Annotated in this window: 48 protein-coding genes (2 of these 48 cut by a window edge); 19 read left to right on the forward strand and 29 right to left on the reverse strand. The window is 51.9% G+C overall.

The features are described 5' to 3' along the window. The 7 genes from IPI86_RS07060 to IPI86_RS07090 form a co-directional block, all read left to right on the forward strand. Window positions 1-56: the 3' end of a response regulator gene (locus IPI86_RS07060; protein WP_345297288.1), read on the forward strand. 607 nt of this gene lie to the left of the window's left edge; the window shows 56 of its 663 coding nt (coding positions 608-663); its start codon lies beyond the left edge, outside the window; the stop codon is at window positions 54-56. A gap of 53 nt (window positions 57-109) precedes the next feature. After that, window positions 110-529 (forward strand): FAD-dependent oxidoreductase, encoded by a 420-nt coding sequence (locus IPI86_RS07065; RefSeq protein ID WP_345297289.1) that lies wholly within the window; start codon window positions 110-112, stop codon window positions 527-529. Beyond that, entirely contained in the window at window positions 444-1385 is a 942-nt protein-coding gene (locus IPI86_RS07070) for an FAD-dependent oxidoreductase (RefSeq protein WP_345297290.1), read from the forward strand. Before IPI86_RS07065 ends, IPI86_RS07070 begins: the two co-directional genes overlap by 86 nt. Before the next feature lie 109 nt (window positions 1386-1494). Next, window positions 1495-2109 (forward strand): LysE family transporter, encoded by a 615-nt coding sequence (locus IPI86_RS07075; protein WP_345297291.1) that lies wholly within the window; start codon window positions 1495-1497, stop codon window positions 2107-2109. A 15-nt stretch (window positions 2110-2124) separates the two neighbouring features. Next, complete coding sequence (locus tag IPI86_RS07080) at window positions 2125-2418, forward strand: antibiotic biosynthesis monooxygenase (protein WP_345297292.1); 294 nt, start codon at window positions 2125-2127, stop codon at window positions 2416-2418. A gap of 3 nt (window positions 2419-2421) precedes the next feature. Further along, on the forward strand, window positions 2422-3579 hold the full coding sequence (locus IPI86_RS07085; protein WP_345297293.1) for an iron-containing alcohol dehydrogenase: 1158 nt from the start codon (window positions 2422-2424) through the stop codon (window positions 3577-3579). A gap of 57 nt (window positions 3580-3636) precedes the next feature. Beyond that, a complete protein-coding gene (locus tag IPI86_RS07090) occupies window positions 3637-4710 on the forward strand; it encodes a hypothetical protein (RefSeq protein ID WP_345297294.1) in 1074 nt (357 codons plus the stop codon). A 73-nt stretch (window positions 4711-4783) separates the two neighbouring features. Here the strand turns inward: IPI86_RS07090 and IPI86_RS07095 are convergent, their stop codons facing one another. The 11 genes from IPI86_RS07095 to IPI86_RS07145 form a co-directional block, all read right to left on the reverse strand. Beyond that, a complete protein-coding gene (locus tag IPI86_RS07095; protein WP_345297295.1) occupies window positions 4784-11452 on the reverse strand; it encodes a PAS domain S-box protein in 6669 nt (2222 codons plus the stop codon). Between the two features lie 275 nt (window positions 11453-11727). After that, window positions 11728-14433: a cation-translocating P-type ATPase gene (locus IPI86_RS07100; RefSeq protein WP_345297296.1), complete on the reverse strand. Its 2706-nt coding sequence runs from the start codon at window positions 14431-14433 to the stop codon at window positions 11728-11730. After that, on the reverse strand, window positions 14433-15101 hold the full coding sequence (locus IPI86_RS07105; RefSeq protein WP_345297297.1) for a DedA family protein: 669 nt from the start codon (window positions 15099-15101) through the stop codon (window positions 14433-14435). Before IPI86_RS07105 ends, IPI86_RS07100 begins: the two co-directional genes overlap by 1 nt. Before the next feature lie 271 nt (window positions 15102-15372). Then, complete coding sequence (locus IPI86_RS07110; RefSeq protein ID WP_345297298.1) at window positions 15373-16473, reverse strand: site-2 protease family protein; 1101 nt, start codon at window positions 16471-16473, stop codon at window positions 15373-15375. A 201-nt stretch (window positions 16474-16674) separates the two neighbouring features. After that, window positions 16675-17886 (reverse strand): aminotransferase class I/II-fold pyridoxal phosphate-dependent enzyme, encoded by a 1212-nt coding sequence (locus IPI86_RS07115; protein ID WP_345297299.1) that lies wholly within the window; start codon window positions 17884-17886, stop codon window positions 16675-16677. A 165-nt stretch (window positions 17887-18051) separates the two neighbouring features. After that, window positions 18052-20109 (reverse strand): NAD-dependent DNA ligase LigA, encoded by a 2058-nt coding sequence (gene ligA, locus IPI86_RS07120; protein ID WP_345297300.1) that lies wholly within the window; start codon window positions 20107-20109, stop codon window positions 18052-18054. Between the two features lie 54 nt (window positions 20110-20163). Next, window positions 20164-20496, reverse strand: coding sequence for a hypothetical protein (locus IPI86_RS07125; RefSeq protein WP_345297301.1), 333 nt, complete (start codon window positions 20494-20496; stop codon window positions 20164-20166). A gap of 18 nt (window positions 20497-20514) precedes the next feature. Next, entirely contained in the window at window positions 20515-21270 is a 756-nt protein-coding gene (locus tag IPI86_RS07130) for a MinD/ParA family protein (protein WP_345297302.1), read from the reverse strand. Between the two features lie 103 nt (window positions 21271-21373). Next, window positions 21374-22951, reverse strand: coding sequence for an adenylate/guanylate cyclase domain-containing protein (locus IPI86_RS07135; protein ID WP_345297303.1), 1578 nt, complete (start codon window positions 22949-22951; stop codon window positions 21374-21376). Window positions 22952-23038: 87 nt separating this feature from the next. Then, window positions 23039-23941 (reverse strand): GAF domain-containing protein, encoded by a 903-nt coding sequence (locus tag IPI86_RS07140; RefSeq protein WP_345297304.1) that lies wholly within the window; start codon window positions 23939-23941, stop codon window positions 23039-23041. Between the two features lie 99 nt (window positions 23942-24040). Further along, window positions 24041-24322 (reverse strand): hypothetical protein, encoded by a 282-nt coding sequence (locus IPI86_RS07145; RefSeq protein ID WP_345297305.1) that lies wholly within the window; start codon window positions 24320-24322, stop codon window positions 24041-24043. A gap of 97 nt (window positions 24323-24419) precedes the next feature. On the opposite strand from IPI86_RS07145, the gene nadD reads away from it, so the two are divergent. Continuing rightward, the gene (gene nadD / locus IPI86_RS07150; RefSeq protein ID WP_345297306.1) at window positions 24420-25028 is read left to right on the forward strand and encodes a nicotinate-nucleotide adenylyltransferase; all 609 of its coding nucleotides are present in this window, start codon (window positions 24420-24422) and stop codon (window positions 25026-25028) included. 80 nt (window positions 25029-25108) lie between these two features. On the opposite strand, the gene IPI86_RS07155 is transcribed toward nadD, so the two are convergent. Next, a complete protein-coding gene (locus IPI86_RS07155) occupies window positions 25109-26143 on the reverse strand; it encodes a GNAT family N-acetyltransferase (RefSeq protein WP_345297307.1) in 1035 nt (344 codons plus the stop codon). Between the two features lie 93 nt (window positions 26144-26236). On the opposite strand from IPI86_RS07155, the gene IPI86_RS07160 reads away from it, so the two are divergent. The 4 genes from IPI86_RS07160 (at window position 26237) to IPI86_RS07175 (ending at window position 32950) form a co-directional block, all read left to right on the forward strand. Beyond that, window positions 26237-28714, forward strand: a complete 2478-nt coding sequence (locus IPI86_RS07160) for a hypothetical protein (protein WP_345297308.1) — start codon at window positions 26237-26239, stop codon at window positions 28712-28714. A 39-nt stretch (window positions 28715-28753) separates the two neighbouring features. After that, window positions 28754-29275 (forward strand): hypothetical protein, encoded by a 522-nt coding sequence (locus tag IPI86_RS07165; RefSeq protein WP_345297309.1) that lies wholly within the window; start codon window positions 28754-28756, stop codon window positions 29273-29275. After that, complete coding sequence (locus IPI86_RS07170) at window positions 29257-29742, forward strand: hypothetical protein (protein WP_345297310.1); 486 nt, start codon at window positions 29257-29259, stop codon at window positions 29740-29742. The genes IPI86_RS07165 and IPI86_RS07170 overlap by 19 nt, the downstream gene beginning before the upstream one ends. Window positions 29743-29845: 103 nt before the next feature. Next, on the forward strand, window positions 29846-32950 hold the full coding sequence (locus IPI86_RS07175) for a histidine kinase N-terminal 7TM domain-containing protein (RefSeq protein WP_345297311.1): 3105 nt from the start codon (window positions 29846-29848) through the stop codon (window positions 32948-32950). A 2-nt stretch (window positions 32951-32952) separates the two neighbouring features. Here the strand turns inward: IPI86_RS07175 and IPI86_RS07180 are convergent, their stop codons facing one another. After that, on the reverse strand, window positions 32953-33672 hold the full coding sequence (locus IPI86_RS07180) for a class I SAM-dependent methyltransferase (protein WP_345297312.1): 720 nt from the start codon (window positions 33670-33672) through the stop codon (window positions 32953-32955). A gap of 29 nt (window positions 33673-33701) precedes the next feature. Here IPI86_RS07180 and IPI86_RS07185 point away from each other — a divergent pair, with 29 nt between their 5' ends. Next, window positions 33702-34448 (forward strand): phosphoadenylyl-sulfate reductase, encoded by a 747-nt coding sequence (locus IPI86_RS07185; RefSeq protein WP_345297313.1) that lies wholly within the window; start codon window positions 33702-33704, stop codon window positions 34446-34448. Window positions 34449-34494: 46 nt separating this feature from the next. Continuing rightward, the gene (locus IPI86_RS07190) at window positions 34495-36144 is read left to right on the forward strand and encodes a tRNA uridine(34) 5-carboxymethylaminomethyl modification radical SAM/GNAT enzyme Elp3 (protein WP_345297314.1); all 1650 of its coding nucleotides are present in this window, start codon (window positions 34495-34497) and stop codon (window positions 36142-36144) included. Here the strand turns inward: IPI86_RS07190 and IPI86_RS07195 are convergent. Both IPI86_RS07195 and IPI86_RS07200 read right to left on the reverse strand, forming a co-directional pair. Next, window positions 36128-36532, reverse strand: coding sequence for an ankyrin repeat domain-containing protein (locus IPI86_RS07195; protein WP_345297315.1), 405 nt, complete (start codon window positions 36530-36532; stop codon window positions 36128-36130). The two genes, IPI86_RS07190 and IPI86_RS07195, sit on opposite strands and share 17 nt — an antisense overlap. A 68-nt stretch (window positions 36533-36600) precedes the next feature. After that, the gene (locus IPI86_RS07200) at window positions 36601-37857 is read right to left on the reverse strand and encodes an MFS transporter (protein ID WP_345297316.1); all 1257 of its coding nucleotides are present in this window, start codon (window positions 37855-37857) and stop codon (window positions 36601-36603) included. 249 nt (window positions 37858-38106) lie between these two features. Between IPI86_RS07200 and IPI86_RS07205 the strand changes: the two genes are divergently transcribed. Both IPI86_RS07205 and era read left to right on the forward strand, forming a co-directional pair. Beyond that, the gene (locus IPI86_RS07205; protein WP_345297317.1) at window positions 38107-38985 is read left to right on the forward strand and encodes a DMT family transporter; all 879 of its coding nucleotides are present in this window, start codon (window positions 38107-38109) and stop codon (window positions 38983-38985) included. Window positions 38986-39163: 178 nt separating this feature from the next. Continuing rightward, on the forward strand, window positions 39164-40066 hold the full coding sequence (gene era, locus IPI86_RS07210) for a GTPase Era (protein ID WP_345297318.1): 903 nt from the start codon (window positions 39164-39166) through the stop codon (window positions 40064-40066). Window positions 40067-40121: 55 nt separating this feature from the next. Here the strand turns inward: era and IPI86_RS07215 are convergent, their stop codons facing one another. From IPI86_RS07215 to IPI86_RS07235, 5 genes are all read right to left on the reverse strand, one after another. Further along, a complete protein-coding gene (locus tag IPI86_RS07215; protein WP_345297319.1) occupies window positions 40122-40400 on the reverse strand; it encodes a hypothetical protein in 279 nt (92 codons plus the stop codon). Then, window positions 40369-40842, reverse strand: coding sequence for an SDR family NAD(P)-dependent oxidoreductase (locus IPI86_RS07220; protein WP_345297320.1), 474 nt, complete (start codon window positions 40840-40842; stop codon window positions 40369-40371). The genes IPI86_RS07215 and IPI86_RS07220 overlap by 32 nt, the downstream gene beginning before the upstream one ends. Before the next feature lie 7 nt (window positions 40843-40849). After that, entirely contained in the window at window positions 40850-41734 is an 885-nt protein-coding gene (locus IPI86_RS07225; RefSeq protein WP_345297321.1) for a YitT family protein, read from the reverse strand. 141 nt (window positions 41735-41875) lie between these two features. After that, on the reverse strand, window positions 41876-44275 hold the full coding sequence (locus tag IPI86_RS07230) for a transglutaminase domain-containing protein (protein WP_345297322.1): 2400 nt from the start codon (window positions 44273-44275) through the stop codon (window positions 41876-41878). Further along, window positions 44200-45480: a DUF58 domain-containing protein gene (locus IPI86_RS07235; protein WP_345297323.1), complete on the reverse strand. Its 1281-nt coding sequence runs from the start codon at window positions 45478-45480 to the stop codon at window positions 44200-44202. Before IPI86_RS07235 ends, IPI86_RS07230 begins: the two co-directional genes overlap by 76 nt. An 80-nt stretch (window positions 45481-45560) precedes the next feature. On the opposite strand from IPI86_RS07235, the gene IPI86_RS07240 reads away from it, so the two are divergent. Then, window positions 45561-46742, forward strand: coding sequence for a class I SAM-dependent rRNA methyltransferase (locus IPI86_RS07240; RefSeq protein ID WP_345297324.1), 1182 nt, complete (start codon window positions 45561-45563; stop codon window positions 46740-46742). 45 nt (window positions 46743-46787) lie between these two features. Here the strand turns inward: IPI86_RS07240 and IPI86_RS07245 are convergent, their stop codons facing one another. The 5 genes from IPI86_RS07245 to IPI86_RS07265 all read right to left on the reverse strand — a co-directional run bounded on the left by IPI86_RS07245 (window position 46788) and on the right by IPI86_RS07265 (window position 52343). Further along, window positions 46788-49067, reverse strand: a complete 2280-nt coding sequence (locus IPI86_RS07245; protein WP_345297325.1) for a WD40 repeat domain-containing protein — start codon at window positions 49065-49067, stop codon at window positions 46788-46790. 84 nt (window positions 49068-49151) lie between these two features. After that, window positions 49152-50279 carry a Yip1 family protein gene (locus IPI86_RS07250; RefSeq protein ID WP_345297326.1) on the reverse strand — a complete coding sequence of 376 codons (1128 nt, stop codon included), beginning with the start codon at window positions 50277-50279 and terminating at the stop codon, window positions 49152-49154. A 116-nt stretch (window positions 50280-50395) separates the two neighbouring features. Next, a complete protein-coding gene (locus IPI86_RS07255; protein ID WP_345297327.1) occupies window positions 50396-51397 on the reverse strand; it encodes a P1 family peptidase in 1002 nt (333 codons plus the stop codon). A 3-nt stretch (window positions 51398-51400) separates the two neighbouring features. After that, a complete protein-coding gene (locus IPI86_RS07260) occupies window positions 51401-51868 on the reverse strand; it encodes a DUF3291 domain-containing protein (RefSeq protein WP_345297328.1) in 468 nt (155 codons plus the stop codon). A 4-nt stretch (window positions 51869-51872) separates the two neighbouring features. Continuing rightward, the gene (locus IPI86_RS07265; protein ID WP_345297329.1) at window positions 51873-52343 is read right to left on the reverse strand and encodes a GNAT family N-acetyltransferase; all 471 of its coding nucleotides are present in this window, start codon (window positions 52341-52343) and stop codon (window positions 51873-51875) included. 112 nt (window positions 52344-52455) lie between these two features. Between IPI86_RS07265 and IPI86_RS07270 the strand changes: the two genes are divergently transcribed. Next, window positions 52456-54195 (forward strand): ABC transporter ATP-binding protein, encoded by a 1740-nt coding sequence (locus IPI86_RS07270; RefSeq protein WP_345297330.1) that lies wholly within the window; start codon window positions 52456-52458, stop codon window positions 54193-54195. After that, the gene (locus IPI86_RS07275) at window positions 54192-55943 is read left to right on the forward strand and encodes an ABC transporter ATP-binding protein (RefSeq protein ID WP_345297331.1); all 1752 of its coding nucleotides are present in this window, start codon (window positions 54192-54194) and stop codon (window positions 55941-55943) included. Before IPI86_RS07270 ends, IPI86_RS07275 begins: the two co-directional genes overlap by 4 nt. Window positions 55944-55949: 6 nt before the next feature. On the opposite strand, the gene IPI86_RS07280 is transcribed toward IPI86_RS07275, so the two are convergent. The 4 genes from IPI86_RS07280 to IPI86_RS07295 all read right to left on the reverse strand — a co-directional run. Further along, window positions 55950-56297: a GGDEF domain-containing protein gene (locus IPI86_RS07280; RefSeq protein ID WP_345297332.1), complete on the reverse strand. Its 348-nt coding sequence runs from the start codon at window positions 56295-56297 to the stop codon at window positions 55950-55952. 79 nt (window positions 56298-56376) lie between these two features. Next, window positions 56377-57216, reverse strand: coding sequence for a PAS domain S-box protein (locus IPI86_RS07285; protein ID WP_345297333.1), 840 nt, complete (start codon window positions 57214-57216; stop codon window positions 56377-56379). Next, window positions 57152-57538, reverse strand: a complete 387-nt coding sequence (locus IPI86_RS07290; RefSeq protein ID WP_345297334.1) for a PAS domain-containing protein — start codon at window positions 57536-57538, stop codon at window positions 57152-57154. Before IPI86_RS07290 ends, IPI86_RS07285 begins: the two co-directional genes overlap by 65 nt. Beyond that, window positions 57451-57671, reverse strand: the end of a protein-coding gene (locus IPI86_RS07295; RefSeq protein WP_345297335.1) for a PAS domain-containing protein. Its footprint extends 286 nt past the window's final position; 221 of the gene's 507 nt are visible here — the last part of the coding sequence; its start codon lies off the right edge, out of view; the stop codon is at window positions 57451-57453. Before IPI86_RS07295 ends, IPI86_RS07290 begins: the two co-directional genes overlap by 88 nt.

Below are 57671 nucleotides of genomic sequence, written 5' to 3' on the forward strand. Positions count from 1 at the left end.
AGCTAAAAGCTCTCGCAGAAAGACTGGAACATAGGACAAGCGGTCATAATAAGTAACTGGATATTGCCGCTGATTGGCAGTATATGTAATTTCAATTTTTGGAGCGTTGATGAAGATCGCAATTATTGGAGCAGGATACGGCGGCATGGTTGCCGCATGGGATTTGAAAAAAGCGGGTCATGATGTGACCATTTTTGAATCTGCCGAATACGCAGGCGGACTGGCCAGCGGTTTCAAAGAACCGCATTGGGATTGGTCGGTGGAGAAGTTCTATCACCACTGGTTTCAATCAGACAGCGAAATGCTTGGGCTGATCCGTGAGTTGGGATTGGAAGACAAGGTCCGCTTTCCGCGCCCGTTGACGGTGATGTTGTACAAGAATAAATGGTATCCCTTTGACTCGATTCATCAATGCGTTACTCTTTCCCGGCCTTGGCTGGGGATTGAACAAGATCCGCTTCGGTTTTGTCGGGTTATTTCTGCGTATCACGAACAACTGGCGCGCGCTGGAAAAAGTTACCGCCGATGAGTGGATGATGAAATACGCGGGCAAACAAGTCTATGAGCAGATGTGGAAACCGCTGCTTATCGGTAAATTTGCGTCCTTCTATAAAGATGTCAACATGGCGTGGTTGTGGGCGAGAATGCACGCGCGCACCACGCGCCTCGGCACGTTCGAAGGCGGATTCCAAAAATTTGCCGATCTGTTCGCGGAGAAACTGCGGGAATTAGGAGTCGGGATTCGGCTTGGGGTGGCGGTCAAGTCTATTAAACGGGACCAGATGTCGGGGAGTCTGACCGTGGATGGTGAATCTTTCGACAAGGTTCTTGTTACGTCGTCGCCGAGCCTGATGGCAAAATTGTGCCCCGATCTGCCTGAAAGTTATTTGAAGGGGTTGCTGGAATTGAAGTCGATGGGCGCGGTGGTGATGACGCTTTCGCTCAAGCATTCGCTTTCAAAAGAAGGCTATTACTGGTTCAACGTGCCGAAGGAGGAGGGCTATCCGTTTTTGGCGCTGGTGGAGCATACGAATTTTGTGCCGAAGGAAAATTTCGGCGGCGATCACATTGTGTATGCGGGTGATTACCTTGAACTTGGTCACGAATATTTTTCGATGAGCGATGAGCAATTGCTCGAAAGATTCATTCCTGCGTTTCAAAAATTCAACCCCGAGTTTTCGCGCGATTGGGTAAAGAAGATCTGGGTTCATAAGACCAATTATGCCCAGCCCGTGCCGCTGGTGAATCATTCGAAGAATATCCCTGATATTCAAACGCCCATTGAAGGTTTGTATTTCGCTTCGATGAGTCAGGTGTATCCGTGGGATCGCGGCACGAATTTCGCTGTGGAGATCGGGCGCAAAGCCGCGCGGATGATGAAGTAATTTTGGGGGGAGTTTAATAAACGTCCCGAAAGGTTTTAATCACGGCAATCAAGTTTTTGCAGGAAACCTTCGGGACGATGTTGAAATCTCAGCAAAAAAGAGACCCTCCATGTGGCTCTATCTTCTTCAAGGCATTGGCTTCGGATTCGCCGCCGCATTCCAGCCTGGGTCATTCCAAACCTATCTCATTTCGCAAACGCTCACGCGCGGTTGGAAGCACACCCTGCCCGCCGCGCTTGCGCCGCTCATCAGTGATGGGCCGATCATTTTGTTGTGTGTGCTGGTGCTCAGCCAGGTGCCCATATGGATGCAGCGCGGACTGTATATCGCAGGCGGGTTGTTCATTATTTATCTTGCCTATGGCACCTACAGATCGTGGAAGAATTTCGATGCGACCGCCCAAACCGTCCACACTGGTGATGTTCAGCAAAGTGTTCTCAAAGCTGCGATGATGAATGCGCTCAATCCCAATCCCTACATTTTCTGGACGCTGGTGACAGGCCCCATTTTGTTGAGCGGCTGGCGTCAATCGCCGATCATCGGCATTGGCTTTCTCGGTGCGTTTTATCTCACCTTGATCGCGGGGCTGGCTGCCATTATTCTGATCTTCGGTTTCACGCAAAAGCTGGGACCCAAATTCAGCCGCGCGATGCTGGGCGTTTCAGCAATTGCCTTATTTTGTTTTGGCGTTTATCAATTGTGGCTGGGCTTATTTCCAAGTTGATCACAAGGAGACAACATGAATATCGTTCTTGTCCATGTGCATGTCAAGCCTGAGTTCGTTGAGGCCTTCAAGCAGGCGAGCATTGAGAATGCATCCAACAGTGTGAAGGAGGATGGCATTGCACGTTTCGATGTCATTCAGCAAAACGACGACCTGACCCGCTTCATTCTTGTCGAAGTGTATAAAACCGCCGAAGCCTCCGCCGCGCATAAGGAAACCGCGCATTATGCCAAATGGCGCGATACCGTCGCAGAGATGATGGCCGAACCGCGGCAGGGAATTAAGTATACGAATATTTTCCCAGAGTAAGATATGTCTGCTTTTGAATTCGCCACTGCAAATCGAATCATTTTCGGGGCGGGGAAATTAAGTGAACTTGGCAGCCAGGTCAAGGGTCGTGCGAAGCGTCTGCTTTTGGTGCGGGGAAATTCTTCGGATGCGATTCCGCGTGTGAGGGAGATTCTCTCTGCACAGGGAATCCTATTCGATGAATTTGCGCTTCACGGCGAGCCGACAGTTGCCACGGCCTCCGAAGGAGTTGACCTTGCGCTTCAACACGGCGCGGACATGGTCATTGCATTGGGCGGCGGAAGTGTGCTCGACGCGGGCAAAGCCATTTCGGCACTGACGACGAATCGCGGCGATGTATTTGATTACCTCGAAGTGATCGGCAAAGGACAGCCGCTGGTGAATGCGCCGCTGCCTTTCATCGCCATCCCAACCACGGCAGGGACGGGAACTGAAGTGACGCGTAACGCGGTGCTTGGGTCGCCTGCACATGGGGTGAAGGTGAGTCTGCGCAGCCCGATGATGCTGCCATCGCTTGCGCTTGTTGACCCTGAGTTGACGTATTCACTGCCGCCTGCGATTACTGCGAGTTCTGGTTTGGATGCGTTGACGCAGTTGATCGAGCCTTTCGTTTCTGTGAAATCCAACCCACTGACCGATGCGATTTGCCGCGAAGGGATTCGCCGTGCGGCGAAATCATTGCGGCGTGTGTATCACAATAGCGTAGATGGTGCGGCGCGTGAAGATATGTCGCTGGCGAGTTTGTTCGGCGGGATGGCACTGGCGAATGCCGCGCTCGGCGCCGTACATGGATTCGCAGGTCCGCTGGGCGGAATGTTGAATGTGCCGCATGGAGCGATCTGTGCGAAGTTATTACCCTTGGTGATGGAATCGAATCTCAAGGCATTGGAGAGTCGGCATGCAGGTCATGTGGCGATTGGGCGATTTACCGAAATTGCGCGAATGGTGACAGAAAACGATTCCGCTTCTGCGTGGGACGGTGTGCAGTGGGTGAGTGATCTGGTGCGCGAGTTGAATATTCCGCCGCTTTCGGCGCATGGAATGACTGACGCAGACATCCCTGAAGCTGTACAAAAAACATTGAACGCGAGCAGTTATAAAGGGAATCCGATTCCGCTGAGCGAGGGAGAGTTGCGCAAGATTTTGGAGAAGGCGTTGTAGGGACTTGAAGTTCACATGCTCCTCATGCTATAAAGAATGTATAGGAAAGGAGGAGCCATGTGCAATGGCCACAATCACGGGGCTGGTTGTTCGTGCGGATTTGGTCCGCCGTATCTTGGTCCCGGAAAACCCATTCCAAAGGGGAGGCAGGGTGATCATTTTAGAGGGGTCATTCGAGAACGGAAGCGCGAGAACTGGGCATCCATGGGGGCGGCAAATAAGGAGAAGATCGAGCAAAGTTTGGGGCAATTGAAATTAAGTGCGAGATGGAGGAATGCCATTATGGAGCGTTACTCCAAAGCTGATTTTCCGATCGCATCCTCTGTGTGGAAGGGATATAGTGAAGGCCGCAAACGAAGCGCGGCACAAAGAATGCTGCGGGCTGTGGGGCTGCATCAGAAGATTGTCGAAGAGTTGGAACCCATCCATCTTGAAATCCCGTTGTTCCGCCTTCAGCCGCCCCGCACGGAAAATAGCAGGGTCATTTATCAGGAAAGGCAGATCAAAGAACACGCCTGGGATATTTCGGTCAAGGTGCCTGGGTTTGCCACCGGTGCGGATTTATCCATGTACCTGGAAGGGAAAGGGTTGGTGGAAACTTCCCACAAGGAATGCAAGCAAATTGTCTTCCCGGTGACCATCAGACGCTATCGGGTCGATCTGTTTTTAGGCAATCTCTGCATTGCCAGGAATAAACTGATCACAGAAGCGGGGAATCAGAAAACAGGACAGATTTTCAGCCGTACCATTATCGCCTGTAAAAAATTCATCCCGCCTTCGCCCCAGTCGGAAATGATCGTTGAATATGACCTTTCGAAGGATCGATACGTTAATTCAAAATTCTTCCTTGGCTGGGGGGAAAAGATGCGGCGTAGTGCGGAAGTTACGATCCCGATTCCGGGGATCTCTTCGGGGATTCAGGTTTCAATTTCCATTCAAAGCGATATTCAGCTTGAGTTTGACCTTGAGCCCAGGATCGATTATCAACTTTATCCAACCCCGGAGGGCATTGGCATTAGCTGGAAGATAAGTAAAGGAAGAGCGAAAAGAAAAAATGCCAGGAAAGGCAAGGGCGTCACGCATTTAAAGCAGGGACCGAAGAAGCATGCCTATGTGAAAAAGCATGTTTGATGCAGTGGCTCTTTTATGAAAAACCCGACTCATCGCGAGACGGGTTTTTTGAATCACGGATCACGAAATTAGTCTACCTGCCAATCGATGGTTTTCTTTCTTCGACCATTTTCAGAATGAGATCCTGGATCTCCAACAGGCGGAAGGGTTTGGTGACATATTCATCGGCACCGGCTTCGATGCAGCGCTCGCGGTCTCCGGGCATGGCCAGGGCGGTGACCGCCACCACGGGAACAGAAGCCAGCCGATGGTCCGAAAGGAGGCGCAGACGGCGTGTGGTTTCGAGACCGTCCATCCCCGGCATTTGGATATCCATCAGGACGATATCCGGTTGAACATTGGAAATCTGGGTAAGGAAGTCCACGCCGCTTTTTACGGAGGCTATTTTGAGATTCTGTGTGCTCAGAAAATCGGCGAGCGTGCTAATGTTGATCTCATTGTCATCCACGATCATGACCGTGGCAATGGGAGCCTCTGAACTTATGTTTGGAGTGATGGTCTCTTCATTCGACTTTATCGGCTTTTGAATATGACGCAGTGCGGCTCGCAGGTCTGCCAGGCTAAAGAATTTGACAAGATAGCCATCTGCATGCAGTTCTGCCGCTTTCTGCTTGTCGTCATCCACCGAGGCGATGATGACGGGAATGTGCTGCGTGTTTCGGCTGGCTTTCAATTGCGAGAGCACTTCCCATCCTGAAATTTCAGGCAGATTTATATCGAGAAAGATCACATCCGGTTGCGTTTCGATTGCGCGTTCCACGGCGTCTTTTCCACTGGTGTGCAGGATGGGTGTAATGCCAAGAGAGCGGACATAACGGGCCAGATGTTCCGCATCTGCCATGGTGTCTTCGATGATCAGAACATGATGGAATATCGATTGCCGTGAGTCTTCAAGATCCTTTGCGGTTGAATCTGTTGGCATACAGGGCAGAGTTACCATAAAGCAGCTGCCTTCTCCAGCGGCACTGGTTACTTCGACACTCCCGCCATGTAATTCAACCAGCCGCTGAACGAGCGTCAATCCGAGCCCTGTGCCGCTTTGCTGCCTGGAAAGACTGCTATCCAGTTGAACGAACGGCTGGAAAAGTTTTTTCAGATCTTCTGATGATATGCCGATGCCTTGATCCCATATGGAAATGCGGGCAGTATGATCCTGTTCATTAGCGGTGACATCCAACCCGAGTCTGCCTTCTTCCGGTGTGAATTTGACCGAATTACTGAGCAGGTTGACAAGGATCTGTTTCAACCGCCGCGCATCACCCTTAACGTTGATATTGGCCGGGCTCATCGTGAAATTCACTGCCTGACGTTTTTTCGCCGCCATGCCCTTGGTGAGCTGGATGCTGCTCTGGCATATTTCATCGAGCGAGCAGGCTTCCATTTGCAGTTCGAGTTTCCCAGCCTCGATCTTGGAGACATCCAAAATATCATTGATCAGGTCCAGCAGGTGGCGTCCGCTGGCTTCGATATTGGCGAGCGTATTCTGCTGTTTTTCATTTATTGGGCCGTACACATTTATCTGTAATGCCTCGGAGAGCCCAAGGATGCCAGTCAGCGGAGTGCGCAGTTCATGGCTCATGCTGGCGAGGAATTCATCCTTCATGCGCATGGCGCGTGCCAGTTCGAGGTTTGCATTGCGCAAGGCTGCGTCCGCCGCTTTTTGATTGGTATTATCCAGCACGGTGGAACGGCTCATTATATAGTTGCCCTGCTCGTCATAAATGACGGTGCCATTCACCAAAACTGGGATGATGGTTCCATCTTTATGTACGAATTCGAGTTCAAGGTCTCGCACCCATCCGTGGCGTTTGAATTCGGGAAAGTTTTTCCTGAATTTATCCAGGCTTGCCGCAGTGTGAAAATTCATGATCGGATGTCCGATCATCTCTTCACGGGAATAGCCCAGCATATTCAACTCTGTCTGGTTGATCAGGGTCACGATGCCGTTCGCATCCAGCGAGTGATAGCCTGCAGGGGCGTTTTCGTATAGATCCTGCACTTCAGCGGTACGCTGCTTGACGCGCTCCTCCAATGTACGGTTTAGGTCCTGTAATTCCTGCTGAGCGGTCTTGAGGTCATCGATATCGGTCGAGTTGATCAGAACCTGCGTGACACTCCCCTCTTCATTGTGGATCGGCAAAACAGAAGTGCGATACCAGCGGGGCTTGCCCTGCACGATGCTGATGGATTCATAAACCTGGCCTTCATCATTTTGTATCACCTGTTTTATGCTTTCCATTTGTTTGGATGCAACCGTTTCCGGGAACAATTCATACATGGTTTTGCCGACCAGCTGATCGGTACTTCTACCCATTTGCCCGGCGGCCGTGTCGTTCATGTAAAGGAATTTTCCCTCACCATCCACACTGGCAACGACATTGTCAAGGCTTTCTATCAATACGCGATATTTCTCCTCGCTCTCGCGCAGGGCGTTCTCGGCTTTTTTACGCTCGGTAATATCGCGCCCATAAATTGCGACACGCCTGACCTGTCCATCGTTGTCAAAGATCGGATAGATGCTGTTTTCGAGCCAGATGTCAAGCCGCTTATCCTCGAAGATGACAGGCTTCCTCTCGTTGAAGACAATGTTCAGTTGCTTTTTTCTGGTTTTGGCAGTCTCCGGCGGAATAAGCGCATACATGTTTGTACCGATGATCTCTTCAACCTGCCTTCCAAGGCGGGCGGCGGTCGTCTCGTTGGAGGCAAGGATATTTCCATTGAAATCCATCAGAAATACCGATTCAGTGGAGGCATTCAAGATCGCCTGGGCGGTCTCATTGCTGTCGCGCAGAGCTTCCTCCGCCTGTTTGCGTTCGTTCAATTCGACCAGCATTTGAGTGTAGAGCATTGCATTCTGCTCGGCAGATGCGATATGCAGTGACAGCGATTCCAATAACTTTAACTGATTCTCGGTATAGGCATTCTGACGGTAACTCGCGATCTGGATCACCCCGCTGACCCTGCCACCGGATTTGAGCGGAACAATCAACGCCGAGCGCGTAACTTCATCTTCAGGTGGGTCGTCATGTACAATTTCATTGGTTTCGGCATCCACCTGATAAACATTTTTCGTGTTCTTTAGAAGTGTTTGATAATCATTGACGATCATGGCCTTGCCTGTGCGAATGACAAGGCTTTGTGTGCCTTTGCCTTCCTCCTCAAGCGGAATGGACGGAAATTCGCTGACATCCAGCCATTTGTTTTCCATCCAATAAGCGCGGCAGGTGATCACCTGTGTTTCATGATCGAATGCTGAAATGAACAGTGTGTCATTGGGAACGATCACGGTCATGAAATCACAGATCGTTTGATAGATCTCCTTCAAATCCAGAGTGCGATTAAGCTTCTGGCTTGCTTCATACAACAACTGAATCTGCTCGTTTTGCTGACGGGTCACCTCCTCTGACAATTTGCGCTCGGTAATGTCGCGGAAGTTGATCACGATTCCATCGATACCTGGCTCATCGAACATATTGGTGTATATGCTTTCGAGCCAGAGATAGGAACCGTTTTTGTGCAGGAAGCGATACTCCACGGTTTGTGGAATATCAGGCGCTTCGAGTAATTTGCCGCGCAGGTTTGCCAGCAGGTGCACATCCTCTGAGTGGACTTTTTCGCGGGATTGCGTGCCAACGATCTCTTCCGTGCTATATCCGAACATGCGATATGCTGACGGGCTGGCAAATATAAATACCCCATGACCATCCACCAGGGCAATTCCATCGGGGGCATGCTCGATCAGCGCCGCATTACGCTTTTCGATCGAACGAATGACCTCCTCTGCTTTTTTGCGTTCGGCAATGTTGCGGGATACACCATAAACTTCCAACCGGTTATTGTCCGGGTTGATCATATAGCGTGATGTTACCTCCGTCCACACGGTGGAACCATCTTTGCAGGTTTGTTCGAGCTCGTCGGTATATGCCTTTGAAACACCCTGGTGAAATTCTGCCAGCCGTTCCGGAGTGACCTGAGAAAGGCGCTGTGCGGATGCGAGGGTAAGGCTGTAAGCCATATCCTCGTTCAAGACTTCTTCCATGCGATAGCCCCGCATCTGTGCGACCGATGGACTGACATAGCGAAAACGGGAGGATTCCACATCCAGGATCCAGATGACGTCTGAAATGTTCTCTGCCAGTAAACGGTACTTTGACTCACTTTCACGCAGAGCTTCCTCGGCCTTTTTGCGGTCTGTGATGTCTTCAAACGTGGCAAATACTTGATATGGTTTTTGACCATCCCCGTTGAAACGTGGAAAGGCATTAATGTTGATCCAGCGATGCATTTCAAGAATGGGGTTATATATACCCATGATGGTATTGAATACAGGCTGGCCTGTGCGTAATGCAACCATGGCTGGATGCGTTACGCCCGGAAACTCTGAGCCATCTTCATGAATGGCTTTCCAACGTGGGTCAGTGGAGGTGTTCTCCCGCATTTGTTCCAGTGTTAATCCCAATATTTTTTTAGCAGCTGGATTGACGTGAATGATATGCCCATCACTGTCCTGGAAAACCACACCCTGCACCATGGTTTCGAATAACAGGCGGTGTTTTACCTCACTTTCCCGTAGTTGTTCAAAGGCTTGTTTGACTTCAGTAATATCAAGGACAGTGCCGGATATGAGGGTTAATTGACCCTGTTCATTCTTCATGGGTCGAATGGTGGCTTTGAAATGTCGCATCCCGTCCATGGCTGGTGTGGCACGGTATTCGATTGTTACATCCTGGCCGTTCTTCATCGCCATTTTTTCTGCATCCAGAAGTCGCTGGCGGTCGTCTGCGTGAACCATTTCCATGAATCTTGAAGGCGGCGGAATCCCCTGGGAGGGATCACATTGAAACAGATGGAACATTTCCTTCGACCATTGCAGGCCTGCGCCGTTTTGCGGGTCGAGTTCCCAACTGCCTAAATTGGCGATGGATTGCGCCATTTCAAGGCTGGCCTGGCTTGCCTGCAACATATCGTTGGTCCGCTTGAGAACGATGGCGTTGGCAACTTGCGACGAGACAAATTCGAGAATACGCTGTTCCCGCATCCCGTAAGCGCGGACATCTGTATAGTCTTGAACGGCCATCATGCCGATCGTTTGACCATAAGCGATTAGAGGCACACCCAGCCACACCATGGGTGGGATGCCGATGACCTCCATCCTGGAGTTTTCCTGTTCGGATGAATATAAAAATGAACTGCCTGTGCTCAATACGTGACTGGTCAGTCCTTTACCTAAAGGCATGGACTCACGCACTGTGTCTTTTTCATCCACAGAGTAAACGAAGTTCAATAGATTGTTGTCGCTCTTGTCGTATAAGGCAATGTAGAAGTTCCTTGCATTCATTACGATGGAAATGTTGCGATGGATCTCCGTGTAAAGATGCTGCAGGGAGGAGGTTTTTTGTGCAGCCTCTGCAATGTGATAAACGGTCTCCTGTAGAATGGCAGCCTGTTTACGCTCGGTAATGTCCTGTGTAATTCCCAGGGCGGATAACGGCATTCCGTTGGTATCAAATGTGATGCGGGCCTTGATACGCAGCCATCTCACTTCCCCGTTCAAAATAATTCGATGTTCAATATCGTATGGCGCGCCTTCCATTGCCGCGGCCCATGAGGATTGCATGTATTCACGGTCATCCGGGTGAATAACGTTCATCAATTCATCCCCTGAGTGAAGCCCTGGATCCCAGCCTACAAGGCGTGCGCCTTCCGGCGAGGCATCGAAGATGCCGGTTTGCAAGTCTGCTGTCCAACTTCCCAAATTAGCGATAGATTGGGATTCGTTCAGGAGATGAGTGCTTTCAAGCAGAACTTCCTCAATACGTTTGTGCTCAGAGATGTCCTTGTGTGTGCCGATCATCCGCAATGGCTTATGATCCACAGTCCATTCGATGACCTTGCCTCGATCCAATATCCATTTATAGTTGCCGTCTTTGCACAAGACACGATGCTCGCATTTATAAACCGGGGATTCACTGTCAAAATGTCTGGCGATCTGATCCAGTACCCCGGGCAGGTCATCTGGGTGGACGCGTCTTTTCCACTCGTCCAGCGTGTTGCCGATTTCATTGTCGGCATATCCCAGCATGGATTTCCATTGACTGGAAAAGAAGACATGGCCTGTTTGAACATTCCAATCCCATAGACCATCCCCGGCGCCTTCCAGTGCGAATTGCCAGCGCATTTCCGATTCGTGCAGGGTCTCGGCATTTTTTTTGCGTCTGGTAATATCCTGACAAATGCCAAATAGGATCTCGGGTTTGCCACTCTGATCTCTCTGGTACACGCGTTCACGCGCAGAGAACCACAATGTATTCCCGCTCTTCCCTTCTATTCGGTATTCAACCTCATGAATGGCATTGTCCTCGGCTTGAAGCATCCTGTTGATATGTTCAGACACCCCCGGCCTGTCTTCAGGATGAATTTTATTGAGAATTACGTCCGCACCTAACAGCTCGATCTCTTCGCTTGAGTATCCCAGCAGGTCTCCCAGCTCTCTATTGATATATAAATGACGGCGTTCCTGGGCATGATACAGATAAACCATATCCGGGATCATTCCAGTGATGGTTTCCAGTATCTTCTGTTTTTCGATCAATTGATTTTCCAGTTGACGGCATTCAGCGATGTTTTCTTTGCTTTGTTTTGGGCTGCCGAGTTGAGAGGTTGCATGTTCCAATTCCCCGATACGGTTTAGCGCCCATTCCAGTTCCTGCTCCAACTGTAATTTCGTCTTTTGCTTGGTCATGTATATCTCCCGTATGGTTCAACGACCTGTCATTTAATACTTTCCTGCTTTAAACTAATAAGACTTTAGTTTGAAATAACCATGGAGTTCGACGTTTATAAAATAATACTTGTTGATTTAATTGTCCATAAGTAAATATACTTAATTAACCAGTTTTATAACCCTGCAAGTTTGTATGGAAAAAATTAGTGGGTAACATCCCATCAATATATTGAGCTCTAGATAAAGCGAAACCCGCCTCAGGGGAGGCGGGTTTCGCTTTATCTTATTATTTCCTATTTTTTCAGCTTCTTTTCCAACTCCATCACTGTGAATACGATCACGCCCATGGATGCGGCGATGGCCAGGTCGCAGCCGCTCAAAGGAATCACCTCAAAGAAATGTGCCAGCGCAGGGACGTACATCACCATCATTTGCAGGACGACCACCAGCAAGCCCATGCCCGCCAGCAGCGGATTGCTCAACAGCCCCATTTTGAATAAGGACTCTTTCGATGAGCGTGAGGCAAATGCCTGAAAGACCTGCATGAAGGCCAGCGAAGTGAAGATCATCGTCTGCCATTCGGGGCGGCCTGTGAAGAAATACCACGAACCAAGCCCCAGCGCGAGCGCGCCGATCATCACACCGACCCAAATGGTTTGCGCACCTGCACCGCGTGAGAATACACCTTCGGTGGGAGAGTACGGTTTGCGCTTCATCGTATCGGGTTCGGGATTTTCCACACCCATGCCGAGGCCGAGCAAACCGTCGGTGAGCAGGTTCAGCCAGAGCAATTGCAAAGGCAGCAGCGGCAAGGGCTTACCCAAAAATGGAGCGATCAGCATCACCAATACCTTGCCGATGTTACCTGCCACACTGAAACGCACAAACTTACGGATGTTATCGTAGATTGTGCGGCCTTCTTTTACAGAGGCGACAATAGTCGCAAAGTTATCATCCAATAGAACGAGATCAGAGGCTTCCTTGGAAACATCCGTGCCCGTGATACCCATTGCCACGCCGATATCTGCTTTACGCAGAGCGGGTGCGTCGTTCACACCATCCCCTGTCATCGAAACGATGTGGCCGTTTTCCTGCAGGGCTTGTACGATGCGCAGTTTGTGCTCGGGCGCAACACGGGCAAATACATTGACTTCATCTACAACACTTCTCAATTCATTGGGCGAGAGATTCTCGATCTCCACACCTGTCAATGCGCGGCCGTTTTCTGTGATGCCCAACTGACGTGCGATCTCGATTGCCGTCAACGGATGGTCACCGGTGATCATCACCGGGCGGATGCCCGCCGCACGGCAGATCGCCACGGCCTCCTGCACTTCGCCGCGCGGCGGATCGATCATGCCGAACAGACCAACGAAGGTCAGATTTTGTTCAAGGTCGGTTTGAATGACTTCGGGGATGGAATTCATCAGGCGGAAGGCGATGCCAAGCACGCGCATCCCTTTTTTTGCGAGACGTTCATTCGCCGCCTCTATCTTGGACTTCCAGCCTGAATCAAGAACTTGAGATTTTCCTTCCGACCAGATATGGCTGGTGATATCCAGCATGCCATCCACGCCGCCTTTGGTGAAGGCAATATAACGATGGTCACCGATATCCAGCCCTGCCAACACGGTCGGGTCATATTGACCGAGATGATGGACGGTGGTCATGCGCTTGCGTTCCGAATCAAAAGGAAGTTCGGCAGCACGCGGGAAGGATGGGTCAAGGGAATTTTTCCAGTAGCCCATTTTGGCGGCGGCTACAACCAGCGCGCCTTCGGTGGGGTCACCGAGTGTGTGGAAGCGGTCATCACCTGTGTCGATGAGTTTTGAGTCGTTGCAAAGCGCGCCGCCGATCACTGCCAGCGACAGAGAAGATTGGACCGGCGTACCCAGCCCACGGGTGGCGCGAAGCGTTCCGTCGCGTTCGATCTCTTCGGTCAAATCCAGCGCATGGTCTGCCACATCGAGCACAACGACCGTCATCCTGTTTTCTGTGAGTGTGCCTGTTTTATCCGAGCAAATGACCGTGACCGAGCCAAGCGTTTCCACAGCGGGAAGTTTGCGGATGAGCGCGTTGCGTTGCAACATGCGTTGTGCGCCGAGCGCAAGCGTGATGGTGACCACGGCGGGTAAGCCTTCGGGGACGATGGCTACTGCCACACTGACGGCTGTGAGCAGCATGTGACGAAGTTCATCGCCGCGCAACAGGCCGAGAATTAAGATGAGGATGGCGATGCCTGTGCCGATGAGTGCGAGGTTTTTGCCAAGCGCGTCGAGACGGCGTTGCAGTGGAGTGTTTTCCTGCTGCACCTTTTGAATGAGATCGGCGATCTTGCCAAGCTCGGTCTGCATGCCTGTTGCGATGACGAGGGCGAGTCCGCGCCCCTGTGTGACGATGGTTCCCATGTAGCTCATATTGCGTCGGTCGCCCAGCGGAAGATTGAGCGAGGGATCGTTCGAGAGGGCGGAGGTGTGTTTTTCGATGGCTTCGGATTCGCCCGTGAGTGCGGCTTCCTGAATGCGCAAATTGACCGCTTCAAGCAGACGTAAATCGGCGGGGATAACATTGCCCGTTTCAAGCTGAATGATATCGCCCGGCACGAGTTGATTCGCGGCGACCTCTTTTAAATTTCCATCACGCAGTACGCGCACATTCGGCACCGACATTTTCTTGAGCGCGGCAATGGCTTGCTCTGCACGATATTCCTGCACAAATCCGAGGACTGCATACAACGCCACAATGGCTAAGATGGAGATGGTGTTTTTGTAATCGCCGAGTAACCCCGCCAGTACTGCGGCCGCGATGAGGATCAACACCATCGTGGCGGTGAGCTGTGCCCACAGAATCTGCCAGGGAGTGCGTCCGCCGCGTTCGATTAGTTCGTTCAGTCCGTACTGCGTGCGGCGTGCCGATGATTCTGATTCGGTTAGACCGCTCTGTGAGTCTGAGTTTAAGTTTGAGAGACTTTCCTGAATGCCAAGCAAATGCCAATTCATTATTCGTTATCCATTCTCTTTGTTTTCATCCATGCCAGCGCAGGGATGTGCGCCCGATATTGATAGGCAACGTATGCGCCCACGGTGAACAACCCCAGCGAGAGTACCAGCGGAAGGTGTTCTTTGATGGCTTCACTGACCAGCATCCATTCGTGGCCAAGTACATAGCCCGCACCGATGAGAAGTGTACACCAAATATAGGCGCCGATGAAGGTGGCGGCGAAGAACTTGAAAAAGGAAATCTTTGCCAGCCCCGCCGGAATGCTGATCAAAGTGCGGATTCCGGGGATAACGCGCCCGATCAACACCAACCCGGATCCCCATTTTTGCATTTGTTCCTCGGCTTTGTTGATGAGCGTGGGGTCGATGCGGAGGATTTTCGCGAAGCGGTCAATGACAGGCCGTCCGCCCAGCCGCGCCACCCAATAGGTGATGGACGCACCGATGGCACTTCCCAGCCCGGCATACAGGCCCGCGACTAGGACGAAAGACGGTGCAATGCCATGCCGCTCGATGAGCATCCATCCTGCGAAAGCAAGAATGATCTCGCTGGGCGTGATGCCGGTGGCGTTTTCGAACACCATCAAGCCGAATACGCCCGCCCAGCCAAACTGGTCGAAAATGCTTTGTAATGCGGAAAGGATTGTTGTTTCGATTTGGTCAAGCATGGTTACCTCTGTTTTTTTCATATCCTGTAGGTGGTTTCGGTACGCCGCTTCGCGGCTACTCAACCACCGGGTTTCAAATAAATAAAAAGACCATCGCCAAAAGATTTGACGATGGTCTTGCCTTTAACAGAACAGCCGGGAAATGATTTCCGTATTGACGACTGTGCTACCCGGATACCCGGGTGGCTACTCCCCATCGGAGTAAGTCAGAGTATACAGAAGATGCGCGATTTGTGGTTAAGAATCTTCTTATCTGTGCTTTCAATTGCAATCACATCGGCGCAACGATCGCTCGCGAGGCCCTTAACGCGGAGCGGATCATCAAATACTCGGTGATGTTCTCGGCGGTGACGATTCCCACCAACTGCCCGCCGTGTGTGACGGGCAGGGCAGGCACGCCGGATTCTTGAATCCGCATTAGGGCGTTCTCCACCATTTCATAGGAATCCACTTCGGGGAGATCCCGTTTCATCACGGCAGAGATGGCAATGCCCTCTCCATGCTGGGTGAGGGCCGTAATGAAATCATTACGGGTCACGATACCAACGATGCGGTCATCCTCAACCACGGGGAAATCGTGTTGTGAGCCAGCCAGTAGCAACTGTGACATGCGCGAGAGCGGATCACGCGGCGAAAGGCTTTTGTACTCGGTCAGCATTGCACGGCCCACTGGGATTCCGCTGATGGCGTTCTTCATTTGAGTTGCGCTTGATTCCTGTGAAGCGCCGATCCAAATGAAGAAGGCGATGAACAACAGCGAGGCATTGCCAAACAACCCAACCAGACCGAATAACAGCGCCAAACCCTGGCCGATGGAGGCGGCGATCTGCGTGGCGCGGACGTAATCCATGCGCATGGCGAGCAAGGCTCGCAGCACACGTCCACCGTCCATGGGGAAGGCGGGGATAAGGTTGAAAAGCACCAGGGTGATATTCACCGTCATTAGCCTTTCGAGGAAGCTACCCGAGGCCACGGTCAACTCACTAAGCGGCACCAGGCTCGAGGTCAAATAAAGATACGCAAATAATCCAGCCGCAATGACCACATTGACGGCGGGTCCCATCAGCGCGACCCATAATTCCTCGATCGGTTTCTCGGGCATGCGCTCCAAACGCGCCACACCGCCGATGGGGTAAAGGGTGATATCGCGGGTCTTGATCCCGTATTTGCGCGCCGTGAGGGCGTGCCCATATTCATGCAGCACAACACACGCAAAAAGCGCGAGGATGAAGAGAATACCGCTGAACACTTCACCCCAGTTTTGATTCTCAAGCCAGTGACTATAGCCAACCCATGCGATCAGAAGCAGGAAGGTGGCGTGCACATAAACGTCGATACCTGCAAATTTTCCTAATTTCCATTGCCATTTCATGATTCAACTCCTTTTGAAGTTAAATTGATTGTACAGGGAATTTATTAGAAAAATGTTATAAATATTCTCTCAAAATCTATCAGGATGAAAAAAACGCTTCGCCCCTGCTGAAACCTGCCTCTGTTTCAAGCCACATTCCCTCCCCGAAAAAAAGAAGGGATACCCATAAGTATCCCTTCTTTCATCTTTATTCTTCTCTTTCTACTTTACCAACCCCAGCTTCTTTCCCGCCACGCCGATGATATCCATCGCGCGTTCGATCTCGCTGGGTTCGTGCGCCGCAGTGACGGTGGCGCGCAGACGGGCGAGCCCTTCCTGTACAGCGGGTGAAACGACGGGCAGAACGAAGACATCGTTGTGCTGACATTCGCGGGTCATGGCGAAAGCCATATCATCTTCGCCGCACAGCACGGGGACGATGGCGGTTTCGGTCAGCAGGGTATCGAATCCAAGACTCTTCAACCCGCCGATGAATTGTTTCGTGTTTTGATTCAAACGCTCAAGGCGCCACGGTTCATCCAAAATGACTTTGAAGGCTTCATTGGCGGCGGCGGCTTGCGCAGGCGGCAGCGCGGCAGAGAAAATGTATGCGCGGCTCGAATGACGCAGGTAGGTGATGATCTCCTGCTTTGCGGCCACATATCCACCCACCGAAGGGATGGTCTTGCTGAGCGTGCCCATTTTGATATCGATCTCGCCGTACAGGTTGAAATGTTCTTCGATGCCTGTGCCTTTTTCACCGAGCACACCCAGCGAGTGGGCTTCGTCGATCATCAGCCAGGCGTTGTATTTTTTGCAAAGCTCAACCACCTTGGGCAGGTCGATGATATCGCCGTCCATGCTGAAAACCGAATCCGCGATGACAAGTTTGGCTACATCGGAAGGCGCATTCTTGAGCAAGCCTTCGAGATGCTCCATATCATTGTGGCGGAAACGGCGGAATTCCGCACCAGACATGAGACAGCCGTCCACGATGGAGGCATGATTGATCTTGTCTGAGAACACATAATCGCCGCGCCCCATCATGGTGGAGATGACGGTCAGGTTTGTGGCATAGCCCGAGGTATAGGTGATGGCGGCTTCTGCGTGTTTGAAATTGGCGATGGTCTCTTCCAATTCAGTATGAATGGTGAGCGTGCCAGCCAGTGTACGCACGCCGTTCGTGCCCGTGCCGAATTTGTCCACAGCTTTTTTGGCGGCTTCGTTAATGCGCGGATGACCGACCAGCCCCAGGTAGCTGTAGGAGGCGTACATTCCCATCTCGCGCCCGCGGACGAGCACCTTGTTACCGGGCAGCATTTCTTCCACAGGCTGGTTGTAAAAATAAAGATCGTGGGTCTTGAGATTATGAATGCGATCCGTCATTGCCTTAATGCGGCGGGTAACGGCATCGTTTGTATTGTTGAAATCCATGTGGGGCCTCCAAAAAAGAATGTTGCAAGTTTAGTCGAGTGGAAAGTTTCTGTCTAGCAGAATGTGAAGATGGGCAGGGTTGAAGGACGAGGGATAAAGGATGAAGGATGAAAAAATCTCGACAGATTGTCGAGACCTTTTTACTTTCCACTTTTTACTTTTTCCCTACCCGCCTGCGAGTTTCCTCAACTCGGCCTCGTCAATTACCTTCACACCCAGCGATTGCGCCTTATCCAGTTTGGAGCCGGGCGCTTCACCAAGCACAAGGTAGCTGGTCTTTTTGCTGATGCTGTCGGTCACCTTGCCGCCGTTGCTTTCAATGAATTCCTTTACACCATCGCGTGACAGTGTGGGCAGTGTGCCCGTCACCACGAAGGTCAAACCTGTAAAGGCTCCTTCTTTCTTCTTTTCATTTTTCTTCATCTCCGGCCAGACCCCTGCCGCGTTTAGTTTTTTCAACAGCTTTTGATTGGCGTTTTGTTCGAACCAATCCACAATGGATTCGGCGATATTGGGTCCTAGCCCGTCCATTTGTTGAAGTTCATCGGCAGATGCTTTTGATAATGCGGATAGATTTCCGAAGGTGCGGGCCAAATCCCCTGCCATGACTTCACCCACGCCGTGGATTCCCAACGCTGCAATCAATCGATTCAAACTCTGACCTTTGGCCTGCTCAATCGACTTAAGCAGATTCTCCGCCTTTTTTTCTGCGAAGCCTTCCAATTCGAGCAGTTGTTCCTTTTTGAGCGAGAACAAGTCGGCAACATCTTTGACTAACCCAGCTTCGATCAATTGTTCAACGATCTTGATGCCCAGTCCGACAATGTCCATTGCGCCGCGTGAGACGAAATGCTCCACGTTGCGGACAAGCTGTGCCGGGCACGCGGCATTGACGCAGTACCACGCCACCTCGCCTTCGAAATGCTCAACCTCCTGTCCACATGCGGGACATTTTGAGGGCGGCTTATATTTCTTCTCTTTGCCAGTGCGTGCATCCACGATGGGGCCGATGACGTAGGGAATCACTTCGCCCGCACGCTTTATTAGCACGCGGTCCCCCGCGCGGATATCCTTCTCGGCGATGTAATCGAAATTGTGCAGGGTTGCTCTTTCCACCACTACGCCGCCGATCTCGACAGGTTCGAGCATGGCATAAGGAGTCAACACGCCGGTGCGCCCCACTGCCACGCCGATATCATTCAATGTAGTGGTCACTTCGCGTGCAGGGAATTTAAAAGCCACCGCGCCGCGCGGATCCTTGCCGACGAAACCCAGGTCAGCGGCGAGGGTCAAGTCGTCGATTTTTATGACCATACCGTCGGCTTCGTAAGGAAGCGCTTTCCGTCCCGTGCTGAAGGTTTCAGTGTAGGCGATCGCTGATTCAAGGTCATTGAATCGGCGCGCAATGTCGGTGACGGGGAACCCGAGCGCTTTGAGATATTCCAAAATTTCCCATTGCGATGTGGGAACTTTGCCGCCTTCGGAATGGACGATCTGATACACAAGCAGCGTGATCGGACGCGAAGCGGTCAACACAGGGTCAAGCTGGCGCAGCGATCCTGCGGCAGTATTGCGCGGGTTGAGATAGGTCTTTTCGCCCGCTTCTTCCAGTTTTTTATTTAACGCTTCGAATTCCTTGTTCGGGATAAAAGCCTCGCCGCGAACCACAAGGTACTTTGGCAATTGGTAATTGGTAATTGATGACTGCTTGCTTTTCGCTGATAACTGTTCGCTGCCCACTGGAATCTTTAGCGGTATTGCCCGTACCGTGCGCAGATTCGATGTGATGTCTTCGCCCACTTCGCCGTCACCACGGGTTGCGCCTTGCACGAACAATCCATCGCGATAATGCAGCACAACGGATAACCCGTCTATTTTCGGTTCGACGACGAATTTGGCGTTCTCCACGCGGTCATCAAGCTTTTTGACTCGTTCGAACCATGCGCGGGCATCGTCTGCGCCGAAGGCGTTGGCCAGGCTGAGAATGGGTGCGGGGTGGCGAATTTTCTCGAAACGGTCAGCAGGCCGGGCACCGGCGCGCTGCGTGGGGCTGTCGGGCGTGATCCAGTCTGGGTGGTCTGCTTCGAGTTTCTTGAGTTCATTTAACAGGCGGTCGTATTCCAGATCGCTGATTACCGGCGCATCCAACACATGGTAACGATAATTGTGGAAGTTGACCTGCGCTTTAAGTTCTTCGTATCGGGAGGATGAAAGGGTTGCCATGCCTGCATTATAGCCGAATCAAAACCCGCCTGAATTATCAGGCGGGCTGGGATTTTATTCAATTTTTTTCCAGATATCCGAAGGTGGACGATTTAGCGGGCGCGTCATTGCGGTGAGTCGAGATTCGTAAAAAGTCTCTTCGGCATTCGAGAATCTTGAAACTGCAAACAGATTTCGCGCCACAAGAATATCCGCGATTTTTTTTGTCTCTTCGCGGGTGAATTCCAGTTTTTCCTGAAATTCGGTCAGGCTGAAACGGCCAAGTCGGATGACATAATTCAATGCTGAACGTAGTGGTTCTGAAAATGACACGACATCGGAAGGTCGGATATCCTCCGTGCCTGCTTCAAGTTCCTTGATCGCTATTTCAAATGGGTTTTCGTTCATGGCGCATTTGAGAGATAGCTAGGCTTTGAGTTGATCCACCAGTTTGCGCAGCCCCTTGGTTATGGGATGATCCGGGAAACGAATGGCGAAAATTCCCGAACTTGCCAGTGTCATCATCTCGTCTGAATGGGGGAGGACTGCGGCGACGGTGGCGTCATATGTCTGTTCCACGCGTGTGCGGACGTCTTCAAGATCGAACTGGGGGGGAACCTTGTTCACCAGCATCAACATCTTGGGGACATCGAGTTTGCGGGCCACATCCACCGTAACGGCTGTGCCCTGATAATCCTGTGAATCGGGGCGCAGAATGATGACCAACGCATTGGAAATGGCGATGGAAAGCAGGGTCTCTTCATTCAAACCGGGGTGGGTATCGATGAGCAGATAATCGAGTTTGAGCTTTTCGACGACATCGCGAAATCCGTCATTGAGCAGACCTACATCGTAACCTTCGCGCAGAATGCGGGCGATCTCGCCAGGCTTAATGCTGGAAGGGATGAGGAAGATCTGGCCTTTGACCTCGGCGCCCAGGTGCGCGGCGACATCGTGCGCAGCTTCTTCAATGGCGCACTTGCCCCACAGATAATCGTTCAGGGAGTGAACCATTTCCGATTCGTCGAGATTGAACAGGACGTGAATGCCGGGTGATTGAATATCGGTATCCACCACGCCGACGCGTGCCCCGTCTGCCGCCAGTAAGGCGGCAATATTTGCGGTAGTGTTCGACTTGCCTGTCCCGCCGCGGAATGAATGTATTGAAATAATTGTTGACATCTTCCCTCTCCAGTAATAGGGTTTGAAAGCAATGGCTGAAATCTTTGTTGATTATAGTCCAACCGGGTAAAAATTAGAAACTAAAACCAGCTGCATCGGCAGTTTAGCCGTTATTTTTGGGCTTCTTTTGCACCAGTTCATAAAGCGCCATGGGTGCGCTTTTGCCTTTAAGCGAGGCTTCACCGAGCGATATGCACTCGTATTTCAATTCGATGGCTTTTTGCACGCTCTCGGAAATGACGATCTGATTCTTTTGAGCGCGGTTCATGAGACGCGCCGTGGTGTTGACGGTATCGCCGAGCACGTTGTATTCGCGTCGTCCACGCGGGTCGCCGATCTCCCCAACGAAGGCAGGCCCGGAATGAATCCCGATCAGGCAATAGATTTCGGGTTGGAAATTCCCAATGGTGGGGGGCTTGATATTCATGATGATGTCACGGATCGCAACTGCTGCGGAGGCGGCGCGCATTTCATCGTTGGTGTGGGCTGTGGGCACGCCAAAGTAAATGACGATATCCGAACCAGAGAGATGATAGGTCACCTTTTTCAACATGCCGCCGCGCGATTCAACCACTGCATTGATCAGGGAAAACGCCTTGGAAAAACTTGTGGAAAGTTTTGTTTCCTCGCCGGGCAGGGCGCGGTCTGCGGCTTCCGGCAGGCCGACAAAGTTAATGAACATGATCGTTGGTTTGGGGAAATCGGGGTCGATCTTTCTTTGTGCTGCGCTTTCCACCAAAAGGGACAGGACCGGGAACGGCAGGAAGCTCGCCATCGGTTCGATGGAATTGGTCAGGTCGGTGATTTCCTTTAATACCGATTGTTTATCGCGATCGATCAATGTGCTGCTGGCCATGCGTCGGCTGACCGGTGTGATCTCGTATTCCCCGAGCACTTCATCGGCCAGGTCATCTTCCACCAGCATGTAATATTGATCTTGATCCTTGCTGTCTTCCACTTTTTCACCCTGCTCAAAGCGGAACTGGTCAATGACCCGTTCATAGGACGTGGGGGTCAGGTTGACGCGTTCATTGCGTCCCTTGCTCTCTGCCAGTTTGGCTTTTTGCACATCCTTGCCGAGCAGCACATGTTCCATGCGGCGCGGTGTGCCGATATCCGCCGTCAGGAACCTGCCGGTGTGAATACCGATGCGCATTTTCAAGGTAACGATCCCGGCGGATGTCTCGATCTGTGCGAATTCCTTCATTGCCCGCTGCATGCGCAACCCGGCGCGGACGGCATGCAGGGTGTCATCGTTGCGGTCACGTTTTGGGAATACGATTAGCAAGGCATCGCCTGTGAACTCAACCAAGTCGCCGCCCGATTTGCTGATGACTGCGATCATTGCGGAAAAATATTTTGTCAATTGCTTCAAAAGGTCCGCCGCACCCTCGCGCCCTTTTGTGGAATTGGCTTCCATAAGTTTGGTGAAGCCCGCCAGGTCAGTGAACATCATGGTTCCGTATTGCCATTCGGTTTTGATGTTGCCCGGCTTCATTGCCTGAGATGATATTTGACGCGGGGAATAATCGTGCAAAATGCGCTGCAAGGTCCGCAAGTGTTTGTGGACTTCGATCATCATTTCCACCGACGGATTGGTCCACATGGATGCATACATTTCCGCGGGGAGCAGGTACCTTAATCGGCTTTCGATGGCGGCAAGCGGTGATTCAGGAAGCATGGAGAAAATTATAACTTGATTTAACGGCGCGAAATTGTTGGTGATTGCAAAATGCCCCCGATAATCGAATGACCCATATGGAATGGGTTATTTTTTGTTGCGCGATTGATCACGTAACTGATTGGCTTTGTCTTTCAGTTCCTGAAAATAACGGGTCTCGGTGATCTCCGCCACCTGACGGGTACGGCGCGATTCGTTGATCTCGATCTTCAGCTTGGCGATCTCCTGCCGCAGCGATGCTTCGCGGATATATCCATCCAATGCGGCGGTTGCCAGCAAGACCAGCGCCTCCAGCACATCGTCGTCCTTGAATGGGATGATCTCGCCGGTGTCTGCGTTCTTTGCGTTGATTAGTTGTAGCACCCCAATAACTTTGTTGTCCGTATTTTCGAGCGGAATGGCCAAAAAGGATTTGGAACGATATTTTGTGCGGGCATCGAATGCCTTGGTGCCAGAGAAGTCAAACCCATCGGCTTCGTAAGCATCGGCGATGTTGATCCGTTTGTGAGTCAACGCGGCATGCGAAACCACATTTGCCCGATTTTCGCTGCCGTCGGGTTTATAAAGTTTTACAGGATAAAAGGGGATCTCCGCACCGCTGGTTCCACCCATGGCCATATCCAGCGAGGTGTTTCTGAGGATTACGAATTTGAGTGCATTATCTTCGAGAATGTACAGTGTGCCTGCGTCAGCGTTCGTGAAGAATTGCGCCTCCACGACGAGGGTCTCAAGCAAACGGTTGTAATCTTTTTCGGCGGACAATGCCACGCCGATCGGAATGACCTTTCGAAGCAGGCGCAATTGATGGTCCCGAATGGAAACGTTGCGCGCCATCGCATCCAACATGTGTGCCAGTTGCCCCAGTTCGCCGCTGTCATGTTCCAAATCACTTAAAAGACCAGGGACATAATTTCCCGCCTCTACAGCGCGGACAGCGTTCATGATTCGTTTAAGTGGAGATGATGGGCTGATCAAGGTTGGATTTGACATGCAGTTTCCTGTGCGTTGAAAAGTATACCACTAAGGAATATTGGGCTAAAAAAACGACCCTGCCATCAAATGACAGGGTCGTTGCAGTGATTGTGCTGATTATACTGTGGGTGTTTTCAAATACTTGATCAGAGCCGCGATGCTCAAGCCGATCAGGGTAAGAACGGCAAGTGGGACCAACCAAAGGAAGGACATGCCGAATCCCATTCCACCGCGCATGGGCCAGAAGCCATAATTGTTCATCATCGAAATGTTGCCGTGCCCCATCATGCCAAAGCCTGCGGATGGGAATATCGCTTGCCAAAGTGAAGGCAGGAAGAATAGTACGATCAAGCCGAGGGTGATTCCGACCCCTGTAATCCATTTATTTTTTGTAGACATGGTGATCTCCTTTATTGATTCCATCTTAGCGGCTGAGTATGAAGAACCTGTAAAGAAAACAAAAACATCCATTAAAACTTTGGGATATACTTCCCGCATGCCACGTCCAAACATCGGAATCTTCGGCGGCACATTCGACCCGCCTCACATCGGCCACCTAGTCCTTGCAAGCGAGGCCGTTCAACAATTGAATCTTTCGCGTTTGCTTTGGGTCCTTGCGCCCGAGCCTCCACATAAATTGGAGCAACCCATCACGCCGCTCCCGCATCGCCTGGAGATGCTGAAGCGGACCATCGCGAATAACCCGTCTTTTGAAATTTCGCGGATCGAGATCGACCGCCCCGGCCCGCACTACAGTGTAGATACCGTGCGATTGTTTGCCGAGCAGCATCCAGATGCGGATATCATCCTTTTGCTTGGCGGTGATTCCTTGCGGGATCTACCAACCTGGCGACTCAATACGGAACTGGTAGCTGCTGTTTCCAAAATCGGTGTGATGCGCCGCCCAGACGTTTCTTTCGACATGCCCGCCCTCGAAGCGCAGATTCCCGGATTGACTGAAAAGGTCTGGTTCATTGATGCGCTTCTTCAAAATGTATCTTCGCGTGAGATACGCCGCCGTGCCGCCAGCGGGGAAACTTATCGGTATTACGTGCTTCCATCTGTTTATGATTACATCGAGTCGAATCGCCTGTATGGAAGATGATCTCCTTCTCAAAAAAAAGCGCAAGGTCTCAAAATTTATTTGAGACCTTGCGCTTTTTGGTTGATTTTTAAAAAAACGAACTATAAAGCCCGTGTCAGTTTTGCTCTCATTACATATTTGTTCTGAGCGCCGAAGCGGTATTTATATTCCTCGTCGCCGCGCATGAAATCGAATTCACTGCGTCCGTTTTGACAGCACCACTCTAAAATGTAGGCAAGCAAGACCCAGCCGGGGGAAAGGTCCATGTAGGCGCGGTTGACGCCTGCATTGTAGCCCCATAATTTATTGTTGTAATCAAAGTTGAGCGCCGCCGCAATGCGTTGACCATCCGCTTCGAGGAAGGCCAGCCAGAGCCAGCCGTTTTTGTGCGCGGTGCGGATGACATCGCGCATTTGAGCGCGCATCGGTTCGTGGAGAAAGCTCGCCTTGTTTTGGTCCTGCTCCATCAGGCTGATGAATGAATCGATCTCGGCTTCCACATCGGCCATGTCTGAAATGGACCAGCGCACGCCGCGTTCGCTTTCTTCGGCGCGGCGCACTTTGCGGCGGATTTCGTGGCGCTGTTTTTTTTCCACACGTGAAAGATATTCTTCGAAACTGCCATTCAGCGCAATGCGCGGGGTGGGGCGATACATTTCTTCGTGATGTGCCCATCCGCGTGCAGTAGATTCGGCTTTGAGAGCAGCGAGGGTGGGGGATGAATCGGGGAGGTTGTACCAATCGAGGCCGTGCCAGCTGGCGGGTCCGCCCTGAGCCGTGTTGATGGGGAGGACAGCGAGAAAATCCAGCAATCCCGAAACGAAAGGTGTGTGGTCATCCATGCCCACGATCAAGTCGAGGTAATCGGAAATTTCGATGCTTCCATTTAATAGAAGCGCAGGTTGACCGTCGTATTCTGAAAGGAAAAGGGGTGCGATGCCGATGAGTTTTTCATCTTCGCGCGCGCTGACCAAAACCAGACTGGCATTCGGCCATTCGCCGCCGCCGCGATGTTCCCACCAGGAGCGTTGATATTCGTGACGCAAGAACGGAGTGTCTGTTATCGAACGCGATAATAGATCGTTCCATTCCTGCGGATCGATCTCTGAAAAATCGTTGTGAAGGGTGTATTTCATAGCGGCAAATTTTACCAGTATAATGATGACGAAGTGTATTCTGTGGATGGTGGAACGCATCCTTATGGATATGCAATCAGGATATATTCTTACATGCCTCTCGATTTAACCCTAGCTCCCCTATATCGAATTAACGGACAGGATATTGCCAGCCTGCCTGGTTTGCTTGCGCTGAATCCGCCGCGAAATGCGGCGCGCGGCCGCGAAAAAGACCGCCTGATCGTTTATTTGCTGTTGACTGGTAATGCTGTTTTTTCTACCAGTGAATATTTGCAGGTGGCGCAGGATGCCGCCAATGCTTATTATCACACCACGGGCGCGCTCACAGGTTCATTGCGGGCTGCGTCCGACCTTATCAATAAAAAATTGCTTGATCGCAACATGGCATCCAGCGCACGCGGACAGTATGTCATTGGCTGGCTTACGCTTGCGGTGCTGCGTGATACGCAGTGTACGCTTTCAATGAGCGGCCCCATGCATACCTATTGGTTCGGTCATGAAGAGACGCGTCACATTCATGAACCTGCCTCTTCGGGCAAGGGCCTGGGTGCGAGTCAGACCCTCAACATTCATTATGCTCAACTTAACATCAATGCGGGCGATCGTTTACTCTTTTTAGGAAGAGCACCCGATGCCTGGGATAGCACGCTGAATGATCCTGCGCCATCTTCTTTGGATGCCATGCGCCGCAGGCTCACCACGCTTACCAGTGTGGATCTGAATGCCGTGATCATGCAGGTAACGAACGGTGCAGGCAATTTGAAATTATTGGATGGAACGCTCGATACCAAAGCTGGAAAAAAAGAGGATGTGACCCCGCCTCAAACGACCCCGAGCCTGCCACATGCTGAAGAAGCATTGTCCACGCCTCAGCAGGTTGACTCTGCCAGCGTGTCTTCAACCCCGCTTCAAGAAAATGAGCCCGAGGCCGTTGTTGAGCCTGCGGCGCATGTTTTGCAGCCTTCCGCTTATGCCATCCCACTGCAACATGAAGAAGTGACATCACAGAATAAAGTTGCGGCGAGTTTGCCGCGCAACACAGCCCCGCGCGATTTTCCCGCTTCCATCCCGAGAATTCAGCCATCGCAATCCGTCGTGGGGGATCCCGCCATTGCTGTGGAAGAAGATGAACTCCCCGACATCAATAATGAAGAAGATGAAGTGGAAACGGCAAAGGTGGTGGAGCCTGTCAAAATAGTAGAGCCTGAAGCTCCGCGCGAACCATCCGAAATGACTCGTCAAACGGCGAAGGTTTTGGCAACGAGCATCCAATCCACGCGGCGCATTAACCAAACCATCGGCGAAAAATTACGCAACTTCCTGCCGCGCCTGCTTCCAAATACCGAAGCGGGAGATTCGTTTGCACCTTCCAGTTTTTCCATGTTTGCCATTGCCATCGGAGTGCCTTTGATGGTGGTCGTGATGCTGTTCGTGGTGTATGTGCAATACGGACGCACCCCTCAATACGAGATCTTTCTCGGGCAGGCCCAGGAAATGAGTGCGCAAGCCTCCGCGCTCTCGAACCCGATCGAACAGCGCGAATCATGGAAGAATGTTTTGTTGTATGTGGATAAAGCCGAAAATATTTACCGCCCCACTTCAGATACCATCACGCTGCGGGAACAGGCGGAGGTCAATCTCGATAAATTGCTGGGCATCACGCGTATGCCGTTCAACCCCGCATTCAGTGTCAACCTCGGTATCGATGTCAGCCGCATGGCCGCCAGTGAAACGGATTTGTTCCTGCTGAATGCCGCCAATGGCGAAGCGCTCCGCGCCGTGCCAGCCAGCAACAGGCGCGGGTTTGAATTGGATACCACATTCAATTGCAAGCCGGGTCTGTATGGAAGTTATACCGTTGGTCCGCTGGTGGATATCCTGACCATGCCCACGCTCAACTCGATCAACGCGACCCTGCTTGGTGTGGATGCGGCTGGGAATCTTTTGTACTGTGCGCCGGGGCAGGTGGCCCAGGCCATTCCGTTGCCGCCGCCGGATACAAATTGGGGACGCGTGACCGCTTTCATTTTGGATAGCGGCAATCTGTATGTGCTTGATTCGTCCGCGCGTGCGGTGTGGGTTTACACCGGCAGAGACGGGACCTTCGTCGACCGTCCATATTTCTTCTTCGGCGGGCAAACCCCCGAGAAACAGGATGTGATCGACCTCATCGTCTCTGGCGATGACCTGTACATGCTGCATTCTGATGGACATCTTTCCACCTGCTCATACAGCCGAATCGAATCGGTGCCCACGCGCTGCCAGGATCCGTCGCCGCTGATCAACACTATTGCGGCGTATCAGGATACAGATTTATTTGGAACCGCGCATTTCACACAGATCCTGTTGACCGCATTGCCGAATCAATCCATCCTGTTATTGGATGCAGATACGCAAGGCGTGTTGCGTTTTACACCGCGTTCACTTGAACTTCAAAGCCAGCTGCGTCCCACCACGGGGGCTTCAAATCCAGTTCCATCAGGCCCAGTCGGCGCGATTGCGGTTGGACCCAATCATGTGTTATATCTTGCTGTGAATGGGCAGATCTATTTTGCGACCGACATGCCGTAATGAATGGCGTTCGAGCCTCATCCATAATCAGGAGAACTTATGACGAATTTTTTCAGCGCACTCTCCAACCTTTTTAAACCTGCCCAGCCCAAATACCCGCCAGACAGCGCAACCGAACCCGCGCAGATCACGCAGAGTAAAGTGCTGGTGATCGTGTTTGACCCTGTCATGGATAAGGCTACGGGTGTGACGCTTTCGCAGCGGCAAAAATGGTATCGCCCTGCTGATCTGATCACTGGTTTTATGGCGGATATGCTGCAGGTCAGCGGCGGGATGGCGCGCTATCAGATCGTCCAACGTGTGGATGTGGATGAATTCCCTGCCAAGACTGATGGCTTTCGCTACAACCCGCAAACGTATCTGGATGTGCTGCATGGGGTCACTTCACCGCATGTGCCGCAGGAAGTGAATTACAACGCCATCATCACCAAATACAACATCCTGCAACGCGTGGCAAAAGGTGAAATTGACGAGGTCTGGATCTTTGGCTTTCCGCATGCGGGCTTTTACGAATCAACAATGGGCGGACCAGGCGCCTTTTGGTGCAATGCCCCCCATTAAAGAACACAGAAGCCAGCAAACGCCGTTTTGTGGTGATGGGGTTTTCCTATGAAAGATACATTGGCGAGATGCACGAGTCTTACGGCCATCGCGCTGAATCGATCATGGAAAAGACATTCTCCAAATTGAGCGGTGGTGCGAATCTGTGGAAACGCTTTATTCAATATGAAAAGACTTCGCCGGGCAAGGCGGCCTGCGGCAATATCCACTTTGCCCCCAACAGCCAGTCGGATTATGATTGGAACAACCCCAATCCTGTGCAGAGCGAGTGCTATGATTGGCAGTTGAATTTCCCCAATTTCAAGGGGGATGTGCGGACGGTAGGTCCCTCCGAGTGGGGTGGTGGGGATATCCGCGCACATCACAAGTGGTGGTTCAATCATTTCCCGAGGGTGGCGGGCCGAAAAAACGGGATCCACAATAACTGGTGGCAGTATGTGGTCAGCCCGCAACAGGTAATCTTATAACATCCCCCCGCGCACTGTGACAAAACTACGGTGCGCGGTGTTTTATTTTTGGGTAGGGAGCACCGATTCCGCTGTTTGACATGAGCAGGCTTCGATGTAAGTTATGCAAAATCGTACAGATATCTACGTTTCGTTAATCTATCTGCTGGCTGCGGTCCCTTATGTTTGGATGGGGTTATATGCGTGGCATAAACGGCCTGCTGTGGCAGTGACCCCGTTCGCATGGGCCATGCTTGGCATGTCTATTTGGTCATTTTGTTATGGGTTGGAAATATATTTCCCCTATCTGCCTGTCAAATTGCTTTTTGCAAAGATTGAATATATCGGCATCCTTTCGATCCCTGTTTTTTTGCTGCTCTTTGCGCTTGAGTTTACCGGCAACAGCCATTTGCTGCCGTTGCGTCCCCGCCTGCTGCTTTGGGCGATTCCCTTCTCCATTTTGACGATCGTGTGGACAAACGAATTCCATCACCTGATGTGGGACCAGGCAACGGTCGTTGAAGTACGAGGGCTTAAGTTACTGGATGTTCGCTTCGGATTGTTCTTTTGGGTGCAGGTTGTTTTTTCGTACGCGATGGTGCTTTTTGCAAGCATCCTGCTTGTCATGGAAATGGTCAGAAGGCCGGGCATCTATCGTGTGCAGATCAGTTTTGTGATTTTGGGCATCCTGCTGCCCTGGATCGGAAGCTTGGTATTTGTTGGCAGGGTGAACCCAGTTCCAAACCTTGATATTACGCCTCTGTTGTTTTTACCCACGAGTATTGGTCTTTCGTGGGCGATCGTGCGTTTTCGTTTATTGGAGGTGCTGCCGCTTGAGCACTTGAGTGTGCTCAAGAATATGAAGGATGGTGTAATTGCATTAAGTACAGACCATCGCGTGCTCTACCTCAACCCCATCGCGGAAAAATTGCTGGATCGTACAGAAAGTGTTGCCATTGGGCAGCCCCTTGCGCACGTGTCGGGATTGTATTGGGGCAAACTCAAGCCTTATTTGACGGGGGAGGAATTCCGGGCTGAGATCATGATCGGCGAGGGCAAACAGGCCACGGTTTTCGAAGCGACCGTTTCTCCCATCGTGGCGAATGAACTGCCGCGCTCATCCACTGGGACCGACTACATCATCACTCTGCACGACATCACCGAGCGCAAAGAAATGGAAAATGCGCTCAGCCGCCGTGAGGCGATCATGTCTGCGGTGAGCCTTTCAGCGGAGCAGTTTTTGAAGGAGAGTGCCTGGGGATATAACGTCTCCACAGTGTTGGAAAATATCGGCCAAGCGGTGAATGTCAGCCGCATGTATGTGGCGATGAATTACAGAGATGAGAATCAGGTTCTGCATATGAGCCTGTGTTATGAATGGACTGCGCCCGATGTGCCATCACAGATCGATAACCCAAACCTGCAGCATGTGCCGATTCAACAGGCTGGTTTTTCACGCTGGGAAAATCAACTTTCCCAGCATTTGTCCATTCACGGGCTTGTGGAGGAGTTTCCCAAATCTGAGCAGGGATTTTTCAAGGAGATGGGCAGCCTTTCCATTGCGGTGATGCCCATATTTGTAGAAAACGACTGGTGGGGAGTGGTGATCTTCGAGGAGTGCCGCACGAAACGAAATTGGACCAGTATGGAATTGAAAACCCTGCACACCATTGCCAGCATTTTAGGCTCCGCTGAATCGCGTGCACGCGCCGAACAAAAGCTGATCCGCAGGCAAAACACCCTGACCCTGCTGCATGAGATCGTTCGTGAAGCCCTTCAGGCTAGTAACTTGAAAGCCATGGCAGAAGACCTTGTGGGGAGGCTGGCCGGGCTGATCTTCGCTGATGAATGTTTCGTTACTTTGTGGGATGAGGTATCGGTACAGACTTCGCCGCTGGCATCCTATAGCGCGACCCGCAATACCTACCTGCCGCTTCAACCTGTGTTTGGCGAATACACTTTGACCGAGATGGCGTTGAATTCCAACTCGACCCTGGTCGTGAATGATGTGAATAACTCGCCTTATTTTGAACGTGAAATTGCAAGGCAATGCCCCGCGCAATCAGTGATCGTCATTCCATTGGTGGCAGCCAGAAACAAACTTGGCGCGATCATTCTGGCTTTCAAGTCGCATCATCACTTTTTGCCCGAGGAGATCGATGTCTGTGAACAGGCTTCCAATCTGATCGCTCTGGCATTTGAAAAGTTCAAGGTCATGGAGCGTGCCCAGCAGCGCGCAATGACATCTGAGACTTTGCGCAAAGCCAGCGCGGCTGTTTCTGGAACGCTGGAAATGGAAAATGCCGTGACGCATATTCTCGAACAATTGAATCAAGTAGTGCCCTATGACAGCGCATCCATTCAATTGCTGGTGGGGGATGAATTGGAGATCGTTGGCGGGCGGGGCTGGAGCAGCCCGGAGGATATAAAAGGGGTGCGCTTCACCATCCCAGGCGATAACCCGAACAGTGTAGTGATCGAGACAAAAAAACCTTACATCCTCACGGATGTACGCAAGGCACACAAGGCATTCAGCCAGCCGCCTCACGACCATATTCGTTCGTGGCTGGGCGTGCCGCTCCTTGTTGAAGACAAAGTCATCGGCCTGTTATCCATCGACAGCGCCGAGGAAGATCATTTTACAAAGGAGGACATTGAGCTTGCCGTAACTTTTGGAAATCAGGTATCGATCACATTGGAGAATGCGCGTATTTTCCAGGAGACGCTGACCCAGGCGATGGTCGATCCGCTTACTGGAATCTATAACCGCCGTGGATTTTTTCTGCTGGGCGAAGGCAAGTTTGAAGACATGCTCATTCGGAAACGAGATCTTTCCTGTATCATGATCGATATCGATCATTTCAAGAAGATCAACGATACCCAGGGCCACGACACAGGCGATAAAGTGCTGGCGGAACTGGCTGCCTATTGTAAAAAATGTGTGCGTGAGATCGATATTGTCGGCCGTTATGGCGGCGAAGAGATCGTTATTCTGCTGCCCGATACCAGCCTTGATGCAGGCCTCATCGTTGCGGAGCGAGTGCGCTCCACGATTGCGGGTTCCCCCGTGAAGATCAGGGATGATTTCAAACTACCTGTTACCGCAAGCTTGGGTGTGGCCTGCCGCGATGAAAACACAACCACCCTCGATATGCTCATCAAGCGCGCAGATCAGGCGATGTACATTGCCAAACACAAAGGCCGCAATCAAGTGGCTTTTGGAAAATAGGATCAGGCTGGAATCCAGATTTGATACAACCCAAGCCTTCCGTTTTCCCCATCGGATAAAAATTCCGCTTCGACCTTAAACCCGGCCTGCTCAGCCAACCCATGCAGTTCCTCCCCTGAAAAATGGTGCGCGTACCGCAAACCCTCGCCGCCGCTGCGCCAGTCGAGCAGATAATCCCCTTCGTCTACATCTGCATCTGAAAGCCCCACCCGATTCCACGGTTGGATTCGCGCGGTCAGTTTTTCGCTGTTCAAGAATTGCCAGTTGGACAAAATGAATTTGCCATCGGGCTTTAATAGCTTTTTGACCGTTCGTAAAATATCTACGCGTATTTCATTTGATGGAATGTGATGCAGAGTGGCGAATGAAGTGATCAATGACCAGTGAGAAGTAACTGGTGAGAAGTTATCAGTGAACAGTGATAGCTTCGTCAGGTCAGCCTCCCGAAACTCCACCCCCGGCGCTGATTCTGCATTTCGAAGCAGGGGCAGGCTAAAGTCCACGCCGAGAAGCGGAGCTTTGTGACCACGCCGAATCAACTCGTGGAGAAAATGCCCATTGCCGCATCCCAGATCCAAAACAGAGGCATCCGCCTGAATCGAATCGAGGATCTTCTTCACGCCGGGCTGCAGGCGCTGGCGCGTGGCGGAAAATGAATCGCCGAAGCGGTCGTAAAATTCGCGGTTGAGTTCGATCAGGCGTCCGGCGGTGGCGGAATTCATGGCGGCATTATAAACGGTATAATCCCAGCATGTTATCGGCGTACAGAATCGAGAAATATTCACAGGAATTCGAGACCAAAACTCCGCAGGAGATCATCGAATGGGCTGTGGACCGATTTTCACCGTATATCGCAATGAGTTCGTCGTTCCAAACCCAGTCCATGCCGCTGCTGCATATGGCAACGCGTGTGTATCCGGACCTGCCCATCTTCTTTATCGATACGGGCTATCATCTTTGGGAAACCTTGATGTTCCGCGAAAAGCTCGCCGCTGAATGGAGCCTGAAGATCGTGGACCTGTACCGCGCTTCTCGTTGGGATGTGTTTGTGCGGCAGCGTGCCCGCACATTGCCCGGGGAAGACCCGAATCTGTGCTGCTATTTGCACAAGGTGCAGCCGATGCAGGAGGCTTTGCGCGGTTACAAGGCATGGATCAGTGGGATTCGCCGTGACCAGACGTCGGTGCGGGCGAAGGCGAAGTTTTTGGAATTGCAGAAAGACGGGTTGCTGAAGATCAATCCGTTATTGAATTGGACGAAGGCCGATGTGAACCGCTATATTGAGGAAAACAACCTGCCGAAGCATCCATTGTATGAAAAGGGATATCGCAGTGTGGGCTGCGCTCCCTGCACGATCGCCATCGGAGTGAACGATGATGAGCGCGCTGGCCGCTGGGCTGGGCGCGGAAAAGTGGAATGCGGCCTGCACACGGATATGTTCACTAAAAAAGACCTTACCGAGCTTTCGCAGGAGTTTCAAACAGAAGTAAGAGATTGAGTGGAGTGCAGACTTTGGCCTGCGCTGTGGAGCAAGAAAAATAAAGATGGAATTTACCGAAAAAAGACAACACTGGAAAAAAATCAATGCGCTGACTCCGCAAAAACTGGAGTTGGCTCATCGTCTGTTGGAAAAGATCCGCGAAGGCGCAGATGTGATGGCTTTGTTGCGTCGTCATCCGCTGGAAGGCGGCGGATATTTGAACAAGGCCGCACTGGTCGCCGCTTATAACGAAATGGTCGCCGCTGGTACCATCGAACCCGATGGCGCTTTGCTTGAACGCATCCGCATGAAGCCGATGCGCACGCTTTCCGGTGTGACAACTGTGACCGTGCTGACCAAGCCGTATCCCTGCCCGGGGAAGTGTATTTTCTGTCCCACCGATGTGCGCATGCCGAAGAGTTACCTGCCCGATGAGCCCGGAGCGATGCGCGCGCTCGAACATGCCTTTGACCCGTTCACGCAGGTGGAGTCGCGCATCCGCGCTTTGACCAACCTCGGCCATCCCACCGATAAGATCGAATTGCTGATTTTAGGCGGCACGTGGTCATCTTATCGGCGCGATTATCAGGAGTGGTTCGTCAAGCGCTGCTTCGATGCGATGAATAATATTAACGAAGATAAATATAAGATCGAGCCAAAAGAAAAAGCTTCAAATCCTGATGTTGAATTGGCGAAGGCTCAAGCCATCAATGAATCTTCTCTGCATCGCAATGTAGGCCTGGTGATCGAGACCCGCCCCGATGAGATCAATCCCGATGAGATTCAATGGCTGCGCCATCTCGGTGTGACCAAGGTGCAGATGGGCGCGCAAAGTTTTGATGACCATGTTTTGGAGATCAACAAGCGCGGACACGACGTGGAATGCACCCGTGAAGCCACGGCATTGCTTCGCGCGGCGGGGTTCAAGATCGTACTGCATTGGATGCCCAACCTGCTGGGCGCCACTCCGCAAAGTGACCGCGAAGACTTCGCGCGGATGTGGGAGGATTTTTGCCCCGATGAGATCAAAATTTACCCGAATCAATTGCTGGCCAATGCCGAGTTGTACGAGTACTGGCAGCGCGGTGAATTCCATCCATACACCACGGATGATCTTGTAGACCTGATCGCAGATATCAAACCGACTATTCCGCGCTATTGCCGTGTCAACCGTGTCATCCGCGATATTCCGGGGAACAACGTCGTCGAAGGCAACACGCGTACCAGCCTGCGTCAGGATGTGCAGGCGGAAATGAAAGTGCGCGGCACACGCTGTCAGTGTATTCGCTGTCGCGAGGTGAAAGGCAAAGTCGTAGAGTTGTCATCTTTGCAATTGCATGATTTTGCGTATCAGGCTGGCAAGGCGGAGGAACACTTTGTTTCGTTCAATACATCCGATGATGGGTTGGCGGGATTCATCCGCCTTTCGCTGCCCTCAAATGAATCTCCTGAAACGAGCATGACTGATCTCGATGGCGCGGCATTGATCCGCGAAGTGCATGTGTACGGTCAGTCACTGGCGGTGGGCGCGGAAAAAACAGGCGCGGCACAGCATGTTGGGCTGGGCACACGCCTGCTTGAAGAAGCGGAATCTATCGCGCGCGCCAACGGCTTCGGACAACTTGCGGTCATCTCTGCGGTGGGCACGCGCCAGTATTACCTCGATCGCGGCTTTGAACGCGGGGAATATTATCTGGTCAAGAAGATCGTTTGAGTGATTCCAAATAATCCAACACAGCCGCCGCATCCTGTCCGCCGATCTCGGCGTGGGTGAGGAGCGGAATTCCATGCGGACCGGGGGTATCGAGCAGGTTCGGGTAAACCGTCAGCGCGGCTTTGACGATATCGAGTTTTCCGAGCATCGCCGCCGCGAAAATATCGAGACGTGCGCCATGTTCCAGTAAAAACATGGCAATGTCCCTGCGGCCCATGTGTGAAGCGGCGCCAAGCGCGGTTTCAAAATCACCCCCGCCCCAATCCCATGTTGCATTGACCAATGCTGGCTCATCTTCCAGCATTTCTTTGACACGTTCAAGGTCGCCATGTGCCTTACTAACAAATTCATGTACAAGATCTGACTCTAAAGCTGGTTTTCGTTCCATCGTTCACTCCTATTGATAAATGTTCGTTCGAGTGGAAATTCTACCGCTAATCCCGAAGCGAATCAAAATCACGAAGGTTCGACTGCGGCATGTGCAACTTTATCCTTTGAAGAATTTTCGAAGTCCATCACATCGGGGATTAAGAAGCCTGCCGCGCCCATGAGCATGCAGGTGCCGCCCGCGATCATGAACATGATCTGAATTCCAAAGCGGTCAGCGAATGGACCCGAGATCATGAGCGCCAGCGGCGAAACCAGCATGGCCGCGCTAAAGATAAATGAGAACACCCTGCCTTGCATCTCTGGAGCGATAGCTCCTTGCAGGGTCGCACCATACGAACCGTTAACGATGGGCTGGGTCAACCCGAAGAGCATGTTCACGATCATGCCGACCCACAGCATGTTTGGCGGAAGAAAACCGATGATGGCGGCGAACAGACCCATCAGGACCAATCCGCTTTGCGCGGTGATAATTTTGCGTTTGAATCCTCCCCAAATTCCAAGCAGCAGACCGCCGAGCACGACGCCCAGAGAAAACAGGGAAAGCCACCAGCCCAGTTGACTCGCATTGCCTTTGAAGTGATTGGTGATGAGCAGGGGAGTGAGCGGTTCGATGGCGCTAAAGAAAAAGTTGATGACCATCACCAGCCCGAGCAGAATGACCAATCCGCGCCAGGCCATGATGTAGCGGAAACCTTCCCGAAAATCCTGCCAGAAGGTGGAGGGCTTTTTCTCGCCGCGCTCAGGCTGTGGAATCTGCGTAAAGAAAACGATCGAAATCGCAAGCAGCGCCGTGCTCACGTCGATGGCGAGAATGCCTTGCATGGGAAGCACGGAAAGCAAAAAGGCTCCCAGCGGCGCGGAGATGATATTCAAGCCGCCGTTCAAAGCCTGATTGAAGCCCTGCACGCGCGCGAGATGGTCCTTGGGCACGAGCAGCACTACCGATGCGCCAAACGCCGATTGATGAAATCCGCCCCCCACTGCGCGGATGAACAAGGCGGCGTAAATATGCCAAACCTGAATCTGCTCTGTTGCAAACAGGAGGACAAGGGCTAGCGTGGCGATGGCGACGATCCCATCGGAAAACATGAGGATGAGGCGGCGATTGCCGCGGTCCACCCAGGTGCCGATGAATGGGGAGAGCAGCACTTGCGGAAGCAGACCCATCATCGAAGCGGTTGCAAGGGTGGTGGCTGAATTCGTCGTTTGCGTGAGATACCAGATGATGGCAAACTGCACCAACTGGCTGCCAAGTAGTGAAAGCGCCTGCCCCGTCCACAGGGTATAGAAGCGCACCGCCCAATTTTTGTTTGTTTCTTCCATGAAAACACCTCTAAATTTTTTTAGCATGGTAGTACAGTCTTGTTTTTATGGCAACCCACTTTGGAGTGGTATGTTTTTGGAATTGGGAAGCATCTATTTGGGGCAATTACAACCTGCTTTTCGGGAGCAGTGAAAAATGAGTTCGGGCCTTGTGCCCCATCCCCGATTTGTCACTGTCAAAATTGATCGATGACTGGTGGTGGTAAACTCGGAAAGTCGTCAAACAATTAATTACCTTTAGGAGTTCACGTGAAAACAAAACATTGGGTCGCTTTTATCAGCCTCGGCCTGATCTGGGGTTCCTCCTTCCTGTGGATCAAGATCGCCGTGCAGGAAATAGGACCCATCACACTGGTTGCGTATCGGGTGCTTTTCGGGCTTTTGTTCGGGGCCGTCGTCGTATTTTTTCAACGCGTTTCATGGCCGTCCACGCTCAAGGAGTGGCAGCCTTTGCTCGTTCTGGGCATGACCAACATCGCCATTCCATTTTTCCTGATCTCATGGGGTGAGCAGGTCATTGACTCGGGTGTGGCCTCCATTCTCGATGCGACCGTTCCGCTGTTCACCATTTTGGTCGCCCACTTTCTGCTGCATGACGACAAGATGACCGTTCCCAAAGTGCTCGGTCTCCTGCTCGGATTCGCAGGTGTGGTGGTCTTGATGAGCAAGGACATTGGCGCATCGTCGGGCTCTCTGCTTGGGCAGGCGGCGGTTGTCCTCGCATGTGTTTTTTATGCAGGCAGTTCCATCTACGCCCGCAAATTCACAGAAGACACGCCTGGCATCCTGCGCAGTGCAGGTCCGCTGGTTTCTGCGACGGCGGTCATGTGGCTGGCGACGTTTCTCTTCGAAGCGCCTGTGGAAGTTCCCAGCCAGCCGATTATCTGGGCGGCACTGCTCTGGCTTGGAATCCTCGGCTCGGGCATCGCTTTTATTTTGCTCTACTATCTGATCCATGAGATCGGCCCCACCCGCACCACAATGGTGACATACCTATTTCCGCTCAGTGGCGTTACGCTTGGCGTGATCTTCCTGAATGAAGAACTCACCTGGCAGGTGCTGACAGGTGCAACCCTCATCATTCTGAGTCTGGTGGTCGCAAACTGGCAGCCGAAACAGGCACAATAGCTCTGGCTTTTTTTGGAAAAGAAAAACTCAGTCTTGGAAATGGCGGTATATATTTTTCCGCTGTGTGGTGTTATGCTTGGCGTGATATTTCTCGACGAACCGCTAAGCTGGCAATTGTCGCAGGTGCATTTCTCATCATCGTGAGCCTTGCCATCGTCAACTGGAAGAAAAGGGAATCATGACCGAACACCGCTCAGGTTTTGCCGCCATCATCGGACGTCCCAATGTGGGCAAGTCCACTTTGCTCAATGCGTTGCTTGGGCAAAAGATCGCCGCCGTCTCACCGCGTCCGCAGACCACGCGCAAGCGCCAGCTTGGTATTCTCACCATCGAGAATGCTCAGGTTGTTTTTGTCGATACACCCGGCATTCACAACCCCAAGCACATGCTCGGCGAATTTCTCAATCAGGAAGCGCAGGAAGCCCTCGATGGTGTGGATGTGATTCTCTGGCTGGTGGATTCTTCCACCGCGCCGACAGAAGAGGACATCCAAATTGCAGACATCCTCAGCAAAGCCGCGCGTCGGACTCCCCGATTGCTGGTGCTAAACAAAATAGACATGATCAGCGCCGAAGAAGAATCCGCCCGCGGGGAGGAATATTCCAATTTGCTGAATCAAGCCACAGTGATGAAAGTATCCGCCGCGAGAAGGCTTGGGCTTGGAGAAATGCTCGAGACTCTGATCCAAATGCTTCCCGAGCGACCGCCTGAATATCCCGAAGATCAAGTGACCGATTCATACGAGCGCGAGATCGCGGGAGATTTGATCCGCGAAGCCTGCCTCATCCGCCTGCGCGACGAAGTGCCGCACGGACTCGCCGTGCGCATCGACGAATTCAAGGAACGCGAAAACGGCATGGCCTACATCGCCGCGACGATCTTTGTGGAACGCGAATCGCAAAAGGGAATCGTCATCGGCGAAGGCGGCCGAATGATGAAAACCATCGGCAGTCAGGCCCGCAAGGAAATTGAAGATATGGGTGGAAGAAAAGTGTTTTTGGAATTGCGCGTGAAGGTCTCGAAAGACTGGCGCAACGACCCGAATGCGTTGAAGCAGTTGGGGTATGTGAAGAAAAAGTAAACATAAAAGAGCCAGTCCCGCAGAGGGACTGGCTCTTTTATGTTGAGCAGAGTTATTAGTTGTTATGTTTTGAAGTTTCATAACGATTGCCAAACGATAAAGATGGCAATTCAATGATGTTGATAATTGACGCTGCCACTTTGTCCGGGGAGACCAAGAGTCCTTGATTTTTACGTTGAATAAACCGTTCCACATCTGCAAAATCTGATTGTGGTGTCGCGCGAATTAGTGCTTGCATATCGGTGTCAATGACGCCAGGGTCGATATTAATGGGCAGAAACGGATGAGGCTGAGTCTGTTGTTCAACTGCCAGAGAATGGATAAAGTTTTCCATTCCAGCTTTGGCTGCACAATAAAGTGACCATCCATAATATCCTTTCAGTGCCTCCGGAAGAAATATTTGCAAGTACTTTTTTACAAGTTGCAGATTGAAACCTGGCGATAATTTCCGTTAAAATTAAAATAGCTGAAACAAAATTTGTATTCATGCTATTTAATAAATCGGAAAAAGCTTTGTCGGAAGTTTGACCAATAGGAGCCAAGGTCCCTGCATTGTTTATCACAACCAAATCTTGCAATTGATTTGCGTTAATAGATGCGATGGCGTTTGCCACAGCAAGCCTGCTCACTTCTGGATTTGTGAGATCAACAGAAACAGAGAATTCATGTGGCGCAGATCTGGAAAATTCAATAATTTGATACCCTTTTTGTTTAAACTGTTCGCAAAGGGCAAGGCCAAGACCTTTTGAGCCACCAGTTATAAGAAGAAGTTTCATTAGATAATTACCGTCCTTTGAGTGGTTTGAATCCTTCACCTAATGCCTCATGCGCGACCCCGATGACCATAAACGCTTCGGGGTCGCTTTCGTGTACGATGGCTTTTAGCGAAGCGATCTCCGCGCGGTTGACCACGCAATATAAAACAGGGCGAGAATTGCCAGTGTATGCGCCCCTGCCTTCGAGATAGGTGACGCCGCGTTCGAGTTCTTCGATCACGCGGTTCGAAACCTTTTCAGGTTTTGCTGTGACGATCATCGCCGTGCGGACCGTGCCGCCGCCTTCGAGCACCGTTTCAGAAACAATGCCGCTGACGTATAACGTGATCATCGCATACAACGCTTCCTTCCACCCGAAGACAAAACCAGCGGAAAGGATCACGGCCGTATCCACGATGAGATAGCTTTGGGTCATGGGAATGCCGCGCCAGTTGTTGAGGATGCGCGCAAGGATATCCGATCCGCCGCTGGTGCCGCGCGCGCGATAGACCATTCCGTAGCCGATGCCGCTGATGATCGCGCCGTACAACGAATTGAGAAAAATGTCGCCGCTCAGGTCTGTGATCAAAATTTGAGAATACTCAATGAAGTAGGGAACTTTCAAGATCAGGTCGGTGAACAGCGAATAGGTGAGGATCGCAACCGCTGTACGCATGGCGAATTTGACTCCACCGAGGAAACGCCAGCCCAGCAAAAAAAGCGGAATGTTTCCGATCAACACCATTAAACCAATGGGCCAGCCTGTGTAGTGATTGACGAGTTGTGAAATGCCACTCACGCCGCCCGATGCCAGATTGGCAGGGATGAAAAACAAACGCAAACTCACCGCCTGTATCAGGCTGGAGGTGACGATCAACAAATAATCCCGTATGCTGGGCCAATATTTTTTCATAAAGATTCCTTTTTATTCTAAATTTATGAAATCATTATAGCCGAGGGAATGGGAAGGCTGCGATGGGGGCCACTTGCGAGCACGACACTTTATTGCTGGATTAATTTGTCAAAGTTTATAAATCTACAGCCAGGTTTATGGCTACTTTCTGCGTTTTCTAAGCGATAGCAGATTTGCCAACGCCAATCTCCACTTTAAGCTGGACCAGGCTTTGATGGCCTGCTCCGCTTCGGCGCGAGATGGCGCGAGCGGGGCGAACAGACTGCGCGAGAATAATTCGGTTAATTGATCGATCTCGCTGCGCGAAGGCACAATCCACTTCGTCAAACGCGGTGAAGCCTTGATCTCGGAAAGGCGGCGATTGAGATTTAAAGCATAAAAATGGGCGGTCTGATTTCTCGAAGCGTAGCCTGTCACGGGTCGTGCGAGGCGGCGCAGACGTTTGTATAGGATTTGGATCGTCTGCGCAGGCGGAATCCGCTTGATGCGCAGGGTGTCAACTCCGATCCATGCTAAGCCGAGGACAATGACAACAACGACTGGGAACCATGCTTTTTGAACAGTATTTTGGAGCAGGGATGAAAATACGTTGTTGAATGATATTTCTTCCGTCAGGGTCTCGGCTGTGGTTGGATCTGAATTGTTTTCCTCTTCATAAAAAATGACAGGTTCACTGGCGGTCGGCTCGAACTCGACCCAGCCGATGCCTGCAAAATAAATTTCAACCCACGAGTGGGCATAATTTTCGGTGACGATATATTGCGCGCGTTCGAGGTCGTAGCTTCCATTGGCATAGCCGACCACAAGCCGCGCAGGCAGCCCCGCAGCACGCGCAAGCACCGCCATGGATGTGGCGTAGTAATCGCAATATCCCTGCTTGAGATCGAAGATGAAATAATCGGTCACGTCGCGGCCAGCGGGCGGCGTGGAAATATCGAGCGTATATGGGAATTCGCGCAGATAATTTTGAATGGCGAGTGCGCGGTCGTAGGCGTTGGGTTCGGAGGCGGTCAGGTCACGCGCCAGCGCAAGCACACGTTCTGGTACTGAATCGGGCAGCGCTAGAAAACGATTCCGCACCCAGCTGGGATACACACTGGGTGAATCACGCAACTCCTGAGCGCTGACGTTCAACAGAACTGACTCGGCAGTATATGATTCTACGGGGGCGAACGCAGCCAGCATATCTGTATCGAGCAGGGAGGCGTTTTCTGTTTTGCGAGTCCATGCGGCTGTGAAAGGCACATCCGCGCGGACGAGTGAGCCGGTCCAATACAAGCGTTCGCTTGTGTCTTTGGGGAAGGTCACATTGGCATTGACGATGCGATAGCTTGGATCTGTTTCTTCGATCACAGCCTGACCTGCGGGAATATCTTCCGATTCGACAGGCGGATTTGTCCAGCCTGCGCCGGTGTAAATGGAATAGGTCAGTGTGCGCCAGTAATAGCGGGGGACGTTCGGATGCGCGTTACGTGACATGGGCGGCAGGTCGCCCGTGGAAATGGTCATCGCGAGTTGGGTGGAGATTTCAGGGCCAGCTTTCAATAAATAAGAACGCGGCAGGCCATTGCCGAAACCTGTCACCCTGAAATTATCTTTGACCGATTCAAGCCCGAGTGATTCCGCCTGCGACTCGTTCGAGCCAGCGCGTTTTTCACGGAAATCATCGAGGATGTCCTTGATCGAAAAGGTGGAAACAAGAAATGAAGCGGAGACCAATACCAGCGTAAGCGCGCTGACGATCACCAGCGTGTCGATGCTTGTGCTGTCTGCATAATCGGTGTGGGATGTGTCCCAATGCTTTTGCAGGTGGTGGTAGTTGGTCAATCCATACAGGAATAAAAGCAGGGCAAGATGAAGCCACAGGATCTCCTTCTCTTTGCCTGTGTAATCGAGGACGAAAGCCAGCATAACGGTGGATGGCAGCATGCCCAGCATGAATTTTTTGTTGCGATAGATTTGCCAGCCCGCCCAAACTGCGATCAGCCATAAAGCCAGGCACCAGATCAATGTGCGGATGACAGGGTCTTCGATCTGCACACCGCGAAAAATACCCGTAAACCATAATGAGATTCGTCCGCTGAATGCCAGTGCTTTTTGCAGCAGCGTTTCTCTGGAAGAAAGGAATAATGAAACATCTGACGGGGTTTCGTAAAACACCCTATTGAAAAAAGAGGGGAACAGAACAAGCGACTGCCTGATGAATTCAAATACTGCATCGCCCATTTGGCCGATGCGGACGACCAGAGTCAACGGGCCGAGGATCAGCAGAACGAAGCCTGAAAATAATCTCCGCACTCCCCAGCCAGCCAGCAGCCAGGCAAGGCCCGCGCCGATGAGCGTGAGCGGCAGCAGCAAACTCACACCCGCATCGCGGACGATCTCACTTAATGCAAGCGGCAAACAGGCAAGCGCCATCAGCGAGAGCCCGAGGATCAGGTCTTGAATTCTAAAAGTAGGCCGCATCATCCCAGCCTCTTCCATGTCAGGTCGCTGGGTGGGCGGGTGGGGATGGCTTTGCCAGAAGGTGTGATGCGCCACTCCCACTGCCCCTTGCCAGGATGTGCTTCGGGTTGTTGCAGCAGGCTGCGGTTAAGGATGAAGCGGGGAATGCCCAATTCGGCGAGAACGACCGCAAGGGCGTCCGCATTTTGAGGGGTGCCGAATGACGAAGGGTCCATCAAAAGAACAGTTGGGCTGATGCCCTTCCACAATAAATGGGTGAGTGCAGGAATCCAATCGGGTTTTATCGAAGCGGTGATGACGATGAGGCTGATGCGATTGCCCAATGTTGGACCGGCACGGTCGAGCATTTCGGCAAGCGGCAATTGACCGGGTTCGAGCATGGCGAGCGAACGCAAAATTTCCAGCCGATGACGTTCTCCCGATTGCGGCTTCAGCCAGACGGTTTGCGTGCCGCTGGCAAGCAAGCCCACCTCCTGCGGGTGACGCGCACGCAAGCCGCGGTCGGCCAGTGAGGCGGCGAGAATGACACCGAGTTCAACCGTATTTTCCCAGCCTTCGCCCGCCTGTACATTTGCATCGACATCAAGCGCGATCCACCAATCGCTGGCGGGCGCGCCATCCAATTGACGAGCATAAAATTTTCCGCGCCGCGCCGTGGTGGGCCAGTGAATTAATCTCGGGCTGTCGCCATGAGCGAACTCGCGCACGGTCGCCGCATTCACGGTTTGATCCATGATGTTTGGCCGCGGACGTCCATCGCCCATCCAGCCGCCTGGCATGATCTCCACTGTGGGCAGGGGAATCACAGGCGGCATCACCACCAGCGTTGTTTTTTCAGGCAGGAAAATTTCAACCGAATAGATCCCGAATGGATCACCGCTGCGCAGGGTGGTCCCGCCTAATTCATAAACGCCGCGTCGTTTGCAAACTGCATTTGTGTGCCACGTGGTCGTGGATGAATTATCCACACCGATCGCGCGCGCCGCGGAATAACCAGGCAGCGTGGAATGATCGACGATCTCAACCCATGTGGCTGGCACGGGTCCATCATTGACCAGCGTGAATTGTTCTTCGAGTGCATCCCCCACCTGCGCCCATGTGAATCGCACTTCGCGCGTCAATCGCAAATGGGCTTTCAGCGACCACGCCCACAACCCTGTCATCAGCCACAGCCCGCCGAACGCCGCGATCAACGCCTGCCAGATCTTGGATGGGTCAAGCAGCTGCATCGCCAGCACAGTGAAGGTCAGCAGCGGCAGCAACACGGAATTCAATCGCATGCGCGTGGTCATCTTTCCATTATAAACTCAGCCATTGCAGATTTCATAGATCAGAAAGATTTTTGCGGTAAGATAAGCGCATGTCCATCACCCTCAACCCAAACCGCGAAAAAAGTTTGCTGCGCCGCCATCCGTGGATCTTTGCCAGCGCAATTCGTCATGTGGATGAAACCCACGTATCAGGCTCGACCGTTGACCTGCTCTCGTCCGAGGGGCAGTTTCTTGCCCGTGCATCCTACTCCCCAAATTCGCAGATCCGCGCCCGTGTGTGGACATTTAACGACGAACCCGTAGACAAGGAATTCTTTCGCAAGAGAATCCGCGCGGCAATTGAAGTACGTCAGCAGTTGAAGGTGGACAGCCATTCGAATGCCTATCGTTTGCTCCACGCCGAATCGGATGGGATCCCCGGCCTGATCGTTGACCGTTACGAGAATGTCCTTGTCCTGCAATCGTTAACCGCTGGCTCCGAATTCTGGAAGGAAACCATCGCCGACCTACTGGTCGAAGAGACGGGCGTTACAACAATTTACGAACGCTCCGATGCCGATGTGCGCGAACTCGAAGGTCTGCAGCCGATCACAGGTATCCTGCGCGGCACACTTTCTTCCTTTATCTTTCCCATCACTGAATACAACTTGAAATTCAATGTCGATATTGCGCATGGCCACAAGACAGGGTTCTACCTTGACCAGCGCGAAAACCGTCACGGTGTGGGCGAGTTGTCAAAAGACCGCGATGTGTTGAATTGTTTTTGCTACACAGGCGGATTTTCCATCCACGCTTTGGCAAGCGGAGCAAAATCGGTTCTATCCGTCGATTCTTCTGCGGATGCGCTGGCATTACTTGAAGAAAATATTGCATTGAATCACCTCCCCGCAGACCGTCACACTTCCCTTGAAGGCGATGTCTTTCAATTGCTCAGAAAATTCCGTGACGCGAATCGCTCTTTCGATCTGATCGTGCTTGACCCGCCCAAGTTTGCGCCCACCGCTGCCCATGCCGAAAAGGCATCGCGGGCCTACAAAGACATCAATTTGCTGGCCTTCAAATTATTGCGCCACGGCGGATTGCTTTTCACCTATTCCTGCTCTGGTGGCATTGACGCGGCCTTATTCCAAAAGATCGTCGCCTCCGCTGCCCTCGATGCAGGCGTGGATGCGACGATCATCGAGCATTTGTCACAGGGCAGCGATCACCCGGTCAGTTTGCATTTCCCGGAAGGGATGTATTTGAAAGGACTGGTTTGTGTGAAGGGGTAAAGTCACCAGCGAAGTAGAGTTTTCATCATTGACTGGGCCTATTAACTAACGTGCCTCCGAGACATCGATTACTCTTATTAGTGAACCATCTGACATATTTCGTGTCTCTTGTTTGAACTTCCCATCCAGTATTAGAGTCTGCCCATCTTTAGAAAACGTCAACCGATCCGCCATAAAACCAGTTTCCAGGCTGTAAACCTGACTATAATCATTCCCATTCAAAACAAGTAATGTGCCATCCATGTCCATGAAGGCAACCAAGCTTCCATCTGGGGAAAAAGCAAAACGACTGCCATCCTGTACCCCGAGACTGGGAAGATTGAGTTGTATTAATTCCTTCCCGCTTGGAATTTCATATACGACGACCATATACTCATCTCCCAGCCCATAATCCGCAGCCAGACGCACGCCGTCATTTGAAAAAGCTGCCCAGGTTGTTGCTGTGAGTGCCTCGGGGGTTTCAAAAACCAATGAGCCGCTTTGTACGTTCCATAACTCCAGATTTCTCCCGGAACCTCCATTCCTTGTTGCTATATATTTGCTGTCCGGCGAAAACTCCAAGTATGAGATGTTTCTTGAGCCCGTTTCATCATACAGCCAGTTTCCGGCAGATGGTAACGGTTTGCCATCTCGAGCGTCCCACATGCTGGTAATGCCGATACTATCTTGGGTGAAAAATATTTGATGGTCTGGTGAGAATCCGATTCTTTCAACTTGCGAACCAAGCATGGGATCGCTCTCTATATTTGCTATCAGGTCATATATTAATTTTCCATCCGGAACTCGTGAAACATGTAGCGTACTATCTTGAGACGCAGAAGCTATGAACGTATCATCAGGAGAGAATGCGAGCGCCGAAACTTGAAGCAGGTGCGGCTCCAACTCATATAACAACTTTCCTTTCTGAATATCCCATAGTTTTATAGTCCCATCCCGTCCGCCGGTTGCCAGGAAATTTCCGTCGTGGGAAAATCGGGCAATATCAATTTGTGGATGTTCCAAAAGTACGGCTGAATTTATATCTGCAAGGTTGTAGAGATAGGCTCCCTCTTCACCAAGGAGCGCGAATGCTTCATGGTCCGGGGACCAGACAGTAAGCTCTGATGGAAAGAAATCAATGTCAGGTATATTCCGTGTGACAAGATATTCATCTGTTCCATTAATAGTTTTGTGGTCGACCAGAAATTTCATTGCGCTCCCATCGGCTGTTTGGGTGGCAGACGAATCCCCGTCGGCGTTCATGGACTCACATTTGTAGTTAGTACCTTCTTCAAATTGACAATGCTCTACTAATCTGACCACTATCTTATCTTGTTGTTCTCCCATTTGTTGCCATTTGTAATAACTTCCCGGGACTTCAATTTTTATTGAAGGCTCAACCCAGGCTGTCGATTTTTTCCCTTTATACAGATATTCAATGCCAGGGTTGAATTCATATACGCCGGGCGTATTGAACATCAATGCTACGCTGAATAATATCTGTTCGTTTGGGGCAAGTGTAAAAACGTCAGGCGGGGAGGGTTGGACATCAGTGCCCAGGGTAATTTTTGTGATTTCACTGGGCCACTCGCTCAGGTTATCCTGTGCGGCGAGATCCTGTCGTAATTTTTGAACATCATAATTGAGCGTTGCTTCAAACACTTGTTCCGAGTCGGTTTGTATTTGCTTGGGGAGATCAAGAAGGAAAAACCAGGCGTCAGCACCTCCTGTTCCTCCTTGAGGCGGTATAAAAATGTCTGTTGGAGTAGTGGTTGGTGAGTATGATATCAACTTGACGGGGATGCTGTTGCTGATTTGAATTTGATCTTCAATTCCCTTTCCCTTTATGTAAAGCCTCAGGACTGCGAGGTCCCCTGAAAGGTTGATCGGTTTGCCAAGCCAGGTCTGATCTATTTGCTGAACAACGACTGTGCGGTCGATTGGATTGGTTAGTATTTGTGCATCACTGTTTGAACTCCACGAATCTACATAAACAGCCAAGCCGGGATATTCGGCATTCGGTAACGATACAGAGTTTTCTGGAAAGATATATTTTTTTGCCTCTTGTCGAATCCCGTACCATGTCAAAATAACAGTTGCAATGGTGAGGATCGATATTCCAAAGTACGCCCGTTGCTTAATTTTTGGCTTCGTGGAACGTTTGCGGGCAATTCCGATGAGCCAGACCAGTGTTAGCGCCCATCCAACAATGATTAGGACAACCGACTCTATGAATGAACGTGAAACGAAAAGGATCGCTGATACGATTGCAGCGATTAAACCTGCGATTTTCGTCCATCGTTCCAGAAACTCGATGATATTTAATTCATTTTTTTGTTTTTGCATGGATTTACCGCCAGCGCAGCCTTGGATTCCGGTCAAAACGAGATACTGTCTGAAGTTAGTATAAACTGTTTGATGGGACTGCTTCTATTGCCCGAAGACGCCCACGACGAAAAATAGAAAACATGCGAAGACCATCAGAAAAATGCTGGGAAGGAAAATGACCCCAATCGCTTTTCCGGTCGTCAGTGAATGAGCCGCCTGTAATGCGCGAATGTTCAAAACTAGGCTGTAAATGCCAACCACGCTGGTGAAACATTGACCGACGATGGGGACAATGCCAATGACAGCAACCAGAATTGTCAACGGAGCCAGATAAGCCGACAACGCATAGATCGTGCGGCCGAAATCTCCGTGTCCGCCCATAAAAGCGGCGATCAAATTCTGAAACCATGCGCTGATGGCAAGCCCGATCACGCTGAAAAGGGGCGACAGCACAGCCATTGCCAGAGACAGGATCACGGTCAATGTGACAGATTCAAAGCTTCCGAAGAATCTATTGAATTCCGGCATCGCCTTTAATTCGGCGAATTGTGGATTAGCCATGAGCGTAAACGGAAAGAACAATCCGCTGATAATGCTGGCGTACGCCACCCACTCAAAGGCGCGGCCTGTTCCAGCTTCGGGGTCATCGAGGATATCCTCGTAGGAGTTCCCTCCTTTCATCAGCAGTACGGCTGCCCATGCTTCATAAAATGTATAGGACTTTCTCACTGGCTTGGGTTTCGTGAGCGAGAAGGTATCTGAATAGCTGATGGTGTCTTTTTTCTGTGGGGAGGATGAGTAGGAATAACTGTCTGATTCGACGGGCGGTGCGTCATCGAAATAGGGATGAGAGGATGAGGAAGTTTTTGGCTTCTCGTCGTAATAGACAGGCTCATACGAAGGGACGGCGGGTTTTCGAGGTTCGTCTCTGGGCGGCGCGGAATATGATTGAGATGGCTGTTGGGCGGGAGGCGGTGAAAACGAGGCTTGTGGAGGCCGCTGGCTGCGCAATTTTTGCAGGGCCTGCATGGCCTGCGCATTACCGGGGTTCATCTCCAGGCAGATCTCCAAAACCTGAATGCGTTTTTCAAGGGAGGAATAGGTCTCCACAGACCAAAACCACGCCTGAATATTCCCAGGTTCTGACCTTAGAATCAACTCGAGGATTTTCCGCGCTTCCTCTTTCCGCCCCTCACGAATTAACTGGATTGCATTGTTTAGACTTGACATAAGACCTCATGGAAAATGAACGTGCGTAGGGTTATGTAGTCAACGAATAAAAAATGCTCACAGATTCAGTTTGCGAGATACCTGTAATATAGATGCTGCCTAGTATAAATCCGATTTTATCTTTTCAGTCCCGGCAATCCGCCAGCGGACTTGGCCGCTTTCACGGCACGGATGATCGCTTCTGACATTGCCTCCGCCGCAAATGCGCCGACGGTTGAAACGTCGGCTTTTTTTGTGCCTGTTGAAAGCGCGAAGATGACATCGCCATCGAGCATGGTGTGGGCAGGGCGGACGGTGCGCGCGAGGCCGTCTTGTGCCATTCGCGCAACTTTTGTTGCCTGGGCTTTGGTCAACTTTGCGTTGGTGGCCACAACCCCGATGACCGTGTTGCTGCGGCTTGCCAGCCCGAGGACGCCGCGGCCGATCATCTTTTTCATCATCGCAAGCGTGTCGGCGAATTGATCCTTGCCGCCGATCCTCAATGGTCCGATTTTTCCAGAGCGAAGCCCGGCGATGATCTCACCTGATTTCGGGTCGATGACATCGCCCCAGGCATTGACCGCCACAATGGCGCCGACGATCACACCGCCGCCGATCTCCACACTTGCGGTGCCCAGCCCGGACTTCATCGCCAATGCCGCGCCGAACATCTTGCCGACCGATGCGCCCGTCCCTGCGCCCACATTGCCTTCAGCAGGCGGAGCAGACGTAAAACCGCGTGCCGCAGCGGCGGCTGATGCTCCCATCGCTGAATCAGGCCGAACGTCGGCGCGACCGAGATTCAAGTCATACAAGATCGCCGCAGGGACGATCGGCACTTTGGCGGCGCCGGTGTTGAATCCGATCTTCTGTTCTTCGAGATAACGCATCACACCGCTGGCCGCATCCAATCCATAAGCAGAGCCGCCCGCCAACACGATCGCGTGGATTTTCTCAACAAGGTTGACGGGGTCAAGCAGATCGGTCTCGCGTGTGCCGGGCGCGCCGCCGCGCACATCCACACCCGCCACTGCGCCTTTGCGGCAAAGGATGACCGTGCAGCCCGTGAGGGCTTCTTCATTTTGCGCGTGTCCAACTTCGATGCCGCGCACATCGGTGATCGCATTGTTTCGCTTCATGGCTTATTCTTCTTTGATGAACTGCTCATCGGCGGGAAAAGATTCCTTGAATGTGAATGCGAACGGCGTTGGGCCATGCGACTCCAAATGAGCCAGCCGCTTCTTTGCCTCATCGACAGTTGGTACGTGACCCTTTGGAATCCACCACAGGGCGGTATAGGAACCTGAAAATTTCTCGAACCATGCCTGCCGTTGACGTAAAAGATCGGCATGCGTCGTTTTATAAACATATTGCTTCAATTGCTCGATCGATTCCCAAACCGACATGTTGACGAGAATGCGTTCGTCTTCATAAGGGCGGAGATCGGTGGCATTGCCTTCGGCGGTTTGCAGCCGCCAAACGAAGCCCGGACTTGTATCGGCGATGGCGTTGATCTCATCGAGGCGCGACATGAAACCCGCCATGATGGGGTCTTGCGGGGCTGCCTTGCTGCGCCCAATATTGACTTGCGCGATGTGAAATTTGCTCATTCGTTCATCCTTTCTGTTTAAGCTGTTTGCGCATGTACACCCGCGCAAGCCCCGCCTCGAAACGGCGGTCATATTCAACGTAGCCGATGATCTTATACAAGGCTTGGTTCTCGGTCATCTTTTCGTGGGTGTATAGGTAGATGCTGTCGAATCCTTGGCGCTGTGCTTCGGCTTCTGCGAATTCAAGCATGAGTCTGCCGACGCCCGTTCCTTGATGAAATGGTTCCACTGCGATGACATCCAGCAGGAATCCCTCTTCTTTGATGCACATCACAAGCGCGCCGATGACCCTTCCATTTTGCTCCACGACCCAGACCTGATGCTCACGGATCTCATATGCATAATCCATACGCATGGGACCAGGTTCCCGACCGATGCGTTCGATGTAATGCCGAAATGCATTGTGCACACATTCCGTGACGGCGGGCGCGTCTTCCATGCAGGCGCGGCGCAGATGAAATTGATTTGTGCTCACTGGCATTATCTCCGGGGTTGATTGTACGGTTTTCAATAGGCATGGTCAAGCACAGTGATTCTTGAAATCGCTTATGATTAAACGACCCATTTGACAAGAGGAGTGTGACCCTGTGAAATCGATCCGCGAGTATTGGGATTTGTTATCCACCTATCTGAGACCGCAGCGTTTGCAGGTGTTGGGATTGGTTGTGATCTTGTGTGTGGGGATTGGTTTGCAACTCTTCACCCCGCGTGTGCTCCGTGATTTCATTGATCTGGCGCTTTCAGGCGGAGATTATGACCTGCTCGTGCGTACAGCTACCGTGTTCTTTGTGATGGTGCTTGTCACGCAAGTGACTGCCACCGTCGCCACGTACATGAGCGAGCGCGTCGCGTGGACAGCGACCAACCTCCTACGTGTGGATTTGGCGGCACACTGCCTGCGGTTGGATATGTCTTTTCACCAGAAGCATTCGTCAGGGAGTTTGATCGAGCGCGTCGAAGGGGATGTGGATGCGCTTTCCAATTTCTTTTCCCAATTCATCGTGCGGGTCATTGCCAATGCCGTGCTCATCGTCGGTGTGCTGGTGATGCTCTTCCGCGAAGATTGGCGCGCCGGGGTGGGGCTTTCTATTTTCGCGGGGCTTGCCATTTACGCCATGCTGCGCGTTCGCCAAATCGGTGTGCCGCGCTGGCTGGCATTGCGCCAGAAATCAGCCGAGGCTTTTGGTTTTCTCGGCGAGACTCTGCATGGCACCGAGGATATCCGTGCCAGCGGTGCGGTTGGTTATATTTTGGTTCGCTTCGATGAAATTTTGCGCGCCTGGTTTCCCCTGCGCCGCAAGGCTATGGTCGCCTTCAGCATGATTTGGACCACCACGCTCCTGCTTTTCACCTTTGGCACAGGCTTTTCTTTTGGGCTTGGCTACTTGCTGTGGTCGGCGGGTGCCATCACGGCAGGGACGGTCTATCTCATTTTCAATTACACCGAGATGATGCGCCAGCCCATCGAGCAGGTGCGCGCTCAAATGGAAGACTTGCAGCGTGCCAGTGCCAGCATTGAGCGGGTGCGTGAATTGTTCGCCTTGAAATCGAATATTCAAGATGGAGACCGTCCGCTTGCCTCACAAGGTGCGCTGGCGGTGAAATTCAACAATGTCATGTTCAGTTATGGCGACGAAGCAACCGCATTGAGTGGAATCGATTTTCATTTGGAGGCGGGCAAGGTGCTGGGCTTGCTGGGCCGCACCGGCAGTGGAAAAAGCACCATGGCACGGCTGCTGCTCCGCTTATACGACCCAAGCTCCGGGCAGATCCTTTTGGGCGGTGTGCCAACCAGTGCCGCCAAACTCGCAGACCTGACGCGCCGTGTAGGGCTGGTGCCGCAGGAAGTTCAAGTGTTCGGTGCGACCGTCCGCGAAAACTTCACACTCTTTGACCCAGCCATTCGCGATGAAAAGATATTAGCGGCCATTTATGAATTCGAGCTTTCAAGCTGGTTCGATTCCCTGCCGCATGGATTGGATACAGAACTCGGCCCGGGCGGAGGACTCTCGGCGGGGCAGGCCCAACTTTTGAATTTTGCGCGCGTCGCCTTGCGTGACCCGGGGCTGGTCATCCTCGATGAAGCCACTTCGCGCCTTGACCTTGCCACCGAAGCCTTGATCGACCGTGCCACGGCGCGCCTTCTGAAAGGACGCACGGGCATCATCATCGCGCATCGTCTGCACACCGTACAAAAAGCGGACATGATCATGATCCTCGAAAGCGGCGCAATTCAGGAAATTGGATTGCGGCGGGAACTGCTCGCCAATCCTGCTTCGCGTTTTTCGGCCCTGCTCAAAACGGGTCTGGAGGAAATGCTGGCATGAAAACCCATCGCATCCTTTGGGAGATGATCCGCTATCGTCCGTGGTTGTACACGGTCAATGCTGTGTTGTGGACATTGATCCATCTCGCGCCGTTGATCCCCGGCCTCATCATTCAACGTTTCTTCAATGTGTTCGGCGCTGAAACAACCCCAGCCTCCACTGTGTGGACTCTCATCCTTTTATTGATCGTCACAGCCGTTGGGCGCGGCGGGCTTTTCATCGGCGGTATCTTTGTAGACCAACGTCACCGCTTTACCATGAGCGCATTGCTGCGCCGCAATATTCTGGCATCCATTCTCGAGCAGCCGGGCGCATCGGCTTTGAAACACACGCCGGGCGATGCCCTCAGCCGCCTGCGTGAAGATGCCAACTACGCCGAAGACGCCATCAGCTGGACATTGGATGCCATTGGCATGGGTTCGTTCGCGATCGTTTCCATCGGCATTTTGTTGAGCATCAGCGCACGCATCACGCTGTTCGTATTTGTCCCTCTCATCGGTGTCATTGCTCTTTCGCAAATGGCGGCCACACGCATCCATCACTTGCGTAAAACAAGCCGCGAGGCCACGGGGCGGGTGACCAGCGCCATCAGCGAGATGTTCGATGCGGTGCAATCCATCAAGGTGGCAGGCGCAGAAGACCATGTCATCGCGCATTACAGCAGCCTCGGAAACATTCGACGCTCCGCCATGCTCAAAGACCGCCTGATGACCCAACTGCTCGATTCAGTCAGCGCCAGTGCCGTCAACCTTGGCACGGGCGTCATCCTTCTGCTTTCTGTTTCCTCGCTCGATGCGCACCTGCCCCTCGGCGATTTCGCGCTCTTCGTTTATTACCTTGGCTTTGTCACCGAGTTCACGCAATTCTTCGGGCGTTTCCTCGCGCAATATCGTCAGGCGGGGGTTTCTTTCGAGCGGATGATCGAACTGGTCAGCGGCCTGCCCCCGGAGCGGATCGTAGCCCACAGGCCTTTGGATTTAAATTCGAGCACGCCTCTTGTTCTGGACCCTGAACCTGATTCAGCGTCCTTGCAGAGACTCGAGGCGAGAGGCATTTCATATCGCCATCCCAGTTCCGGGCGTGGTTTGGAACGGGTCAATCTGTCGCTGGCGCGTGGTTCGTTCACAGTCGTCACAGGCAGGGTGGCCTCAGGCAAGACGACTCTGCTGCGCGTTCTATTGGGCTTGCTGCCTCGTGATGAAGGCCGCATCGAATGGAATGGGGAGCAGGTGAATGACCCCGCTACGTTTTTTGTGCCGCCGCGCTGTGCTTATATTTCTCAAGTGCCGTGGCTGTTCAGCGGGACATTGCGTGAAAATATTTTGCTTGGCTTGAAGGAAGACCCCGCCGTGTTGACCGAAGCGATTCGTCTCTCCGTTTTCGAGCAGGATCTTGCACAAATGCCCGACGGGTTGGAAACGGTCATTGGGCCGAAAGGGGTGCGCCTCTCTGGTGGACAAATGCAACGCGCCGCCGCGGCGCGCATGTTCGTGCGTCAGCCCGATCTGCTGGTGATGGATGACCTTTCCAGTGCACTGGATGTGGAGACCGAGGAAAAACTCTGGCAGCGACTCGCAGGCATGCGCGATACCACCTGCCTGGTGGTGTCACATCGCCGTGCGGCATATCGGCAGGCAGATCACATTGTTGTTTTGAAAGATGGCAGGGTGGAGGCTGAAGGCACGCTCGCCGACCTGTTAAAGACTTCGCCTGAAATGCAGAGTTTGTGGGAACAGCAAACCTCTTGATTCGATCTACTCCTCCGAGTAAACGTAGGTGTGGTTGCGTCCGCTTTTCTTTGCCATATAAAGCGCCTGATCCGCATGGCGGATGATGTCTTCGATCGATTTGTATGTCGGTGAGTTGACGAACTCAGCGACGCCAATACTTAATGTGACTTGCAACAGTTCGTGATTCTCTGTTTCCACTTCGATGGAAGCCGCGCTTTCACGAATGCGCTCTGCAACAATGAAGGCGAGCCGTGCATCGGTTTGTGGCAGCAGGATGATAAATTCATCACCTCCATAGCGTGCCAGGATATCCACATCGCGGACTTGCAGCGACCTGTGCGATCTGGGCGAGGATTCTATCGCCCATGTCATGCCCGAAGGTGTCGTTGGCCTGTTTAAAACCATCTACATCAAAAAGAATGATCAGGGGTGCGGTGCGGGGGTAGATTGATTAGGGTGCAAGCTCAAAAATGGGGGTTGTACACCGGCCAGACCTGGTGCGCGCCAATATCTGTTCATATGCAAGCATTTGCTGGAGTTCACTTTGAGTGGCCTCCAATGACTTGTTCGCGCGGCGCAGGTCGTCTTCCGCATGTTTGCGCTCGGTGATATTGATCAAGCTGCCTTCGTAATACAACGCATTCCCCGATTCGTCATAGATGATGTGAACATAGTCCTCAGCCCAGAAGGTTGTATGGTCATAACGGCGGAATTCGGCTTCGAACGCAGACAGGACATTGCTCTTTTGGATTTCAGTTTTGAATCTGTCGTTAAAAGCAGTATTTACATAAAGTTCTTCGGCCCTTTTCGCCAGCAGGGTGGCGCGGTCTGGGAATCCAAACATGCGAATCAGTTCAGGGTTGACCTCCAGAATATTCCCGTCGATCGAGGTGCGGTAAAGGCCGATGGGCATATTTTCGAATAACATTCGATACGCCTGCTCTGATTGAATAAGGGCCGATTCCGCCTGTTTGCGCTCAGTAATATCCTGCTTGACGGCAATAAAGTGGCTGATCTCACTTTGAGAATTGCCTAATGGGGTAATGGTCATTTCCTCGAAGTAAAGGGTGCCATCCTTGCGGCGGTTGATCAATTCATTGTGCCAGACCTTTCCAGAGAGGATCGTATTCCAGAGGCTTCTATAGAATTCCTGATCCTGATATCCCGATTTCAGGAGTTCCCCTGAATTCTTTCCGATGACTTCAGCAGGATCGAAACCTGTAAGCTTAGGAGGAGTTGGCCCATAATGGCCTGTGGTGATGATGATTGGCGGCGGCTTCGAGGGCGGCAATTAATAGTTGAAGTTTGGCTTCGACCCGTTTTCTTTCGCTGATATCCCGCGCCACCCAAAGTGTGGCATCTTCACCCATCGGCGAAATGGATGCTTCGAACCAGGGCGTCTGTTCATCAATAAGGATCGGATACTCGATATTCAGAGTTTGTTTTGTCGTCAGGACCTTTTCCATCACTTCGAGGATTTGTTTTACCCTTTCATGTGGAAAAAAATCCTGTAGGTGTTTACCGATCACTTTTTCAGGAGAGATGTAGTACTTGCCCGGGCGGGTGGGGGGAATTCGGGTATAGACCCCATCCCGGTTGATGACCAGCACCATATCCTGAATCGATGCGAAAAGAGCGCGAAGTTCCGCTTCGGACGCGGCCAGAGCTCCTGGACCTGCTTGTGTTCAGTTTCCAGTTTCTTTTCATAGGTTACATCGCGACCGATGCCCACAGTGCCGATCATGT

Source organism: Candidatus Villigracilis affinis (genome assembly GCF_016705895.1).
GTDB lineage: Bacteria > Chloroflexota > Anaerolineae > Anaerolineales > Villigracilaceae > Villigracilis > Villigracilis affinis.

Coding starts and splice junctions, on each gene's coding strand:
- IPI86_RS07065 (WP_345297289.1), top strand. CDS start 110: ATGAAGATCGCAATTATTGGAGCAGGATACGGCGGCATGGTTGCCGCA.
- IPI86_RS07075 (WP_345297291.1), top strand. CDS start 1,495: ATGTGGCTCTATCTTCTTCAAGGCATTGGCTTCGGATTCGCCGCCGCA.
- IPI86_RS07080 (WP_345297292.1), top strand. CDS start 2,125: ATGAATATCGTTCTTGTCCATGTGCATGTCAAGCCTGAGTTCGTTGAG.
- IPI86_RS07085 (WP_345297293.1), top strand. CDS start 2,422: ATGTCTGCTTTTGAATTCGCCACTGCAAATCGAATCATTTTCGGGGCG.
- IPI86_RS07090 (WP_345297294.1), top strand. CDS start 3,637: ATGTGCAATGGCCACAATCACGGGGCTGGTTGTTCGTGCGGATTTGGT.
- IPI86_RS07095 (WP_345297295.1), bottom strand. CDS start 11,452: ATGACCAAGCAAAAGACGAAATTACAGTTGGAGCAGGAACTGGAATGG.
- IPI86_RS07100 (WP_345297296.1), bottom strand. CDS start 14,433: ATGAATTGGCATTTGCTTGGCATTCAGGAAAGTCTCTCAAACTTAAAC.
- IPI86_RS07105 (WP_345297297.1), bottom strand. CDS start 15,101: ATGCTTGACCAAATCGAAACAACAATCCTTTCCGCATTACAAAGCATT.
- IPI86_RS07110 (WP_345297298.1), bottom strand. CDS start 16,473: ATGAAATGGCAATGGAAATTAGGAAAATTTGCAGGTATCGACGTTTAT.
- IPI86_RS07115 (WP_345297299.1), bottom strand. CDS start 17,886: ATGGATTTCAACAATACAAACGATGCCGTTACCCGCCGCATTAAGGCA.
- ligA (WP_345297300.1), bottom strand. CDS start 20,109: ATGGCAACCCTTTCATCCTCCCGATACGAAGAACTTAAAGCGCAGGTC.
- IPI86_RS07125 (WP_345297301.1), bottom strand. CDS start 20,496: ATGAACGAAAACCCATTTGAAATAGCGATCAAGGAACTTGAAGCAGGC.
- IPI86_RS07130 (WP_345297302.1), bottom strand. CDS start 21,270: ATGTCAACAATTATTTCAATACATTCATTCCGCGGCGGGACAGGCAAG.
- IPI86_RS07135 (WP_345297303.1), bottom strand. CDS start 22,951: ATGCTTCCTGAATCACCGCTTGCCGCCATCGAAAGCCGATTAAGGTAC.
- IPI86_RS07140 (WP_345297304.1), bottom strand. CDS start 23,941: ATGTCAAATCCAACCTTGATCAGCCCATCATCTCCACTTAAACGAATC.
- IPI86_RS07145 (WP_345297305.1), bottom strand. CDS start 24,322: ATGTCTACAAAAAATAAATGGATTACAGGGGTCGGAATCACCCTCGGC.
- nadD (WP_345297306.1), top strand. CDS start 24,420: ATGCCACGTCCAAACATCGGAATCTTCGGCGGCACATTCGACCCGCCT.
- IPI86_RS07155 (WP_345297307.1), bottom strand. CDS start 26,143: ATGAAATACACCCTTCACAACGATTTTTCAGAGATCGATCCGCAGGAA.
- IPI86_RS07160 (WP_345297308.1), top strand. CDS start 26,237: ATGCCTCTCGATTTAACCCTAGCTCCCCTATATCGAATTAACGGACAG.
- IPI86_RS07165 (WP_345297309.1), top strand. CDS start 28,754: ATGACGAATTTTTTCAGCGCACTCTCCAACCTTTTTAAACCTGCCCAG.
- IPI86_RS07175 (WP_345297311.1), top strand. CDS start 29,846: ATGCAAAATCGTACAGATATCTACGTTTCGTTAATCTATCTGCTGGCT.
- IPI86_RS07180 (WP_345297312.1), bottom strand. CDS start 33,672: ATGAATTCCGCCACCGCCGGACGCCTGATCGAACTCAACCGCGAATTT.
- IPI86_RS07185 (WP_345297313.1), top strand. CDS start 33,702: ATGTTATCGGCGTACAGAATCGAGAAATATTCACAGGAATTCGAGACC.
- IPI86_RS07190 (WP_345297314.1), top strand. CDS start 34,495: ATGGAATTTACCGAAAAAAGACAACACTGGAAAAAAATCAATGCGCTG.
- IPI86_RS07195 (WP_345297315.1), bottom strand. CDS start 36,532: ATGGAACGAAAACCAGCTTTAGAGTCAGATCTTGTACATGAATTTGTT.
- IPI86_RS07200 (WP_345297316.1), bottom strand. CDS start 37,857: ATGGAAGAAACAAACAAAAATTGGGCGGTGCGCTTCTATACCCTGTGG.
- era (WP_345297318.1), top strand. CDS start 39,164: ATGACCGAACACCGCTCAGGTTTTGCCGCCATCATCGGACGTCCCAAT.
- IPI86_RS07215 (WP_345297319.1), bottom strand. CDS start 40,400: ATGGAAAACTTTATCCATTCTCTGGCAGTTGAACAACAGACTCAGCCT.
- IPI86_RS07220 (WP_345297320.1), bottom strand. CDS start 40,842: ATGAAACTTCTTCTTATAACTGGTGGCTCAAAAGGTCTTGGCCTTGCC.
- IPI86_RS07225 (WP_345297321.1), bottom strand. CDS start 41,734: ATGAAAAAATATTGGCCCAGCATACGGGATTATTTGTTGATCGTCACC.
- IPI86_RS07235 (WP_345297323.1), bottom strand. CDS start 45,480: ATGCGATTGAATTCCGTGTTGCTGCCGCTGCTGACCTTCACTGTGCTG.
- IPI86_RS07240 (WP_345297324.1), top strand. CDS start 45,561: ATGTCCATCACCCTCAACCCAAACCGCGAAAAAAGTTTGCTGCGCCGC.
- IPI86_RS07245 (WP_345297325.1), bottom strand. CDS start 49,067: ATGCAAAAACAAAAAAATGAATTAAATATCATCGAGTTTCTGGAACGA.
- IPI86_RS07250 (WP_345297326.1), bottom strand. CDS start 50,279: ATGTCAAGTCTAAACAATGCAATCCAGTTAATTCGTGAGGGGCGGAAA.
- IPI86_RS07255 (WP_345297327.1), bottom strand. CDS start 51,397: ATGAAGCGAAACAATGCGATCACCGATGTGCGCGGCATCGAAGTTGGA.
- IPI86_RS07260 (WP_345297328.1), bottom strand. CDS start 51,868: ATGAGCAAATTTCACATCGCGCAAGTCAATATTGGGCGCAGCAAGGCA.
- IPI86_RS07275 (WP_345297331.1), top strand. CDS start 54,192: ATGAAAACCCATCGCATCCTTTGGGAGATGATCCGCTATCGTCCGTGG.
- IPI86_RS07280 (WP_345297332.1), bottom strand. CDS start 56,297: ATGACATGGGCGATAGAATCCTCGCCCAGATCGCACAGGTCGCTGCAA.
- IPI86_RS07290 (WP_345297334.1), bottom strand. CDS start 57,538: ATGGTGCTGGTCATCAACCGGGATGGGGTCTATACCCGAATTCCCCCC.